53 protein-coding genes and 9 tRNA genes (2 of these 62 cut by a window edge) are annotated in these 57671 nt (G+C 37.1%); 21 read left to right on the top strand and 41 right to left on the bottom strand.

Translation table 11 applies throughout. The annotated features are described in order from the left end of the window. Positions 1–387, top strand: the 3' portion of a protein-coding gene (locus tag LS68_RS06900) for a hypothetical protein (protein WP_034370010.1). The gene continues 450 nt to the left of window position 1, outside the view; only the last 387 of its 837 coding nucleotides appear in the window; its start codon lies beyond the left edge, outside the window; the stop codon is at positions 385–387. Then, entirely contained in the window at positions 380–655 is a 276-nt protein-coding gene (locus tag LS68_RS06895) for a hypothetical protein (protein WP_034370012.1), read from the top strand. The genes LS68_RS06900 and LS68_RS06895 overlap by 8 nt, the downstream gene beginning before the upstream one ends. A 153-nt stretch (positions 656–808) precedes the next feature. Here the strand turns inward: LS68_RS06895 and LS68_RS06890 are convergent, their stop codons facing one another. The 4 genes from LS68_RS06890 to LS68_RS06875 all read right to left on the bottom strand — a co-directional run bounded on the left by LS68_RS06890 (position 809) and on the right by LS68_RS06875 (position 4427). Continuing rightward, the gene (locus LS68_RS06890; protein ID WP_138091263.1) at positions 809–1840 is read right to left on the bottom strand and encodes a cytochrome-c peroxidase; all 1032 of its coding nucleotides are present in this window, start codon (positions 1838–1840) and stop codon (positions 809–811) included. Between the two features lie 102 nt (positions 1841–1942). Continuing rightward, on the bottom strand, positions 1943–2650 hold the full coding sequence (locus LS68_RS06885; RefSeq protein ID WP_034370619.1) for a methyltransferase domain-containing protein: 708 nt from the start codon (positions 2648–2650) through the stop codon (positions 1943–1945). Beyond that, entirely contained in the window at positions 2638–3291 is a 654-nt protein-coding gene (locus LS68_RS06880) for a pimeloyl-ACP methyl esterase BioG family protein (protein ID WP_034370622.1), read from the bottom strand. The genes LS68_RS06885 and LS68_RS06880 overlap by 13 nt, the downstream gene beginning before the upstream one ends. Next, positions 3288–4427, bottom strand: a complete 1140-nt coding sequence (locus LS68_RS06875; protein ID WP_034370625.1) for an aminotransferase class I/II-fold pyridoxal phosphate-dependent enzyme — start codon at positions 4425–4427, stop codon at positions 3288–3290. The genes LS68_RS06880 and LS68_RS06875 overlap by 4 nt, the downstream gene beginning before the upstream one ends. 192 nt (positions 4428–4619) lie before the next feature. Between LS68_RS06875 and LS68_RS06870 the strand changes: the two genes are divergently transcribed. Both LS68_RS06870 and bioD read left to right on the top strand, forming a co-directional pair. Then, on the top strand, positions 4620–5786 hold the full coding sequence (locus tag LS68_RS06870) for an ATP-binding protein (RefSeq protein WP_034370628.1): 1167 nt from the start codon (positions 4620–4622) through the stop codon (positions 5784–5786). A gap of 103 nt (positions 5787–5889) precedes the next feature. Continuing rightward, complete coding sequence (bioD, locus tag LS68_RS06865) at positions 5890–6489, top strand: ATP-dependent dethiobiotin synthetase BioD (protein ID WP_034370631.1); 600 nt, start codon at positions 5890–5892, stop codon at positions 6487–6489. 53 nt (positions 6490–6542) lie between these two features. On the opposite strand, the gene LS68_RS06860 is transcribed toward bioD, so the two are convergent. From LS68_RS06860 to LS68_RS06825, 8 genes are all read right to left on the bottom strand, one after another. Further along, positions 6543–7082, bottom strand: a complete 540-nt coding sequence (locus LS68_RS06860; RefSeq protein ID WP_034370634.1) for a hypothetical protein — start codon at positions 7080–7082, stop codon at positions 6543–6545. Between the two features lie 66 nt (positions 7083–7148). Then, the gene (gene prpD, locus LS68_RS06855) at positions 7149–8603 is read right to left on the bottom strand and encodes a 2-methylcitrate dehydratase (RefSeq protein ID WP_138091261.1); all 1455 of its coding nucleotides are present in this window, start codon (positions 8601–8603) and stop codon (positions 7149–7151) included. 82 nt (positions 8604–8685) lie between these two features. Next, the gene (gene prpC / locus LS68_RS06850; protein ID WP_034370610.1) at positions 8686–9831 is read right to left on the bottom strand and encodes a 2-methylcitrate synthase; all 1146 of its coding nucleotides are present in this window, start codon (positions 9829–9831) and stop codon (positions 8686–8688) included. A 24-nt stretch (positions 9832–9855) separates the two neighbouring features. Continuing rightward, positions 9856–10731, bottom strand: coding sequence for a methylisocitrate lyase (gene prpB / locus LS68_RS06845; RefSeq protein WP_034370612.1), 876 nt, complete (start codon positions 10729–10731; stop codon positions 9856–9858). Between the two features lie 348 nt (positions 10732–11079). Then, on the bottom strand, positions 11080–11973 hold the full coding sequence (locus LS68_RS06840; RefSeq protein ID WP_034370614.1) for a DMT family transporter: 894 nt from the start codon (positions 11971–11973) through the stop codon (positions 11080–11082). Positions 11974–12290: 317 nt separating this feature from the next. Continuing rightward, the gene (locus LS68_RS06835; protein WP_277872315.1) at positions 12291–13610 is read right to left on the bottom strand and encodes an adenosylmethionine--8-amino-7-oxononanoate transaminase; all 1320 of its coding nucleotides are present in this window, start codon (positions 13608–13610) and stop codon (positions 12291–12293) included. Between the two features lie 356 nt (positions 13611–13966). Beyond that, the gene (locus tag LS68_RS09685; protein WP_241993712.1) at positions 13967–15325 is read right to left on the bottom strand and encodes a methyl-accepting chemotaxis protein; all 1359 of its coding nucleotides are present in this window, start codon (positions 15323–15325) and stop codon (positions 13967–13969) included. A gap of 5 nt (positions 15326–15330) precedes the next feature. After that, on the bottom strand, positions 15331–15816 hold the full coding sequence (locus LS68_RS06825; protein ID WP_034369140.1) for a PAS domain-containing protein: 486 nt from the start codon (positions 15814–15816) through the stop codon (positions 15331–15333). Positions 15817–16101: 285 nt separating this feature from the next. Here LS68_RS06825 and LS68_RS09940 point away from each other — a divergent pair, with 285 nt between their 5' ends. The 3 genes from LS68_RS09940 to LS68_RS06810 are packed head-to-tail and all read left to right on the top strand — an operon-like array spanning position 16102 to position 18156. After that, complete coding sequence (locus LS68_RS09940) at positions 16102–16803, top strand: UDP-N-acetylglucosamine 2-epimerase (protein WP_052100091.1); 702 nt, start codon at positions 16102–16104, stop codon at positions 16801–16803. Beyond that, positions 16700–17224, top strand: a complete 525-nt coding sequence (locus LS68_RS09935; RefSeq protein ID WP_347232424.1) for a UDP-N-acetylglucosamine 2-epimerase — start codon at positions 16700–16702, stop codon at positions 17222–17224. The genes LS68_RS09940 and LS68_RS09935 overlap by 104 nt, the downstream gene beginning before the upstream one ends. Further along, positions 17221–18156, top strand: a complete 936-nt coding sequence (locus tag LS68_RS06810) for a glycosyltransferase family 2 protein (RefSeq protein WP_034369143.1) — start codon at positions 17221–17223, stop codon at positions 18154–18156. The genes LS68_RS09935 and LS68_RS06810 overlap by 4 nt, the downstream gene beginning before the upstream one ends. A 5-nt stretch (positions 18157–18161) precedes the next feature. Here LS68_RS06810 and der read toward each other — a convergent pair whose 3' ends face one another. Further along, on the bottom strand, positions 18162–19571 hold the full coding sequence (gene der / locus LS68_RS06805) for a ribosome biogenesis GTPase Der (RefSeq protein WP_034369145.1): 1410 nt from the start codon (positions 19569–19571) through the stop codon (positions 18162–18164). Positions 19572–19651: 80 nt separating this feature from the next. Between der and LS68_RS06800 the strand changes: the two genes are divergently transcribed. The 5 genes from LS68_RS06800 to leuB all read left to right on the top strand — a co-directional run bounded on the left by LS68_RS06800 (position 19652) and on the right by leuB (position 24843). After that, positions 19652–20269, top strand: a complete 618-nt coding sequence (locus LS68_RS06800; RefSeq protein ID WP_138091257.1) for a hypothetical protein — start codon at positions 19652–19654, stop codon at positions 20267–20269. Positions 20270–20338: 69 nt separating this feature from the next. After that, on the top strand, positions 20339–22006 hold the full coding sequence (locus tag LS68_RS06795) for a 2-isopropylmalate synthase (RefSeq protein WP_034369147.1): 1668 nt from the start codon (positions 20339–20341) through the stop codon (positions 22004–22006). Position 22007: 1 nt separating this feature from the next. Beyond that, entirely contained in the window at positions 22008–23270 is a 1263-nt protein-coding gene (gene leuC, locus LS68_RS06790; RefSeq protein WP_081950865.1) for a 3-isopropylmalate dehydratase large subunit, read from the top strand. Positions 23271–23282: 12 nt separating this feature from the next. Beyond that, positions 23283–23780, top strand: coding sequence for a 3-isopropylmalate dehydratase small subunit (leuD, locus tag LS68_RS06785; protein ID WP_034369150.1), 498 nt, complete (start codon positions 23283–23285; stop codon positions 23778–23780). Further along, positions 23773–24843, top strand: a complete 1071-nt coding sequence (leuB, locus tag LS68_RS06780; protein ID WP_034369152.1) for a 3-isopropylmalate dehydrogenase — start codon at positions 23773–23775, stop codon at positions 24841–24843. The genes leuD and leuB overlap by 8 nt, the downstream gene beginning before the upstream one ends. Positions 24844–24885: 42 nt before the next feature. On the opposite strand, the gene LS68_RS06775 is transcribed toward leuB, so the two are convergent. Both LS68_RS06775 and LS68_RS06770 read right to left on the bottom strand, forming a co-directional pair. Next, positions 24886–29037 carry a TaqI-like C-terminal specificity domain-containing protein gene (locus LS68_RS06775; protein WP_138091255.1) on the bottom strand — a complete coding sequence of 1384 codons (4152 nt, stop codon included), beginning with the start codon at positions 29035–29037 and terminating at the stop codon, positions 24886–24888. A gap of 55 nt (positions 29038–29092) precedes the next feature. Continuing rightward, complete coding sequence (locus tag LS68_RS06770; RefSeq protein ID WP_138091253.1) at positions 29093–29743, bottom strand: hypothetical protein; 651 nt, start codon at positions 29741–29743, stop codon at positions 29093–29095. Positions 29744–29884: 141 nt separating this feature from the next. On the opposite strand from LS68_RS06770, the gene LS68_RS06765 reads away from it, so the two are divergent. From LS68_RS06765 to LS68_RS06745, 5 genes are all read left to right on the top strand, one after another. After that, positions 29885–30322, top strand: a complete 438-nt coding sequence (locus LS68_RS06765) for a DUF3015 family protein (RefSeq protein WP_034369323.1) — start codon at positions 29885–29887, stop codon at positions 30320–30322. Between the two features lie 187 nt (positions 30323–30509). Then, positions 30510–32504, top strand: coding sequence for a DUF4105 domain-containing protein (locus tag LS68_RS06760; protein WP_052100105.1), 1995 nt, complete (start codon positions 30510–30512; stop codon positions 32502–32504). 111 nt (positions 32505–32615) lie between these two features. Further along, entirely contained in the window at positions 32616–33275 is a 660-nt protein-coding gene (locus LS68_RS06755) for an amino acid ABC transporter permease (RefSeq protein WP_034369320.1), read from the top strand. 1 nt (position 33276) lies between these two features. Continuing rightward, positions 33277–33933, top strand: a complete 657-nt coding sequence (locus LS68_RS06750) for an amino acid ABC transporter permease (RefSeq protein WP_034369318.1) — start codon at positions 33277–33279, stop codon at positions 33931–33933. Beyond that, complete coding sequence (locus LS68_RS06745; RefSeq protein WP_034369315.1) at positions 33930–34688, top strand: amino acid ABC transporter ATP-binding protein; 759 nt, start codon at positions 33930–33932, stop codon at positions 34686–34688. The genes LS68_RS06750 and LS68_RS06745 overlap by 4 nt, the downstream gene beginning before the upstream one ends. Positions 34689–34709: 21 nt before the next feature. On the opposite strand, the gene rsfS is transcribed toward LS68_RS06745, so the two are convergent. Genes rsfS through nikR form a run of 3 tightly spaced genes read right to left on the bottom strand, consistent with a single transcriptional unit; the run spans position 34710 to position 36198 of the window. Next, positions 34710–35069 carry a ribosome silencing factor gene (gene rsfS / locus LS68_RS06740; protein WP_034369312.1) on the bottom strand — a complete coding sequence of 120 codons (360 nt, stop codon included), beginning with the start codon at positions 35067–35069 and terminating at the stop codon, positions 34710–34712. A 52-nt stretch (positions 35070–35121) separates the two neighbouring features. Further along, a complete protein-coding gene (nadD, locus tag LS68_RS06735) occupies positions 35122–35757 on the bottom strand; it encodes a nicotinate (nicotinamide) nucleotide adenylyltransferase (protein ID WP_034369309.1) in 636 nt (211 codons plus the stop codon). Between the two features lie 6 nt (positions 35758–35763). Further along, entirely contained in the window at positions 35764–36198 is a 435-nt protein-coding gene (nikR, locus tag LS68_RS06730; RefSeq protein ID WP_034369306.1) for a nickel-responsive transcriptional regulator NikR, read from the bottom strand. Positions 36199–36388: 190 nt separating this feature from the next. Between nikR and exbB the strand changes: the two genes are divergently transcribed. The 3 genes from exbB to LS68_RS06715 are packed head-to-tail and all read left to right on the top strand — an operon-like array spanning position 36389 to position 37846. Then, a complete protein-coding gene (gene exbB / locus LS68_RS06725; protein ID WP_034369304.1) occupies positions 36389–36829 on the top strand; it encodes a TonB-system energizer ExbB in 441 nt (146 codons plus the stop codon). Then, positions 36826–37206: a TonB system transport protein ExbD gene (exbD, locus tag LS68_RS06720; protein ID WP_034369302.1), complete on the top strand. Its 381-nt coding sequence runs from the start codon at positions 36826–36828 to the stop codon at positions 37204–37206. The genes exbB and exbD overlap by 4 nt, the downstream gene beginning before the upstream one ends. Further along, positions 37172–37846 (top strand): energy transducer TonB, encoded by a 675-nt coding sequence (locus LS68_RS06715; protein ID WP_034369299.1) that lies wholly within the window; start codon positions 37172–37174, stop codon positions 37844–37846. Before exbD ends, LS68_RS06715 begins: the two co-directional genes overlap by 35 nt. Before the next feature lie 213 nt (positions 37847–38059). On the opposite strand, the gene LS68_RS09830 is transcribed toward LS68_RS06715, so the two are convergent. From LS68_RS09830 to LS68_RS06600, 23 genes are all read right to left on the bottom strand, one after another. After that, complete coding sequence (locus LS68_RS09830) at positions 38060–38518, bottom strand: c-type cytochrome (RefSeq protein WP_034369297.1); 459 nt, start codon at positions 38516–38518, stop codon at positions 38060–38062. Between the two features lie 42 nt (positions 38519–38560). Then, entirely contained in the window at positions 38561–38839 is a 279-nt protein-coding gene (locus tag LS68_RS06705; protein ID WP_138091251.1) for a hypothetical protein, read from the bottom strand. Positions 38840–38842: 3 nt separating this feature from the next. After that, positions 38843–40921: an elongation factor G gene (gene fusA / locus LS68_RS06700; protein ID WP_034369291.1), complete on the bottom strand. Its 2079-nt coding sequence runs from the start codon at positions 40919–40921 to the stop codon at positions 38843–38845. A gap of 13 nt (positions 40922–40934) precedes the next feature. Beyond that, positions 40935–41402, bottom strand: coding sequence for a 30S ribosomal protein S7 (gene rpsG, locus LS68_RS06695; RefSeq protein ID WP_034369287.1), 468 nt, complete (start codon positions 41400–41402; stop codon positions 40935–40937). 14 nt (positions 41403–41416) lie between these two features. Beyond that, positions 41417–41806 carry a 30S ribosomal protein S12 gene (rpsL, locus tag LS68_RS06690; RefSeq protein ID WP_034369285.1) on the bottom strand — a complete coding sequence of 130 codons (390 nt, stop codon included), beginning with the start codon at positions 41804–41806 and terminating at the stop codon, positions 41417–41419. Positions 41807–41901: 95 nt separating this feature from the next. Beyond that, the gene (locus LS68_RS06685) at positions 41902–50580 is read right to left on the bottom strand and encodes a DNA-directed RNA polymerase subunit beta/beta' (RefSeq protein ID WP_138091249.1); all 8679 of its coding nucleotides are present in this window, start codon (positions 50578–50580) and stop codon (positions 41902–41904) included. Positions 50581–50731: 151 nt separating this feature from the next. After that, positions 50732–51112: a 50S ribosomal protein L7/L12 gene (gene rplL / locus LS68_RS06680; RefSeq protein ID WP_034369283.1), complete on the bottom strand. Its 381-nt coding sequence runs from the start codon at positions 51110–51112 to the stop codon at positions 50732–50734. Positions 51113–51127: 15 nt separating this feature from the next. Continuing rightward, complete coding sequence (gene rplJ, locus LS68_RS06675; RefSeq protein WP_034369277.1) at positions 51128–51610, bottom strand: 50S ribosomal protein L10; 483 nt, start codon at positions 51608–51610, stop codon at positions 51128–51130. A gap of 109 nt (positions 51611–51719) precedes the next feature. Further along, positions 51720–52424: a 50S ribosomal protein L1 gene (rplA, locus tag LS68_RS06670; protein WP_034369273.1), complete on the bottom strand. Its 705-nt coding sequence runs from the start codon at positions 52422–52424 to the stop codon at positions 51720–51722. A gap of 16 nt (positions 52425–52440) precedes the next feature. Further along, positions 52441–52866: a 50S ribosomal protein L11 gene (rplK, locus tag LS68_RS06665; protein WP_138091247.1), complete on the bottom strand. Its 426-nt coding sequence runs from the start codon at positions 52864–52866 to the stop codon at positions 52441–52443. Between the two features lie 29 nt (positions 52867–52895). After that, positions 52896–53411, bottom strand: a complete 516-nt coding sequence (gene nusG / locus LS68_RS06660; RefSeq protein ID WP_034369269.1) for a transcription termination/antitermination protein NusG — start codon at positions 53409–53411, stop codon at positions 52896–52898. Positions 53412–53432: 21 nt separating this feature from the next. Further along, entirely contained in the window at positions 53433–53615 is a 183-nt protein-coding gene (secE, locus tag LS68_RS06655) for a preprotein translocase subunit SecE (protein ID WP_034369266.1), read from the bottom strand. A gap of 42 nt (positions 53616–53657) precedes the next feature. Continuing rightward, positions 53658–53733, bottom strand: a tRNA-Trp gene (locus LS68_RS06650). A 17-nt stretch (positions 53734–53750) separates the two neighbouring features. Further along, positions 53751–53921 carry a 50S ribosomal protein L33 gene (gene rpmG, locus LS68_RS06645; protein ID WP_034369264.1) on the bottom strand — a complete coding sequence of 57 codons (171 nt, stop codon included), beginning with the start codon at positions 53919–53921 and terminating at the stop codon, positions 53751–53753. Positions 53922–53935: 14 nt separating this feature from the next. After that, positions 53936–55135 (bottom strand): elongation factor Tu, encoded by a 1200-nt coding sequence (tuf, locus tag LS68_RS06640; protein WP_034369262.1) that lies wholly within the window; start codon positions 55133–55135, stop codon positions 53936–53938. A gap of 79 nt (positions 55136–55214) precedes the next feature. Continuing rightward, positions 55215–55289, bottom strand: a tRNA-Thr gene (locus LS68_RS06635). Between the two features lie 84 nt (positions 55290–55373). Next, positions 55374–55450: transfer RNA gene (locus tag LS68_RS06630), tRNA-Gly, on the bottom strand. A 71-nt stretch (positions 55451–55521) separates the two neighbouring features. Next, positions 55522–55606, bottom strand: a tRNA-Tyr gene (locus LS68_RS06625). Between the two features lie 55 nt (positions 55607–55661). Continuing rightward, a tRNA-Thr gene (locus tag LS68_RS06620) sits at positions 55662–55737 on the bottom strand. Between the two features lie 265 nt (positions 55738–56002). Further along, positions 56003–56090: transfer RNA gene (locus tag LS68_RS06615), tRNA-Ser, on the bottom strand. A gap of 48 nt (positions 56091–56138) precedes the next feature. Continuing rightward, positions 56139–56213 (bottom strand) — tRNA-Cys (locus tag LS68_RS06610). A 15-nt stretch (positions 56214–56228) separates the two neighbouring features. After that, positions 56229–56316 (bottom strand) — tRNA-Leu (locus LS68_RS06605). A 106-nt stretch (positions 56317–56422) separates the two neighbouring features. Continuing rightward, a tRNA-Gly gene (locus tag LS68_RS06600) sits at positions 56423–56497 on the bottom strand. A gap of 272 nt (positions 56498–56769) precedes the next feature. Between LS68_RS06600 and LS68_RS06595 the strand changes: the two genes are divergently transcribed. Beyond that, positions 56770–57671: the 5' portion of a succinyldiaminopimelate transaminase gene (locus LS68_RS06595; RefSeq protein ID WP_034369260.1), read on the top strand. It continues 250 nt past the right edge of the window; the window shows 902 of its 1152 coding nt (coding positions 1–902); its start codon is at positions 56770–56772; its stop codon lies off the right edge, out of view.

Raw genomic sequence — 57671 nt, 5'->3', positions numbered from 1 at the left:
TATGTGCATATTGGATTTTTTTCACCGCTCGTTTTACTTTGTCTTACTCCACAGATAAAGTGTATATACATCGATGAAAAGGGCACACTACACGCCGGATTTGTCACATTTTTTAGAATCCCTATTGGGTTATATCCTATCAAAAATGATGAAAGTTTATATTATTGCGAATATTACCAGTCTCAATCAACTATTCCATGCAGGTGTCAGCAACTAACTCGCTGCATCATTGATGATGAATATATTATTAAGCTTTCTCCTCTTGGTTTTGCAACACATATAGATTCTGCACGACTTATTAAAATCCTTGCAAATAGAGCAATTTTACAGGAGAATACAAAACAGGCACAAAATAATAAAATCAATATAAGGGATTATCATGGGTGATGAAATAAAAACGATAACGCTTCCGCCATCTTGTATTACAAGCAATAATGAGCCTTGCCCTATTCAGATTGAAGTAGATGACTTAGAGAGTGCTGATAAAGAATTAATCAAATCCAACTTGTTTTTTATGCTAAGCTCAATGGATAGCATAATTACAGAAAGTGTCAAATATATTGAAAAAGGGTTGCCTTTTTATGTAAGGATAATGCTTGAGGGCAAAAATACTTCCAAAACTAAAATTACTTGTAATATCTTTTCTTTAATATAACAAATAAACATAGATTCTATACTTTAATCATCTACAAAAGCAATTCAAAGCGCAATTATCAGATTCGATTAGGATTCTTACTAATTATTATGAGTATTTTTTGTTTTAATTTGGTATTAGTGTTAAGGAGGCGCACAAAAAGTGCGCCTAGAATCAAAGTTCTGGTTTGGGCGTTTTTTCTGTCGCAATTGGAAGTTGTGGATAGGTGATTGTAGGTTTATCCCCTGTAAGTGCCTTAAGGAAAGTTTCTATACTCTTTGCCTCTTCATCATTAATACTAATTCCTAATTGGGTGCTTCCCATTTCTTTAATCGCATCAGTCAATGACCAAATCCCTCCATTGTGAAAATAAGGGGCAGTTTCGGCGATATTGCGTAAAGTAGGTGTTTTAACCATACCATTAGAATCGCCTTTAAAATTTCCAAGTTTTGCAAATTTATATTTACCTGCCACTTCAAAAGCCTGCATAGAACCGCCTAGATTCACACCATTATGACAAGCAGCACAGCCTTTATCAATAAACATCTTTAATCCCGCTTGTTCATTTTTACTCAATGCTTTTGAATCCCCTGCAAGGAATTTATCAAAACGCGAAGGCGTAAGAAGTGTGCGTTCAAAAGTCGCAATTGCATCAGCAATATTGTCAAATGTTACGCCACTTTTACCATAAATTTTCGTAAATGCCGCTTGATATTCGGGCAAAGAGCTGATTTTTTCAACTGCTAATTTTGCGGGAGTTGCCATTTCAGGTTTTGCTTCAATAGGTCCTTTAGCTTGATCAGCAAGTGTTTGAGCACGTCCGTCCCAAAATTGTGTCGAGTTCAAGACTGAATTATACACTGTGGGTGAATTAAGATGATGAGGATTGGCTTTCCAGCGATGTCCTACTGCAGCGGCGATTCCATCTGCTCCACCCATTCCTAAATTATGACAAGTATTACACGAAATCAATCCGCTTTTTGAAAGACGCGGTTCGAAATAAAGCTTTTTACCAAGCTCTGCTTTTTCTTTACTAAATTTGCTGAATGCAATGCCATTTTTCTTTAAGATTACTTCCACACCATTTTGATCTTTAGGTAATGGCTGTAATCCTGCCTGTTTCGCTTCTGTTAGTAAATCAGCGGCATTTAAAGATAATGCCGATGCAAACACAATTGATGAAAATAGTGCAAATCGTTTCATCATTTCCTCCTTAAATGTTTATTTGAGCACCAATAATTCTAGCATTAGGAATATTAAAATAATATAATTATTATTTAATAAAATTTATTTATAAATAATATTAATTTATTTTTTACGGCACAAAGCATAAATTGGGTGATAAGTGAGTGTATTAGAAAATTGCATTTCTATCTTTTTTAACATTGCCTTTGAAAGATACACATCACCAAGCGCATTTACCCCACTATATTTTAAATGCCTAAATGCTTCTAATGCGCTATCAAAGGATAATTTAATATTCTCTTCGTCCAAATAAATCACCTCAAAATATTGCTGCAATATAATGTCAATGTCCTCTAGATTCAGATAGGTTAGCCCTACTCCTGTTGTTACTTTTACTTCATAGAGATTCTTTTCTCCAAAAGTTGAGATAAGCAAAATCCCCCCACTCTCTAAAGCCTGCGCACAATCACAAACACATTTTGCAAAATCAAGCCATTGGATACACGCATTTGAAGTGATTAAAGAAAATCGCCCCAAATCCTGCTTATCAAATTCACACATATCAAAGATTCTGTATCCTATACGCGCATCTTCAAGACACAATCCATAATCATTAATATCATTATAAATATAGCTTTCAAAATGCAAAGATTGCGTAAGCATTTTTGTATATGCTCCAAGCCCTCCGCCAAATTCAAAAATCCTTTGATACTCTCTTCGAGGCTGCGACAAAAGAATCTCAACAAGCCTACAAGCCATTTGTTTTTGCACATTAGAGTGCTTTTCGTAGCTTGATTGCGCTCTTAAAAATGCGTCTGCTACATTGCGCATAAACTTTCCCAATTTGCAAAATCAAAAAACATAAAATGAGGCAAATCCCGATAAACTATCTCGCTTTTACCCTTAAAAAACGATTCGCAAGACACACAAGGAAATATCAAATCATGCGTTGAAAGCAATACCTTATGCCATATAAAATGCTCATTTTGTATGAGTAGATTCTGTGCAAAAAGATTTTCTAGCTCCTCTTTCAGCTCTTCTTCACGCAAAAAAACAAAATCCTTTGCCAAAGGAAGATATTGTGCAAAAAGTTGTTGCTTAAAATCTTGCAGGTTGATTTTTTTTATCGTGCGTTTGAAAAGGCTTGGATTGATGCCAAACTCCTTGTGAATTGGGAGATCAGTGCCATTAATAGCTATTTTTTGCACGATTTTAGAATCCAAAGATTCTAAATCTTTACACACAGAAGCTACAAAAACGCCCATTGAAAAGCCCACAAGAATAATGCGTGAGTAAGATTGTGTATCCAAATCCAAAATAATATTTGGCTCAAAAATCCGATAATCATACACCAAAGCCACATCAACGCAAGTAGCCTTTAAATGTTGAAAATGCGTAGGGTGCGAGCCAAAACCAGAAAAAAACAATACCAAAGTGTCATTACCAGCCTGATGCAAAAACGATATTTTCATAAAATTTCAATCAACCTTTCTAAGATCTCTTCATTCAGATTTGCATTAAGCGATAAACGAAGTCTTGCAGTATTTTTAGATACCGTGGGGGCTTTGATAGCGGGGCAAAAAAATCCCTCATCTTCAAGTAAATGCGCTTGATTGATTGCCCTTTCATTTTCCCCATAAATCACAGAGATGATATAAGCTTCGCCCAAAACCTTAAGCCCTTTTTTGAGGAGTTTCTCTTTAAGGAATGCGCTTAACTCCCTAAGCCTTTGCCGCCTGTAAGCAAAAGATTCTAAATGTTCAAATACAAAAAGGCTAAAGGCGATATTAAGCGGTGGGAGAGCGGTTGAATAAATCAACGAGCGCGCTTTATTGACAAAAAATTGTTTAAAATCCTCATTGCAAAGCATACAAGCTCCCACAGAAGCCATTGCCTTACCAAAAGTAAAGACTAGAAAATCAATCTCTTTTTCAAGCCCTAATTCCCTTGCAAGCCCTAGCCCCTCTTGACCAATGCTCCCTACACTATGAGCTTCATCAAGATAGAGCAAAACATTAGAGTATTTTTTCTTGAGTGAGACGAGATTCTCTAAAGGTGCAAAATCCCCATCCATACTGAAAAGTGCTTCACTTAAAATAATTATCGCATCGTATTTTGTATGATATTTTTGCAATAAGGATTCTAAATCGTCCCTATCATTATGAGCAAAACGTGCAAATTTTGCACCGCTTAATCGCAATCCATCAACCATACTCGCATGAATCTGTTTATCAGCGATAAAAAATACATTGCCAAGATTCTTTAAGCTTGCGATGCAGGCGGTATTCAGATGATAACCACTATTAAAAATCAGCGCACTTTTAGATGATAAATGATGATGTAAAAATAATTCAAGATTCTCATAAATATCAAAATTTCCACTCAAACTTCTTGAGCTTGAGCTTGAAAGATAGCAAAATTCTTGCGAGAGATTGGACAAAAAAGAATGTGTAAAATCTCTATCCATTGCCAAAGCCAAATAATCATTCCCTGCGAGATTGATGAGTTTTTTATCATTTTTAAATACAAAAATATCTTGATGTTTAAGCGGTGTCAATGTGCGCAAATTATGCTCATTTTTTAAAGAATCTAAAATATTTTTTACCATTTCTCCTCACTTTTTACCTAATCAAACTCATTTTAAATAATTCTAATCTGCGCATTATAACGCATTTTAAACGATTTATTTTGCTTAAGTCGCCCAAAAATAGCCTTAAATTCACAATAAAAATCATTGCATTTTCTAAGCAAGGTTTGAGTAAGATTCTTTAATTTCCTTATTTTAACAAAACAGGACAATATGCAAGAAATCAGTAAGAGTTATTTTGAACGCGTGGCAAGTATTATGCCTCGCCGTTATGGCATCAACGCAGGCAAAGTCTTCCTCTATGGTGCGCCAAAAACAGGCAAAACCTCTCTCGCACTCCTCTATGGTGCGCAATTCAAGAAAAGTTTTTATATTGATTGCGCGGACAAACGCATGAAAATCGATATAATCAATGCGTTTTTACTCAAAAACTATCTCGAAAAAAACCTCGAGATGCTTATCATTGATCATTACACACCTTCAATCAGTTTGCCCAATCTCCAGCATATTATCTTGATTGCTCCAAATGCTAAAGATATACCGCCAGACTTTCAACCCAAAGCCATTCAAGCCTTAAGTTTTGAAGAATATGTAAGTTTTGATCACAAAAATATCGCTATCAACACGCTTTTTAATCTTTTCTTAAAAGAAGGGAATCTACCCGAAATCTATCATCTTGAGCCAAGCTATAAAATCCCTCGCAAACACGAGATTCTGAAACTTGCACTAGAGAATGATTATGAAATTTTTTGCTCTCTTTTACCTATGCAAGCACAAAAACTCACGCCTCATCATATCTATGCTTTGCTCAAAAAATCACACAAAATCTCAAAAGACCGCCTTTATCCACTTTTAGAAAAACTGCAAAAAACACAAATCATTTTCTTTGTGCCTCATTTGCAACATCAAGCAAAAAAGCTGTATTTTTATGATTTTACCTTGCCCCTGTGCGTGAGTGAAGAGAAGAATTTTAATGCAATCCTTGAAAATATGCTATTTTTAGAGCTACAAAAACAAACCGAGCAGACTTACAGAATCACTGATTCTCTAGCACCATATTTCACGCATAAAATATCTTTACAAGCCCCTTTAGATTCTTTAGAATCTCGCGTATTGATAGATTCACAAATCTTTTATGGTGATTACAATGAATTCATCACGCCTTTGGGTGTGTTTATCTTTATCCCTTTTGCCGATAAAGAAATCATCACGCAAAAACTTTTAAAAATGCCCTATGAGCGTATTTTTATCATCACTCTTAGCTTTGAATCACATGGCATTGCGAAGCATAATAACCGACAAATTCAATGGATAGCAACGACTTTTATCAATTTCGCACTTGGTGATGTGGAATGGGAATACGACCAATCACCCTTATAAATGTCAGATTCTATAAATTGATAGAATCTCCAAAAGTTTGATAAAATAAACATAAAGATTAACATCAGCAGGGCAAAATTTAGAATCTTACAAAGGAGAAAAAATGCAAATATACACTTGCGGTATCGGCACAGATGTAGGAAAAACGCATTTTAGCGCATTATTTTGCCATTTATTTGGGTATCATTATTTCAAACTCATACAAGCTGGGACTCCCAAAGATAGCGACTTCGCAGAAAAGCTTATCCCTAAAGAGCGCATTTTGGGTGAGGGATTCTTACTCCAAACGCCTGCTTCTCCTCATATCGGCAAACGACTTGAAAACGCATCTTATCGGGCATTTGATTTAGCAATCCCTCAAACGACAAATCTTATCATAGAACTCGCAGGGGGATTATTCACGCCCCTTGATGAACAATACACAATGATAGATTTTATGACACATTGGAAAAAACCTGCAATCCTTGTAGCGAAAAATTACTTAGGGGCTATCAATCACACACTTTTAAGCATTCAAGCCCTGCAATCATGCGAGATTCCATTATTGACATTAGTGTGTATGGGCAAAGAAGAGAGAGATTTTAATGATTTTATTTGCGATTATACAGGGATTATGCCTTTGAATCTTGATTTTTATGACGCACAAAAAATACGAGACGATCAAATTTTTATTCAAAAAATGTCAAAAATTTTAGAATCTTAAGATTATAGATTCTGATTGGGAATCTATAATCTTGGTTTATAATTTTAGAGCTTTTACGCTTTATCTTTAGCGAAATAATATGCCCCAAACCAAAAGTTTCTGCAAGTTGTGTAGCTTTCATCTAAATGGGCGTATTTTTCTCGCACGATAGAATCATCAAAATAAAGCTCCCTTGCATTTGAAAGTTGAAGAGTAAAATTAATGTTAAATTCAGTGTCTTTGCGTGTCTTGATGATATGGCTACCTTCTTCATAGATAAAGCCAAAGTGGATATAGTTTTTGTCTTCTTGATTATAAAAAGGCTTTAGAAAATCCAAACATAAATAATGTGGTATCTCATCTCTATTATTGCCCAAAAGCACTTTAGGAGGATTACTAGAAGAAATTTCAGAATCTAGCGTAATGGGTATGTCTGTGTTAGTAGTAATACCTTGAGACGGGGGGGGGGTAGAAAAAATATTTTTATGTGTCTTTAAACTTGCTTGGCAATGTTTGGTATCATCAAAATCCCTTACACTGCGAATCCAAAACCACTGATATTCCTTAAAAATAGATTGATTGTCAAGCGCAATCCTTAAAGTAATATTTTTCATTTTGCTCCTTTTTGATTTGATGATGTAGCTATCGACTTTATATCGATAGCTAACATTATGTGATTTTTAAAGTGCAAACAAATCGCTAAAAAGATTGAAAGGTGTAGCTTCAAGTCGCTTTTGATCGTTACAAAGCTCCTTAATCGCTGCACATTTTTTGGGGCTAAGTTTGCGAGCAATATTGCGCTCAAATTTTGCCACAAGCACAGGGATTCCCTCACCTCTTCGGCGTTTATGTCCGATAGGATAGTCAATCTCTACCTTTTCGCTCTTACTGCCATCTTTGTAAAAAATCTGCACTGCATTAGCAATAGAGCGTTTATCTGCTTCGAGATATTCTCTTGTGTAACGATCATCTGTTTCTACGACCATTTTATCACGTAGCGCGTCAATGCGTGGATCATTAGCTATACTATCTTCATAATCATCAGCGGTGAGCCGCCCAAAGACGAGTGGAACAGCAACCATATATTGGATACAATGATCTCTATCAGCTGGATTCGCAAGCGGTCCGACTTTATTAATGATGCGGTGTCCTGATTCTTGTGTGGTAATCACGATTTTTTCAACAGAATCTAGTCTGTCTTTGACTTCATTATGAAGTTTAAGCGCACATTCTACAGCTGTTTGTGCGTGGAATTCTGCAGGGAAGCTGATTTTAAAAAGCACATTTTCCATCACATAACTGCCTAATGCTTGAGGTAAAGTAAGCTTTTGCCCTTTCATTTTTACATCTTCAAAGCCCCAAAACTTCGCACTCAATGCGCTTGGATAGCCCATCTCACCACTCAAAGCTTTAAGCGCAAGATTCACACCACGGGAGCTTGCATCACCTGCTGCCCAGCTTTTACGAGAACCTGTATTTGGTGCATGACGATAACAACGCAATGCACCACCATCGACAAACGCGTGGCTTACAGCATTGCGCACTTCTTCAAAAGTCCCGCCAAGCATTGCACACGCAACAGCAGTTGAAGCGATTCTCACAAGTAAGACATGATCCAATCCAACCTTATTAAAACTATTTTCTAATGCCAAGATTCCTTGAATCTCATGCGCCTTAATCATTGCAGTAAGCACATCTTTAACACTCAAGGGTGCTTTACCTGAAGCAATATTTTTACGACTTAAATAATCCGCTACTGCCCAAATCGCACCAAGATTATCACTTGGGTGTCCCCATTCAGCAGCAAGCCATGTGTCATTAAAATCAAGCCATCTTACCATTGCGCCGACATTAAACGCTGCGCGTTCGGGTTCGAGCTGATAGCTTGTTCCGGGGATTTTTGCGCCAAGCGGGCGAAATTCTGCACCCTCAACAACAGGTCCCAATAATTTGGTGCAAGCAGGAAACTCTAAAGCGAGCAATCCACAACCGATTGTATCCATTAAACAATATCTTGCAGTTTCGTAAGCAAGGCTAGAATCAATTTTAAAATTCACCGCATAATCAGCAATTTTTGTCAAAATATCATCAAAATCCGGTCTCTTTGTATCTAAAATACCCATATCAGCACTCATAAAAACTCCTTTTAGTCAATTCTTTAATCAATGGAGATTCTCAAAAATCATAGAGAATCTCTGCCTTTATTTCTTTAAAAAATTAGCGTTCATTCATTGGCACAAACGCACGATTATCTGGTCCAGTATATTCCGAACTTGGGCGGATAAGCTTATTATCTGCTCGTTGTTCAAAAATATGCGCAAGCCAACCGCTTGTCCTGCTCATGATGAAAATAGGTGTGAAATATGAAGTAGGAATCCCCATAAAATGGTAAGCTGAAGCACTATAAAAATCAAGATTTGGGAAAAGTTTTTTCTCATTCCACATTACTTCTTCGATAACCTCACTGATAGGATACAATCCTTTAGAATCCCCTACATCTTCGGAGAGTTTTTTACTCCATTCTTTAATCACGACATTACGAGGGTCAGCTTTGACATACACACGATGTCCAAAGCCCATAATTTTTGTTTTACTAGCCAATTTTTGTTTGATGCCTTCTAAAGCTTCTGCAGGATTCTTAAATTCGCTCAAAAGGTCCATTGCTGCTTCATTTGCACCGCCATGCAATGGTCCGCGCAATGCGCCAATTGCTCCTGTGATAGCTGAATACACATCTGACATTGTCGCTGTAATCACGCGCGAAGTGAAAGTTGAAGCATTAAATTCATGTTCAGCATACAAAATCAAACTCACATGCATCGCATCAATCCATAATTTTTTAGGCTCTTTGTTGTGCAATTTTTCTAAAAAATACCCTGCGATTGTGTCTTGTTTGCTATTGGTATCCATTTCTGTTTTGCTTTGATGCCAATGATGCCAAAATAGTAAGATAGAAGGAAAAATGCCTAATAATCGCACACCGATGCGATGTTGATCGGGAAATTCACCCTTAAGTGCATCGATTCTCTCTTGCTCCAAACACCCTAAAACCGAACAACCTGTGCGCATAATATCCATAGGGTGCGCATCTTTAGGTAAAAGTTTGAGAGCTTCTTTAAGGTCCTTAGGCAAAGATCTTGCCTTAATCAACTCTTGTTTAAAACTTTCAAGTTCTTGTTTTTTTGGCAACTCTCCTTTTAAAAGAAGATACGCTACTTCCTCAAACTCACATTCTCTTGCGAGATCATAAATATCATACCCTCGATAGTTTAACCCATGTCCTGTGCCAACGGTGCAGATTCCTGATTTTCCAGCAATCACTCCTGCCAAACCACCTACTTTATTTTTCGCTGCTTCACCCATAATTCATCTCCTTAAAATGTGAATTTATTTTTTAAATAACTCATCAAGCTTTTGTTCAAAAGCATGATAATTAAGCATCTCATAGAGTTCTGCTCGTGTCTGCATTTTGTCAATGCTATTTTTCTGTGAGCCATTTTGGATAATGTCTTCAAACACCTCTAAAGCCGCTTTATTCATCGCTCGGGCAGCAGAAAGAGGATAAAGCACCATTGAAATACCAACTTCTTTTAACTCTGAAGTAGTAAAATAAGGTGTTTTCCCAAATTCTGTGATATTTGCCAATACCGGCACTTTGATCACATCGGTGAATTGCTTATACTCCTCAAGCGTATGAATAGCCTCTGCAAAAATCATATCTGCGCCTACTTCTACATAACTCAACGCTCGATCAATCGCAGCTTGTTGCCCTTCACTCGCATGAGCATCAGTGCGTGCCATTACGACAAATTCACTATCTATTTTGGCATCAACTGCTGCCTTGATACGATCACACATTTCTTCTTTGCTTACAAGCTCTTTATTAGGACGATGTCCGCAACGTTTTTGAGCGACTTGATCTTCAATATGACAACCTGCCGCACCAGAACGCGTCAAATCCTTGATTGTTCTAGCAATATTAAACGCTCCTCCCCAACCCGTATCTGCATCGACCAAAAGAGGCAAATCACTTGCTGCTGTGATTCTTCTCACATCGATACAAACATCTTCAAGCGAAGTAATGCCCAAATCCGGCACACCTATACTCATCGCTGCAAGTGCACCACCACTAAGATAGAGAGCTTTCGCTCCACTTTTTTGAGCTTGGATTGCACTATAAGCGTTGATCACACCTATAATTTGCAAAGGAGTGCTACTTTTTAGTGCTTCCCTAAACTTTTTACCGGCACTTTGAATGCTCATCTTTTCTCCTTCGTTTTGTCTTTTAGTATGGCTTTCAGAATCTTTATTCTTTAACACACATTTTTATTATATAAGGAAAAAAACAAATCAAAAGATTAAATATTTTTATACCTTTTAAACATTGATACTTTTTGATTATTTTGTCATTGTAGTAGGAAGCAAAATCCTAGCAATAGCGGATTATCAAAAGTGTTACTTTTAGGAATCTTTAGATAAACCACGCTCCAGCTTCATTTCTCTGTATTTTCATTCAAAAATATTGTGCCTATTAGTTTATAAAATTGCCCTGTATAGGCATACAACAGATTCTATAAATCCTAAATCTAACCTTTAGTCCTATGGGTTTTACTATTTTTGGCTTAGAAACAAACCTTTCATCACCAAAAAACCTCCAATCACAATAAAAATATTAAGCGATTCACCCAAGCTCAAAACTGCCACAATCACGCCAATTACAGGCACAGAGTAAATATACGCACTTGCCTTGATTAAACCTAAATATTTCAAAGCTCCATTCCATGAGACATAGCAAAGTGCTGATGCCAAAAACCCCAAGAATGCAAACATAAGAAGATTGTTAGGATTCTGTAACCCTCCCCAGACCCTACTCAAATCACCATCTCCCATATAAAAATGCAACAACAAAAGAGGCAAAGTAAAAGTCAATCCATAGAAGAAAACTTTACGCGTAATACTTAGTGCGTTTTGAGATTCACAAGCGATAAAAATCTTGCCCATCAGAATCGTATAGACCGACCAGACAAGTCCTGCACAGATGCACAGCATATCGCCAAAGGCATTGAGATGAAATGAGAATTCACCACGAAATACAACAAACCCCACCCCCACAAATGCCAAAATCGCACCAATAAAAAAATACTTGCCGATTTTCTTTTTCAAAAAAAATGCACTCAAAAGAGCTGTGAATAAAGGGCTGATTGCTACGAGCAAAGAAGCGTTTGATGCGCTTGTGTAATTGAGCGCGATATTTTCAAGCAAAAAATACAAACAAGCCCCGCTTAACCCTGCTCCTGCAAATAACATCTCCAGCCCCCAACCTCCCCATTTTATACCTCTAAAATGCAAAGCAAATAAGAACCAATACGCGATAAAAAAACGAATAAATAGAATCTCAATTGCATCAAAATCTTCTAACAATACCTTTGTCGCGCTAAAAGTGCTACCCCATACTAACACTGAAAAAAGGGCTAATAAGTGTCCTAAAAATAAAGAATTACGCATTTTCTTCTTTCAAAAATTTTTATTTATTGCTTTGCCTTGCTAGATTCTCAAATCCATGCTTACGAATCTGCCTCTTCAAGCGTTGTTTGTTCCGCATTGTATCAAAAAAAAAAAAAAAACGATTTTGAAATAATATCCTTTGATAAATCTTATAGTATGTTATAATAGCCCTCCAAACAATAAAAAGTGATGCTACTAGAGAATCTCGCACTAAGCATACAAAAAGCACGAGGGGAAAGAGTTGATGAGTCTTATCTTACAAAACTAAGAGAAAAAATCAGCACTTTTAAAGTAAGCGAAACATAAAGATTCTATAATCAAAGCCTTTGGCAGATTTCTTCAAGAGTCTGCACAATATAAGCGACTTGTTTTTCCTTGATAATATAGGGAGGCATTAAATAGATTGTATTACCCAGCGGTCTTAATAATAAACCTTTTTGTAATGCCTCTTGATAGACAAACATTCCAGCACGCTTGTGTTTGCTTTGCACAATATCAAAGGCAAAAATCATACCTTGATGTCGAAAATTCCCTAACTTTTTATTTTTCTCCAGATTCTGCCATAAAGCAAAAATCTTCTCTGATTTGCTCTTATTTTTCTTGATAATATCTTCTTTTTCAAAAATATCCAAAACTGCGTTTGCTGCAGCCAAAGCCAAAGCATTACCAGTATAGCTGTGCGAATGTAAAAAGGCTTTGTGAGATTCATAAGGTGCATAAAAAGCCTTATAAATGTCATTATGAGTAACCACAACAGAAAGCGGTAAGAATCCTCCGGTAATACCCTTAGAGAGGCATAAAAAATCCGGCACAACTTCACATTGTTCAAGTGCAAACATACTGCCGCTACGTCCGAAACCTACCGCAATTTCATCAAAGATAATATGAATACCAAATTGTCTGCATAGCTCACAAGCTGCCTTGATAAAATCTTTACTATATATGTGCATATTTCCAGCACACTGCACTAAAGGCTCAAGAATAAACGCGCAAATATTTTTACCCTTTTTTTCCAAAAGAGACTTCAAAGAAGCTAATTCTTTAGAAAAATCAGAATCTTTTGGCACAGGCGTAGTGAGAGATTGAATCAATATGTCTTTATACTCTTTCTTGTAAAGCTCTACATCACCTACACTCAAAGCACCCAAAGTCTCTCCATGATAGGAATTACTCAAAGAAAGGAAATAAGGTCTTTTTTCACCCAAAAGCTGATGATAAGCAAAGCTCATCTTAAGTGCCACTTCTACCGCGCTTGAACCATTATCAGCATAAAAACATTTAGTGAGTTTTTTAGGTAAAAGCGCACAAAGTCGTGCAGAATACGAAATAATCGGCTTGTGAGAAAAACCTGCGAGTAAAGTATGTTCTAAAGAATCAAGTTGCTTTTTTATTGCCTTTGCGATATAGGGGTTACAATGTCCAAAGAGATTCACCCACCATGAGCTAATGCAATCTATATAAGATTTACCATTAAAATCATACAAATATACTCCCTTGGCTTTTTTAATCGGGACAAGTGGGATTTTTTCATGCTCTTTCATCTGTGTGCAAGGATGCCATATATGCTCTAAATCAAGTTTGACAAGACTTTGGGCATTATTTTTCTGCTCTTTCTTTGGAGACTTTAGTTTTTTAATATTTTTTTGAATTAATGGAGCTTTTTGTGAATCTTTAGTTTCTTTACTGATGCCATTTTGTAGCTTAGAAACAGAATCTTTTGGGATATTTTGCGTATTTTTTTGATGTTTTTTAACCTTTTTAGATTCTTGAAAATTTGGTAAAGAATCTTGAATAATTTGATGCTTTTTTTGAGAAATCTGCATCTTTGGCTTTGCTTTTTTAGATTCACCAATCTCTGATTGAGATTCTCGAGGTTTTTGAGAATCTCGCAAATTTACTCTAGGGGCAGAAGCCTTTTTTGCTCTTGTTTCTTCCTTGCTAGAATTTGAATTCCTGCTCACTTTGCGTGATTGATTGTTTTCTTGATTTGGCATTACTTAGCCTTTTTTGATATATCGCAACTATTTTGATCTTCCCAAATCCTAGCAAGCGCATCTACTTTTTCAAAGAATACATTACTTGCCTGCTCCATAGATCTGAATTTATCGACAACGACACTGCTTTCTTTTTGTTCATGTGCTTCCCTAATACCTTCCTTACCGAAAGTTAAAATATCATGATGAGCCTTGATAATTTCATCTAAAATAGGCATTCCATCATAGTTAGGTCTTCCTCGATGCTCTAGCCATTCATTAAACATCGTTTCTGTCATTTGTGCAATATTCTCATCAATCGTATCTTTTGAAATAGCCTCATAAGCATCACTTTTGAAAGCAATATGGTCAATCATCAGAGAATTGCCATTTAAAGACGAACCGATAATCTTGACATTTGTGCTGATAGCATTAGACGAATGCTGGAGATCTTCAAACATTCTTGAAAAATCTCTTACTACTTCATTAAAATCATTGATTTGTTGAGAAATATGTGAAGAATTATCAAAAATTTCTGTCGCACTTTGTTGAAAAACATTGATTTGTGTCTGAATCTCTTTAGTGGCTTGTTGTGTTTTTTCAGCAAGTTTCCGCACCTCATCAGCAACGACTGCAAATCCCCTACCATGCTCTCCAGCTCTTGCTGCCTCAATCGCAGCATTAAGCGCGAGAAGATTTGTCTGGTCTGCAATATCATCAATCACGCTGACAATCGAGCGCACTTCTTCTCCTTGTTTGCTTAGATTCTCGGTAGCGGTATTATTAGAATGGACAAGCTCGGAAATTTGCTCAATTTGCTCCATTGCCCCATTGGCTTTTTGATAATTTTGCACAGAGCTGACAGCTGCTTTCTGTAACTCGGTAGAAATATCCGAAAGTCTTTTGATATTTATGTGAAAAACATTTTGCATAAATTTTTGTTGTGAAAGATTGCCATTAATCTCGCTTAATCTTAATGTCAGCTCTTTGGCTTTATTAAGCGCCATTGATTGGCAAATTGCTTCCATACTTTCACCCACACGTTTTCCCACAACAGCAAGATTAGCCAACAAACCTTCCGTCAAGAAAGGACGATATAAGCCCACTTTATCCTGATTAGAATACGAAATCACCGTTTCACTCTCACGGATAAATGTCTCTAGCTGATTAAGAAGCTCATTGATTCCTCGTGCAATTTTATCCAAATCACTATTTTTAAGATGAGTGATTCGAAGCTCAAAATTCCCTTCAGAAACCTCATTTAAAAGATGAATGATCTTTTGTCTAAGCTCTGCCTCTTTATTTGCCTTAACACGCGTTACAATAAGCAAAGCAAGCAAACACACGCACACAATACCTAAAATGATAAAAATTAACATCAAAACTAACTCCTTACTTGCAAATCCAAAACAAAACTATTGTAATCTTTCGTAGCAAAAAATTTTTTAAAATATTCTAACCCTGAATCAAGCCCAGACTTTTCAACCTCACGAAGCTTGGCATACAAATCTTCTAAGATGGGTATTGCCTTTGGATTAGGAGCTCTACGCACAGAGTAATACCCAATAATGTTACTTTTAATATCCAAAGAAGGCGTAATATTAGCAAATACCCAATAATACTTGCCGTCTTTGGAGAGATTCTTAACATAGGCATTAACTTCTCTCTTTTGAGTAATTTCACTCCATAAAAACTTAAAAATTGTTCGTGGCATATCAGTATGGCGCACGATAGAATGAGGCTTTCCTAAAAGCTCACTTTCTCTGAAACCTGAAATATCGATAAAAGCCTCATTACAATAAGTGATTTTACCTTGAGGATTAGTTTTAGAGACCAGAAAACCTTTCACTTGTTTTTCATCGGGATTCATTGAAACTGACTCCTTAATATTCTTAGATTCTCAAAGATTTTAACTTAAGTAATCTTAAAGACAATAATAAAATAGTAATTTTTTTAATATTCACTAATTTTAATATTAAATGTAAAGAATTGCCACAATTAAGAGCCAAAAAATGGATAATTTTGCTTGTATTAGAATTTTTATTAATCATTAACTGCTAACTGCAATCAAGCTCAATATTGCTGAAAAATTATTTATAATTTATGGTATAGTTTCGCGAATAATCTGAACGAAAGGACTATTTGACAAATCAAAATGAAGAAAATTCTTTTTGTTTTAGGCACAAGACCCGAAGTAATTAAACTTGCTCCTTTGTTTTTGTATTTCAAATCTCAAAAAGATTTTGTAGTGTATTTATGCAATACCGAACAACAAAAACATTTAAGTCGTCAAACACTCCAATTTTTTGATATTAAAGCGGATTTTTCTCTCAATATTATGAGAGAAAATCAAAGTTTGCCAAGCCTTAATGCAAGATTACTCACCAAACTAGATAATCTTTTAGAAAAAATCAAAATTGACGCAGTAATCGTTCAAGGAGACACAATGAGTGCTTATTGTGGAGCTTTGAGTGCATTTTATAAAAAGATTCCTATTTTTCATATTGAGGCAGGCTTGAGGTCGGGTAATATCTATGAACCTTTTCCTGAAGAGGCGATGCGACTAATGATTAGTAAAATTGCCTCTGTGCATTTTTGTCCCACACAACAAGATGCACAAAATTTATTTGCAGAGCATATTGATCATTCAAAAGTCTTCGTAACACAAAACACAGTCATTGACGCTTTTTCTTATTTAGATTCAAAAGAATTAGCAAAATCAATGCTTCGTCTCAAAAAAATGGGCGTGAATCTTGCTGGGGGGGGGGAGCAACAAATTTTGTTTGGTAACCTTGCACCGCAGGGAAAATCACGAGAAGATTCACGAACTATCTGCTGCCATAAAAGAGTTGGCTAGTCGCAATCCACACACATTTTTCATACTCCCTCTACACCCCAATCCCAATATCAGAGGCGTCCTCCAAAATACCCTAAAACCATTATCAAATATTATCCTTACAGAATCTTTGAATTATATTGACCTCATTAATGTCCTAAAAGCAAGTCATTTAGTTTTGACTGATAGTGGAGGCATACAAGAAGAAGCCCCGAGTTTCAAAGTAAAAGTTTTGGTTTTAAGAAACTTCACGGAGCGCACAGCTGGGCTTGCGTTAGGATTTAGCGAGCTAGTAGGAAACGATAAAAAACACATTGTCCAAAGAGGGCATTACTTTCTCAATCACCCCTATATTTTAGAATCCCAAAATCCCTATGGTGATGGCTTAGCAAGCCAAAGAATCTATCAACATATCAAAAATTTCTTTAGGAGTAATCAATGAAAAATAAAAATAGCAGTGAATCTGTAAAATCAGACATTAGCATCATTCTCAACCTTTACAAGCGTCCATACGCTCTTAAACAACAGCTTCAGGCTATTCAAGCACAGAGTTTGCAGCCCAAAGAGATATTGCTCTATCAAGATGGTGTTTTTGAAGGGATTGACATACCTAGCGAAATCAAAGATTCATTTGACAAAATAGAGATTTCAGAAATGAATCAAGGCGTATGGGCAAGATTTGATTTTGCAAGAAGAAGTGCGCAATCTGACTTAGTCTGTGTGTTTGATGATGATACGATTCCGGGTGTTGATTTTTTAGCAAATTGTTTTGCAGAAATGCAAAAACAAGAGGGGCTTTATGGTGGCAATGGTGTTATTCTCACTTATCCCAAACATTTTCCAATAAATGGAAGTAGTTTCAATGTCGGTCATTACAGACCTAACGAACACACCATACAAGTTGATTATGTCGGGCATGCTTGGTTTTTTAAAAAAGAATGGCTTGATGATTTATTTATCGACACTCAAGCTTTGCAAGATTATAAGATCGCGGGAGAAGATGTCGCATTTTCATTAACGCTACAAAGAAAAGGTATCAAAACTTTCGTGCCGCCTCACCCTTTAGGACAAAAAACTCTATGGAGTTCTTTACTAGCAGACACATACGGCACAGAAGAAAATGTCGCCTTGCATCGTATCCCTCAAAATTTTCAAATAAAAAGAAATATGCTAAGAGATGCTTTGAAATTAGGATTTAAGCCGCTGATTTATCAAGACAAACGAGCTTTTTTGCTCAATTACAAATCTTATATCGGAAATAGCCGCTTAAGTGAATTGGCATTTATCAACCAAACATGGCTTAAACCTATGGAAAGAAAAATAAGAACACATATCAAAAAAGCCTTAGGGTTTAAAAAGTATGCAGATTCTTAAATCCTTTATTTTTCCGCCACTTCTGAAGAAGCCTCGTTTTTGCCTTTGACGCTAAGTATTATCGGCACACCCTCAAAGTCAAACCGCTCTCTTAAGGCATTGATAAGATAACGCTTATAACTAAAATGCAAAGACTTTGGACGATTTGCAATCACTGCAATCTGTGGTGGATTTACATCATATTGGGTCGCATAGTAAATTTTAACAATTTTGCCATGATCACTAGGAATATGATGTCTTGCTATCGCCTCTTGTATTGTTTCATTAAGCGTGCTTGTTGAGATTCTATAATTAAGCCTTTTATACACTTCCAATATCTCGGCTTTAAGCTTATGAATATTCCGACCAGAAGTTGCGCTTATTGTAATCACAGGGGCAAACTCTAAAAATCTGAATCGATGCCTTAACTCTTTTATCATCGTCTTGTATCCCTCATGAGCAATATCCCATTTATTTAATACGATAATCACGCCCAAAGCGTGCTTAGGTATCAATGAGCCTATTTTTTCATCAAGTTCTACAAAAGGCATAGAAGCATCAAGCACTAAAAGTGCAATATCACTTTTTTGCAATGCTTTATTTGTGCGATCAAGTGCAAATTTTTCAATACCCTCAATCTTACTTGCCCTTCGAATCCCTGCAGTATCGACAAAGCGCACCCTCTGTCCTTGAATCTCTATTTCTTCATCGACAGGATCAATAGTCGTTCCTGCTACTTCACTCACTATGCTGCGTTCGATACCCAATAAAGCATTCAGAATCGAGCTTTTACCGACATTCACACGACCGATAATACCGACACTAATGCAATTTTCAAGAGTTTGTATTTTTGGAGAATCCAGATTCTCCAAAAACTCTTCCAAGCTCTCATCATCAGATTCTATCTCTTGTTGTATTTTATCAACGCTTTCTAATGACTGCTCTTTACCAAGCTCAAGCATTGTGAAAATATTTTCCATAAGAATACTTAGTCCTCGATTGTGATGCACAGACACAAAACACATTGTTTGCGCACCAAAGGCGTTAAAATCCCACGCTTGTTGCTTGATTTTGTCATTATCTACTTTGTTGATGACAAGCACTAAAGGCTTATGCGTTTTTTGCAATGCCCGAAAAGTCGCTATATCATCATCTTGCGGTATGCTTAAACCATCAACGACATACAACACCATATCTGCATCAAATCCTGCTTGCATCGAATGTGCAGAGACTTTGGCATACAAACCTTGTGCTTTTTCGATTCCACCGGTATCTAGCAGCATTACACTCACGCCACTAATGTCAAAGACTGATTTTTTGACATCACGCGTTGTGCCGCTTACATTTGAAGTAATGGCGATATGTTGCTTCACTAGACGATTAAATAAAGAGCTTTTGCCGACATTGGGTTTGCCTAAAATTGCGATTGTTTTCATTATTGATTCACTTAAAATAAAGGTTTTTCTAACGATATGTTAGCTAAAGTTGGATTTTGGATTCATAAAGGAGCATAAAAATGAAACAAATTGTTTTTCTTTTTATTTTATTATGGGCAAGTTTTAACACACTTTGGGCAGACTTAGAGCATTCTAAAGCTATTTCAGAAGAGGTTTTAGTCTATGAAGGAGTCATTTTCAAGCTCAATAAAAACGATGCAGAGTTTAAAATGTATAATGAAGAATATGCCCTCTATCCTAAATCTAAAAAACTCAAACAATTCCTTAGCAATCAAGATTCTGACCTCAAGGTGCGTTCTCTCCGCTCCCAAAATAGCACGACACAATTTCAGAATCAAGACCAACAAATGGTTTTCTATTATTCAGGCACAAAAGGGTCAAATCTTTATAATCAAATTGCCCTTCAGCGATTTTCTCTCATCAAACAAGAAATACCGCCTCGTGATGAAAACAAAAATGAAAAAGCTCAAGAGATTTATATTGTCCAAAACTATAACGATTATATCCCCGATGCGACTTGCCAAATCATTCAAGGCAAAAAATTTATCCGTGATCGCGCCAGAAATGAACTATTGATTAATCTTGATAAAAAGATTAATGCGCGACTCTTAAGTCAAACAGAGACTGAATTATTTCTTGAATGCCAGCCTCCCGCCAATATGGATATTTTTGAATGATTTACCAAACTATAAATAAAACTACGCTAAAATAGAAAATTTATCCATTAAATTTTAGGAAGAGAAGAAATGAAACATCATAAATACAAAAGAGGCTATTTTGTGCCTCCTACCAAAAGCCTTGAGTGGAGCGAAAAAGAATACATTGAAAAAGCTCCTATATGGTGCAGTGTGGATTTACGCGATGGTAATCAAGCCCTTATCACACCCATGAGCCTTGCAGAAAAGATTGAATTTTTTAAGCTACTCGTTCAAATCGGATTCAAAGAAATTGAGGTTGGATTCCCTGCAGCAAGCCAAACAGAATATCAATTTTTACGCACTTTAGTAGAAGAGAATCTCATTCCCGATGATGTCAGTGTGCAAGTGCTCACACAAGCAAGAGAACATATCATTAAAAAAACTTTTGAGGCATTAGAAGGTTGCAAAAATGCTATTGTGCATGTTTATAACTCCACCTCTTTAGTGCAAAGAGAGCAAGTTTTTGGCAAATCTAAGCAAGAAATCAAAAATATTGCCATTCAAGGAGCAAAACTTTTAAAAGACTTTGCAGAACAAACAAGGGGTAATTTTCGTTTTGAATACTCGCCCGAAAGCTTTACAGGCACAGAAATAGATTATGCTTTAGAAGTGTGTAATGCAGTGATTGATGTCTTTGCACCTACCAAAGAACAAAAGGTTATTATCAATCTCCCCGCAACAGTTGAGATGAGTTTGCCTCATATTTATGCTTCTCAAGTGGAATATATGTCTAAAAACTTGAATCAACGCGAAAATGTGCTTATCTCTTTGCACCCGCATAACGATAGAGGTTGTGGCGTAGCAGATGCCGAATTAGGGCTTCTTGCTGGAGCAGACAGGATTGAAGGCACGCTTTTTGGCAATGGCGAAAGAACAGGCAATGTCGATATTATCACGCTTGCTTTGAATCTTTGTTTGCACGGCGTAGATTCTGGGCTTGATTTTAGCAATCTACCACATATTTGCGATATTTATGAGCGCATCACTAAAATGCGCGTTTATGAGAGACAACCCTACGCGGGCAAACTTGTCTTTGCGGCATTTTCAGGAAGTCATCAAGATGCGATTGCCAAAGGAATGACTTATCGTAAAGAACATGATCTTTCTCATTGGAATGTGCCTTACTTGCCGATTGATCCGCAAGATGTAGGCAGAATCTACGAAAGTGATGTGATTAGGATTAATTCCCAAAGCGGCAAAGGCGGTATTGCGTATATTTTGCATCATCATTATGGTTTTGATTTACCTCCCAAATTTCGTGAAAGCCTCTCTTACTATGTCAAAAACATCTCTGACAATATGCAAAAAGAGCTTTTACCTCAAGATATTTGCGATATTTTTTATAAGGATTTTGTCAATGTCAATACTCCTATTGCAATATCAAAATTTCATTTTGAGACAAAAGAAGATCTTTTTGTCGTTCATCTCACACTCGAAAATAATGGGCGCACTTCTGATCTTTCTGCACGAGGAAATGGTCGCTTAGATGCTGTCGCAAACGCACTTAGAGAACATTTAAAGCTAGATTTTGATATACTTGATTATCGAGAACATTCGCTCAAAGAGGGTTCTTCTTCTCAAGCAGTAGCATACATACATATCACTTATGCTAAAGAACAATATTTCGGTGTAGGATTGCACACTGATATTATCACTGCTTCGATTCAAGCCCTTGTGAGCGCAATTAATATCATTTTAAAACAGGAAGGAAAATAATATGAGTATGACAATGTCGCAAAAGATACTTGCCAAACATGCAGGATTAGATTCTGTAGAAGCAGGGCAACTCATCATGGCACAGCTTGATATGGTTTTGGGTAATGATATTACCACACCAGTAGCCATTAGTGCGTTTAAAGAGGCAAACTTTCAAAAAGTTTTTGACAAAAGTAAGATTTCACTTGTAATGGATCATTTCACACCCAACAAAGATATTAAAGCGGCGACACAAAGCTTACAATGCCGATGTTTCGCGCAAGAACACGATATTTTACATTATTACGATGTAGGAAATATGGGTGTAGAACACGCGCTTTTACCCGAAAAAGGCATTGTAACCATTGGGGATTTGGTCATTGGAGCAGATTCTCACACATGCACTTATGGGGCATTAGGAGCATTTTCCACAGGTGTAGGCTCTACCGATATGGCAGCAGGTATGGCAACGGGTAAGGCGTGGTTTAAAGTCCCTTCTGCTATTCGTTTCAATCTCAAAGGGAAACTCAAACCTTATGTAAGTGGTAAAGATGTTATTTTGCATATTATTGGGAAAATCGGCGTAGATGGCGCGCTTTATAAAAGTATGGAATTTGGTGGAGAAGGATTAGCAAACCTCACAATGGACGATCGTTTGTGCATTGCAAATATGGCAATTGAAGCAGGTGCAAAAAATGGCATCTTTGAAGTTGATGAGCAAACAATTGCATACGCAAAAGACAAAACACAAAGAGAATTTCAAATCTTTAAAGCCGATGAAGATGCGCCATACGAGCAATACTTCGATATTGATTTAAGCGAGATTGATCACACAGTCGCTTTCCCCCATCTCCCAGAAAATGCTAAAACTCCCTCGCAATGGGGGAAAATCAAGATTGATCAAGTCGTGATTGGCTCTTGCACCAATGGAAGATTAAGCGATATGGCAGTTGCAGCCGAGATTCTCAAAGGTAAAAAAATCGCTCAAAATGTGCGTTGTATCATCATTCCAGCAACACAAAAAATCTATCTTGAATGTATTTCAAAAGGATACTTAGAAACTTTTATTCAAGCAGGGTGTGTTGTCTCTACCTCTACTTGCGGTCCTTGCTTGGGAGGACATATGGGCATCTTAGCCGAAAAAGAACGATGCGTAGCGACAACAAACCGCAATTTTGTAGGGCGTATGGGGCATGTCAGCAGTGAGATTTATCTTGCTTCCCCTGAAGTTGCAGCTGCAAGTGCTGTTAGTGGATTCTTAAGCACACCAGAAGAGATATTATAGGAGGAAGATTTAATGAAAGTCAAAGGTAACACACACAAATATGGGGATAATGTCGATACTGATGTGATTATCCCTGCACGATACTTAAACACACACGATCACAAAGAGCTTGCATCTCATTGTATGGAAGATATTGACAAAAATTTTGTTCATAAAGTAAAAAGTGGAGACATTATCGTTGGAGGTTGGAATTTTGGCTGTGGTTCGAGCAGAGAACATGCCCCTATCGCAATTAAAGCAAGTGGGATTTCATGCGTCATAGCCAAAAGCTTTGCGAGAATCTTCTATCGTAATGCTATTAACATTGGGCTTGCTATCATTGAATCTGAAGAGATTGCGCAATCTATCGCTGAAAATGATGAAATAGAGATTGATTTGCAACAAGGCATAATCAATAACCTCACACAACATCAAACCTACAAAACACAGCCTTTCCCGCCTTTCATTCAAGAAATCATTAATGCAAATGGCTATCTTAATTGGATTAACAAGGAGAAAAACAATGCGTAAAGAAATTGCAGTTATCAGTGGTGATGGAATCGGACCAGAAATCACTGCACAAGCCATCAAAGTGCTTGATAAGATTGCTCACAAATTTCAACATAACTTTATTTATCATCAGGTTTTAGCAGGAGGCTGTGCGATTGATGCGACAGGCTCTTGTCTGCCCAAAGAAAGTCTTGAAATATGCCTAAAAAGCGATAGCGTTTTGCTTGGTGCGGTAGGTGGTCCAAAATGGGACAATCAGCCAAGCTCTAATCGCCCAGAGACAGCTCTTTTACAGATTCGCAAAGAGCTTGGATTATTTGCAAATATTCGTCCAGCACAGCTTTTACCTCAACTCAAAGATGCAAGCCCGCTAAAATCAAGCATTTTAGATAAAGGGATTGATTTTGTTGTAGTGCGTGAGCTTATCGGGGGCATTTACTTTGGCGAACACCGCACAAGGGAGCAAAATGGTGAATTACTCGCCACAGATATAATGGCTTATACACAAAGTCAAATTCATCGTATCGCCAAAGTCGCTTTTGAGATTGCTCGCAAAAGACGCAAGAATGTGATTTCTGTCGATAAAGCAAATGTGCTTGATTCTAGTCGTTTATGGCGCAAGGTCGTAGAAGAAGTCGCCGCACAATATCCCGATGTCAGCCTTTCACATATGTATGTGGATAATGCCGCAATGCAAATTTGCAAAGACCCTAGTCAATTTGATGTGATTCTTACTGAAAATATGTTTGGTGATATTTTAAGTGATGAGGCGAGTATGATTACAGGCACAATCGGCACAATTCCTTCTTCATCTCTTGGAGAGGGGACTTTGGGGCTTTATGAGCCTATTCATGGTAGTGCGCCTGATATTGCAAATCAAGACAAGGCAAATCCGATTGGTATGATTTTAAGTGCTGCATTAATGCTGGATTATTCATTTGGTATGAAAGCCGAAAGTCAAGCAATACAAAAGGCTGTCGAAAAGATTCTTGATGCAGGCTATCGCACAGGAGATATGATGGACGCTCACAGCAAACTTGTAGGCACTCAAGCAATGGGGACACTTATCTCTGAAGCATTATAGAATTTTCTCATACTTGACTTGCTGCATTTAATATAAAGTAAGTCAAGTATCTACAATCGCAATCTCCTCATTATTTAAATCATACAACGCATACACTAGATTATCAATGTCAGATTCTAGCTCGCTTGTGTCAGTAGTAGAATCTTTTGCTTTGAGATTTAGAATCTCCTCCACTAAGGCGATAATAGAATCTGTAATGCTTTGATTAGATTGTGTGATTTGTGGAATGGGGAGCTTTTCGATGAATTGCTTTATCCACCGAAATGCACCATCACCCAAACTACTAGCCATTTGCCGCATATAAAAATAAATCAATTTTGAGTTTAGCACAGCACAAAGATATTTATCATCCTTAGGGATAAAGTAGCAAGTTTGGTTAATATAATATCCTTTATCATCATAGACAAAGCAAGGACTATTTGTCATCTCTGCCCAAATGATTTTCCCCTCATATTTTTCCTTGCTTATATAAGGAAGTTTCAATCCCTCGCAGAATCTAAAAGCCTCTTTGAGTTCAGATTCAAAGTTTTCACACAGAATCTTTACTAACCCAATATGTAAAGAATCCACCGCACTAAGAAGCAATAAAGCTATGACAATGGGGGGGGGGGCAATAATGGCTATCTCTTCGTCATTCAAATCATAGAGCGCAAAAATTTTAGAATCTAAGCATTTTTCTAGTTCATTTGCATCTTCGTTTGCTTTTTTGGATTCTAATATCTTCTGCACAATCTCTACAAACTCTAATTCTTGATTTTTGCTAATTTTTGGAATCGGGAGTTTTTCTAAAAATGCCTTTTTATAGCGGTAACCACTCTCACCAAGCCCACCCCCTGCATAAAATTCTTTAAAGGCAAAGGTGGCAAGCTTAGAATGCAAAATACCTAGCAAATATTCCAAAGAATCTTTAAAATTTTCATTACCACTTAAAATAAAGCTTGTCGCTTCTGCATAGAAATGCCCAAATTTAAACTCACCATTATCCAAATAAAATTGCGGCTCACGCACGATTTCACTATAAACGATTTTTGGTTTGGAAAATTCATCATAGTATGCAATATTATCTTGTGTTTCAAACCATTTATTAGAAGTTTTCTTTCTAGCATTATTTCCCCTAATGCCATCAATATTCTTTTCGCCACTTTGTTCAAGTCGTTTGCCAAAAGTTGCAAGATAGTTTTTTACTGCTGGATAATCTTCAATATCAAGTTTTAGTGCTGGAAAAGTGCCTATTATCCACAACCCAGCCCATTCATAACTATACCGCTTAATGTCTCGTCCTCGCAAAATGGGCTTGATGAGTTGAGCGGTTCGCTCTCTTTCGGTCAATAAAATCGTGTTGTTTTCAAAGTCAATTCTAGAATCTAAATCTCTAATCTTGTCATTTTGAGGTGAAGCTGAAGAATCTCTGTCAAAATGTTTATTTTTTTCTTCTTTTTTATAAGGGGGTGGGGCTTGAATTAGGCGAAGTCGCCCCTCCCCCTTATATATCCCCCGCCTTAACACGCCTTCAAGGTTGGCACTATCGTGCGATTGTTTTTTATCGCAGTGAAGATATACTTCACTGCTAGGAGATTCTAAATCTCCTTGAGAATCTTCTCGCCCGCTTCGTGGTGTCTCAAAATCGGAAGTAAGCGAGGCAGTAGTGCCCTCGCTCCGATTTTGGGCTAGAAGCGGAAATAGCGAGGCTTCCCCCTTGTTTGCCGAAAAAGCGGCGTCTTTTTCGGGGTTAAGGGGGACGGGAGGGGGATAAACCCCTTTTTGCGATGAAAAAGAAAAATCTTCACTGCGTAAAAAAGAAAGATTCTTATCATATTCACTTAAGGGATAGGGCAAAAGGCTTTTTTGGCTGTCATCACATTTTGCTAAAATCTCCTCACGTTTATTCGTATCGATAATAAAGGCTTCGTTGTATCCTGTCAAGACTCCACGATAAATATTAATATCCCAATCTTTGAGTGGTGTGCCGATGCTCTCAATCTTTATTTTGAGAGCTAATTCTTTTTCATTGAGGAAAATAAAAGATTCTATATTTAAGGAATCTTGGGAAATTGTAAAATATTGAGGCTCTAAGGGTTTATCCTCTTTAGGGTTATAATCTTTGGGGTTGGCATATTCTATTGTATGGGCTTTGGGGGCTTTGCCTTTGATAAATTCTAAAATGCTTGTATCCACCGTAGCAGATTCAAAGACTTTTATGCCATTTAAATCCACATAGGTATTTATCGTGGTATTTTCTAATAAAAATTCTCTTAAAGGCTCGCCATAAGCTGCTCTGCACCATTTATTAGATGTGATAAAACTTAAGATTCCATTATTTTTTAGAATCTTCGTGCCTAATTCAAAAAAGTAAGTATAAATATCGCTTGTGCCTTTGTAGATTTTGAATGCCTTTTGTAAATGCGGCTTTAGGTGTTTTATTTCTTCTTGGCGAATGTAGGGTGGATTCCCAATCACTAAATCAAAGCCTAAAAAGTCGCCATTAAAATCTAACACTTCAGGGAATGCAAAACGCCATTCAAAGGGCTTGTTGGATTCTAGGTTAAAAATGCTTTCATATTCTTGTTTGAGTATATCAAAATCTTTTTGTGCTTCTTGTTCGTTAAAATCATCAGCAAACATTCTTTGAGCGACATAAATACTCAAATCCTTGTCATCTTCAGCAAGGTAATTTCCATATTTCTTAGAATACTCTTCACATTTTGATTCAAATCCTTTGATTTGCTTTTTAAATTTATCTTTGAAGCAAAAGTTTTTAAAGGCTTGTAATAAGTCTTTGATTTGCTTATCAATTTGGGCTTTATCATTATAGAATCCTTCTTTGTAGTTTTGCACCACCTGCTTATAGTTTTGCATTCTTTCATTGATGTTGGGATAATGTGTAAGGCTTGTGTGTATGTCAAAATAGCTTATAAGACTATTCCCACACTTGATATTAATATCAATATTTGGCAGGGTTTGGAGTTTGTGGATTTTGCCCTTGAATCCATCTTCTAAATAATATGCGCTTTTAAGCAGCTCTATCCATAGCCGAAGCCTTGCGATGTTGCACGAGTTGGGGTTAATATCCACACCAAAAAGATTATTTTCAATAATCGATTTTTTGAGATTAAAGAGGGTGATTTGGATTTGGTGATTCTCATCATCAAAGCGTTTATAAGCGAAATTTTCATTATTTTTGGTCGTAAGCAAGACTTCATCATCTATGACTTTTAAATCTTTATATCCAAAGCCTAGAAGCCCTAGTTTATGATAGATATAAATCATCTCACTTAGCGCAGAGATGAGAAAATGCCCGCTTCCGACAGATGGGTCGCAAATGCGAATAGAGCGCAAAATCTCTTTTGCCCTAGATTCTATATTATCAAAGTCCCTATCAATGTTTTTGCGCAAAGCGTCCAAATCTTGCGTATTCCACTCAAAAGAGGCATTAAATTTTTCACACACCACCTTGCTTAAAGATTCTCTACACATAAAGCTAGTGATAAAGTTTGGCGTATAAAAGCTCCCCTCTTTATAGCCATTGAGTTTTTCAAACATCGCTCCTAGCACACTTGAGCTTATCAGTTTATCGCTTGAGGTAGAATCCTCGCTTTTGCCAAAGTCCCAGCATTCTAAGAAATCAAAAAGATAAGCAAGAAATGCGACTTTTTGGTCTTTTTTATATTCTGTTTGTGTCGTGCTAAAGGGGAGAATCTGCAAATCATCATCAAATGTGCTTAAGTCTAAAATCTCTTTTTTATCGCGCATAAAAAGCGAGGAGTTGAGATAGGGCAAGAAATCAAAGCCTTTGTCAGATTCTCGATGTTCATAATCCTTTGCCAAGACTTCAAAGAAAAGGTGGCGTAAAGTCTTGAAACTTAGAATCTTATCCGCACTCAAAAATCGCAAATTTTTATCAAAATCATTGAAATGTAGCAAATTTGCTTCAATCAGCTTCAAAAACAAAATACGATTAAGATAAATGATAATATGGCTCATCGTGGATTCAAAGAGTTCAGATTCACTATTTTGTGGGGATTTCTCGCGGATTTTGTCGTGAAGATGTTTAGCGAAGCTTGTGTTTTGAGATGGGTCAAGCTGGATTAGAATCTTACCTTTTTCATTTGTCTCTTTTAATCCCAAAATATGCAAAAGCTCGAAATAAAACTTAGGATTGAGTGCATTAGAATCTCTTGCAAATTCATTATGCAAAAAGTCGCGATTTAGGATTTTAGCGGCAAATCCTAAATGCTTGTCATTGCGTAGGTCAAAGCTTGTGCCTTGAAGGGATAGATTTTCCCCCCCCCCCCGCAGAAGAGTCTAAAATTTGTGAGAGTTCTTTATAAAAATCATTTTGGTTTTCTATCAAACTCCCTTTTTCATAAAGTTTTTTATAAAGCTTTTGAATCTCTTTGTTGTCTTCAAAACATTTTTTAAACGCCAACGCATTAAAAATATAAAATTGATAAAAATCCGTGATGAGGATATAGCGCACACTTGCATTTCTAGTAAGATTTTGATTCTCTCCCTTGCGTTCGCGCAAATAATACAAAATACACTCGTGCAAAGCTTTGCAGTTTGGATTATTGGGGCTAAACATTTCTTTATTGTTTTCGGGCTTTTTGGCTTCGATGATAACTTCCACTTGAGAATCTTTGAGCAACGCACAATCAATCTCGCTATTAGCTTGGTGCTTATAAGCGACTTGTGCTTGGAATCCTAAGCCTTGCAAAAAGGGCATAAGCGCGTTGCTTACAATTCCTTTTTCGTTTTGGTTTTTATGTGCTTCAAGCGATTCTAAATACTGCTCGACTTTAGCTTTAAAGGATTCTAGGTTTTGAGGCTTAGAATCTGCATACTCTGCATTGTATGTTTTCATAAATTCTTGAGGTTTAAGGCATTCGTATTGAAAAGACATTAAAATCCTTTATTCTGACGCTTTTGTATTTTTGCATTGTAACATTTAAATCATCAAAATAGCATTTAACTTATTTAAGCCTAATTTTGCTAATATATTTTGTTTCAAATGAAACAACTATTTCACCCCAAAGGATACTTTATGAGAAAAGTTCTTATTAGCTTAGCCCTAAGTGGAAGTCTAGTAACAGGCGCACTTGCTGCAGCAAATACAAACACAGGTTGTGGTCTTGGGTCAATGATCATTGACAAAAAAGGTCTTGTTTGGAATCTCTTGCAAATCACTACCAACCAAATCTTCCTTATTCAAAGTTTTGCAATCACTTCAGGGACATCAGGTTGTAAAAGTGGTGCAATCGCTATGGATAGCCGCACACAAGAATTTGTCGCTTCTAATATGGACGCTCTTTCAAAAGAAATTGCGCAAGGCAAAGGCGAACACCTTGATACACTTGCAGAACTTCTCAATATCCAAGACAAAGAAGGATTCAAAGTCGCTCTTCAAGACAACTACAACAAACTCTACGCAAACAAAGATGCACAAAGTGCTGATGTTCTCGATGGAGTAGCTTCTCTTTAATTTTATTTTCCCAAACCTTCAAGGTTTGGGGTAGATTATCTCTAAAGGATTTCCTATTTCCCTTGCATTTCATTTTGTCATAAAAATCTCTATCATTAATTCTAATGCCTATCATAAATCTTTACACAACATATTAGAATCTCCCCCTACCCTCATACAATCTTTAACGCAACACCTCGTAATAATTATGTTCTTATGCTTTGGATTCTCTCACATTTGCCTAGCTACAGAATCTCTAGCACAAATCCAGCCTATCCAATCTGCACAAGATTCTCAAACAAAAATAGAATCTCTTATCAAACAATCAAAAGCCCTCAAACTCGCTCAATCAAAGGAGTGGAAAACCCTTTTACACATTCGCCACAAAAAAAGCGAAATCGTCTCTCCTTATTTCTTTCTCTCCGATACACGCACTGCTCAAGATGAACTTGAGGCGACAATAAAAGCAATCTATCAATCACCCCAAGATGTCCAAGTGCCACAAGTCATTATTGACAAACGCGAGGAACTTATCAAATTATATCAAGAAAATAATATTAAATTACCCACGCGCTCTATCAGTGCGCTAGACTATCATGCGTTGTGTCGATTCCCTGCGCGTGTAGCATTTCTCAAAAAACACTTGACCTTAGAGAATCTCCCCTCATTGCCTTGCGAGGAATATCATGAGATGCTTAACTACATTGCCCCTACAAAAGCGACTATCGTCTTTCCTGCCGCACATATTAATTCACCTGCTTCAATGTTTGGGCATACATTTTTGCTCCTTGATTCGACTTTTAACTCACGACTACTTGCTTTTGCGATTAATTATCAAGCCGATGCAGACCAAGAACATGAAAATGCGCTGATTTTTGCACTCAAAGGACTCTTTGGACTATACAGCGGGAGTTACTCGATATTGCCCTATTATGACAAAATCAAAGAATACAATGATGCAGAAAATCGTGATATGTGGGAATATGAGCTTAATCTCACACAAGAAGAGGTTTTAAAAATGTATCGGCATATTTGGGAGCTTAGTGATGCGTTTAGCTGGTATTACTTCTTTCATAGAAACTGCTCTTATAATGTGCTTTGGCTTTTGGAAGTCGCAAGAGATAATTTGCGCTTAAGAGATGAGTTTATCTATCAAGTCAATCCACCCGAGACACTTTTTGCCTTGCAAAAAGCAAAGTTGATTGCAAATGTTGTTTATCGTCCAAGCAAACGCTCTATCCTCCTTGCGTATGAAGATAAAATGTCGCTCAAAGATACTTCTTTGGCTAAAGCTCTCGCCAAAGGCAAACACTCGCCCGATGAGATTCTCTTAAATTCTAGTCTAAGCCTTTTGCAAAAACAATACATTTTAGAATCTGGTATTGAGTTAAGTGAGTATTACGCGATGAAAAATAAGATTGACAGAGAATCTTACACACAAATTGCCCATGACCTCGCCACAAAACGCGCTACTTTGGGGAAAAGTGAAGCACCGACAATCTATACTCCGACTAACCCGCTTGAAGGCAATCAAAGTCTGCGTGTAACACCCTTGATGCTTGCTAATTCACAAGGTTTTCACCCTGCGCTTGATTTTAGAATCACCTATCATGATATTACAGACAATGATCGGGGGTATCTCAAAGGTGCGCAAATTGAGTTTCTTAGGACACTCGCGTATTATGATACTTCAGCACATAAAAATCCCTCATGGGATTCTTTTAGAATCTATGAAATGCACATTTTATCAGTCGCCTCTTATGGTATGATGAGTAAATTTTTCAAACCTCTTTCTTATCGTATCGATACAGGATTTAATCGCAATTTTTTAGGTGATCACTTGAGCTACTATCTCGCATTGGGTGGCGGTGTGGCGTATGAGTTTAACCACTATCTTTATGGATTCTACCTTTTAGAGCCGACCTTTTTTCTTGATGGCACGAGAGCATACCAAGCTGATTTTGCACTTAGCAATGTCGTGGGGATTGTCTTGCAAAACAATAAACGACTGAAATTTACCATAGAATACAAACTCAAAGCCTATGACTTAAGGACATTTGGGCATTATGCAGATGCAAGTGTAAGCATCAATCTCTATCAGAATCTCGCACTTTTAGGGCGAGCTGAACTTAAAACTCTTGATGCTTACCACGCTCCGAGATTAGACAATACTTATATGCTGGGATTAAGAATCTATTTTTAATGAGTTTTCATCATATAAACCCAACTAAAAGCACACAAAAAGCATGGGCAAGATTCTACAAATTAAAAATTCCCTTGTATAATGCTCGCAAAAATATAATAATGGAAAAATATGCTTGATTTTGCGTTTATGCAACAGATACAACCTCTCTTTGCCAAAGCCTTAAGTCTGACTTTATACATTTCATTTTTTGGCATTTTATTTTCGATTCTCATAGGGATTGTATGTGCGCTTATTCTCTTTTTCAAGATTCGCTTTCTTGCTTTATTGACAAATTTTTATGTCGAATTAGCGCGTAATACACCGCTTTTGATACAGCTCTTTTTCCTTTATTATGGTTTGCGCTCAATGCTAGGTGTCAAGCTTGACGAACAGACTTGCGCAATTATAGGATTAGCATTTTTGGGTGGTGGATATATGTGTGAATCTTTCCGCACAGGATTAGAATCTATCAGCAAATCTCAAATTGAATCTGCACTTAGTCTAGGGCTTAAATCTCATCAAATGATGTTTTATGTTATTTTCCCACAAGCCCTAAGTGTCTCTATTCCTTCAATCGCAGCAAATGTGATTTTTTTACTCAAAGAAACATCAGTTGTAGGCATCATTGCGTTAGCTGATATAATGTTTGTCGCTAAAGATGTAATCACACATTATTACAAAACTAACGAAGCACTTTTAATGCTTGTTTTAACTTATCTTGTTGTTTTATTGCCGCTCTCTATTGGATTCTCTTTTCTTGAGCGGTATTATAAAAAAAGGGTGATGTGATATGGAAATCTTTTTTGTCGGCTCAAATTTTTCGCGTCTCCTTGAGGGAGTCTTTCTCACATTGCAAATCGCTTTAATTTCAATCTTTTTTTCGTGCCTTTTTGGAATGATTTTAGGCTTTGTGATGACAAGAGAGAATCTTGTGCTTCGGGCTTTGTGCCGACTTTATCTCGAATGTATGCGTATTATCCCCGTGCTTGCATGGCTTTTTATCGTCTTTTTTGGTGTATCACAATACTTTGATTTGGATTTAGGAGCGACTACAAGCGCAATCATTGTTTTTAGTCTATGGGGCTGTGCGGAAATGGGCGATTTAGTGCGAGGAGCGATCACTTCCTTGCCCAAACATCAGAGTGAAAGCGGCAGAGCTTTAGGACTTAACGAGATTCAATTGCAGCTTTTTATTATCATACCTCAAGCAATGCGCCGACTTTTACCCTCAATCATTTCACTTTCAACGCGTATGATTAAAACCACTTCGCTAGTCGCACTCATTGGTGGAGTAGATTTGCTCAAAGTCGGACAGCAAATCATGGAGCTTAATCGCTTCAATCCTCACGCAAGTTTTTGGGTGTATGGGGGGATTTTTATCACTTATTTTTTACTTTGCTATCCGCTTTCTTATATCAGTAGAATCTTGGAGAAAAAAACACAATGAATCATATCGTCCCAAACTCTGAATCACTCCTTGAAGTATCGCATTTGCGAAAAACTTACGATCACAAACATTATGTGCTTGATGATATTAATCTTTGCGTCCAAAAAGGCGAAGTAGTTGTCATATTAGGTGCAAGTGGTTGCGGTAAGAGCACCTTTTTACGCTGCATCAATGGGCTAGAAAGTATCCAAGAGGGTGAGATTCTCTTCAAAGGTGAAGTAATCAGTCATCATAAAACCGCATGGAGTAAGGTGCGCCAACGCATTGGAATGGTATTTCAAAACTATGATTTGTTCCCACATATGAGTGTGATAGACAATATCCTTCTTGCGCCTATAAAGGTGCAAAAACGCGACAAAAAAGAAGTGTTTGCGCAAGCTATCAAACTCCTTAAACGCGTAGGACTCGAACATAAACAAAACGCATCACCCAAAGAGTTAAGCGGAGGACAAAGACAAAGGGTAGCAATTGTGCGAGCTTTGTGTATGAATCCAGAAATAATGCTATTTGATGAAGTTACTGCTTCGCTTGATCCCGAAATGGTAAAAGAAGTCTTGGAAGTGATTTTAGAGCTTGCCAAAGAGGGAATGACGATGCTTATCGTAACGCATGAAATGAAATTTGCGCAAAAAGTCGCGGACAGAATCCTCTTTTTTGATGAGGGTAAAATTGTCGAACAATCTACCCCTCAAGATTTTTTCACCAATCCTCAAACCCAAAGAGCGCAAAAATTCTTGAATATTTTTGATTTGTAGCTGATTATGATATTGTAATGATTATATTTTATGCGATTCTTTGCTGCGCTTGAGCTGACTAAGGAATTCTTCAAGATTAAACTTTTTGCGGTGATTGGGTGTAAAAATATGAATCATAATATCACCCAAATCAGCAATCACCCAATCTTCACTTTCTTCTTCAGTCGCATAAAACACTTCGCCTTCTTTTTTAAGATTATTTTTTAAATGATCAAGCAAGGCGAAAGAATGTTTGCCTACCATTGCACTGACAATCACCACCTTATCAACAATATAATCATAACCTTGCAAATCAAAAACTTCAATTTCTTCACCCTTTTTCTCTTCTAATAATGAAACGATTCTTTCTATACGTTGCTGTTGTGGTATTGTTTGTTGCAATCTTTACTCCTCATCAAACTTTAATTTGTAAATAGGCATTATAACCAAACTTTTATGCTTTTTGATGAGCAAAATATTGCTCTAATAATGAATGCAAACAGGCAGGAATCTTAGCAAATGCCTCTTGCTTATGCCCATCTTCAAAAAGCTGTCGTAAATGCGTTGAAGACAATGATGCCAAATCTGAATCAATACAGCAATGCTGATAAATAGGGATTCTATGAGGAGATAGGCTTTTGTCCAAAAAAGAGCCTTGCCTTTTAATCACGACAAAATCAAGCATTTCACACAACTTTTGAGAATCTTTCCACAAAGGAAGTGTATTAAAACTATCTTCACCGAGCAGAAAAAATATTTTAGATTCTAGACGAAGGATAGATTGAAAATATTGGATACTTTGGATTGTGAAGATAGCATGATGAGATTTGATTTCATAATCACACACACGCACATCATATCCCTGCTTTTGCCATTCTTGCGCGACTATTTCACACATTCTCAAACGAATCTCCGCACTAAACATACTTTGAGATTTCATAGGATTACGGAAATTGGGTAATAGCCACAAAGTTTCAAGAGGTAAAGATTCTAAGGCAACTCTGATAATCTCATAATGTCCTTGATGAAAAGGATCAAAACTCCCTCCATAAATACCGATTCTTTGTCTCGTTTTCTTTGTCTGATTCACAGAATCTCACTCGAATTTATTTGTGCGGGTGAGTTTTGAGAACTTCACGCCTTTTAATCCACCTACTTCAATGCTGAAGTTTTCTATATTTTGTCTATTGCCCTGCAATATAATCGTCTCGAGGCAATTATGATGGTCCAAATGCACATGAGTATTGCACAAGATATTAATTTGACCATGATGTATGCTGTTATGTTGAATATCAATCATTTTTTGATTAAGCTCACGTTGATGATGATCATAAACAATCACCAAAACAGCCACACCCGTATCAGAATCGCTCTCGTGATTCCATGATTCCTCATTGAGTTTTTCGCGTATCATATCACGCACTAATTCAGAACGCGAAGAATACCCTTTGTAAGTCAAATTTTTATCAAGATTCTCCAGCAAATTTTGCGGAAGAGACACACTGAAACGAATGATATTGTGGTGTTTCATTTAAACCCCTTAAGTAAATTAGAATCTAGATTCTCCAAGAAAATAATTTTGAGATTGTATCCAAAAAAATCCAAAGTATAAATTTAATAAAAATTAAAGGCTATTATTAGCTTATTTTAATAATTATTTTTATAATATTCATATAAAAATTAGCTCTAAAAGAATAAAAAGATTTTAACAAGGAGTTTTTGTGGAATTTCTTAAAGAATATATCGATCATCTTATCTTTGCTATTTTGGGATTAATGAGCTTTTTAGTCGTATGGTTTAGTTGCGAACGTGTCATATTTTACGCACGTCTTAAACTTTCAGATTATCAAGATGAATTGAGCTTGGAAGAATCTTTGAGTAAAAATCTTACAGCACTTTATATTATTTATTCAAATGCACCTTATGTAGGGCTGCTAGGCACAGTTATAGGAATTATGATTACATTTTATGATATGAGCGTGAGCGGCGGTATGGACGCTCAAAGCATTATGTTGGGCTTATCTACTGCTCTTAAAGCAACTGCTTTGGGACTATTTGTGGCGATACCTACCCTTATCATTTATAATATTTTTCTACGCAAAATGGATATTATGCTTAACCGCTTCAAATCTCAAAAGAACAATAATGGACAAGTGCAATGAAGATCCCTCGAAAAGAAGGTTTAAATATTGTCCCATTTATTGATGTAATGCTCGTGCTTTTGGCAATTGTTTTGAGCGTTTCAACTTTTATCGCACAAGGACAAATAAAAGTCGAGCTACCCTATGCAAGCCATAATCAACAGAATAAAGATGATAAGCCTATCAATATCACTATTGATGATAAAAATACGATTTATTTTGATGATAAACCTGTCGATATTGAGCTACTCAAAATAGAAATCAATAAAATTGACAATAAAACACTTATCCAGCTTAAAAGCGATAAGGATTCGGCATTTGGGACTTTTGTCCAGATTGTGGATATTTTAAAGGAGAAAGGTCATGAAAACTTTGGCATTTCAACCAAAACAAAATAAATCAACAAAATCAATAAGCTCTTCTAAAATTGGTTTTACTATTTCTTTGGCTCTACATGGCGCACTTTTAATGCTATTTTATAACCATTTTCACCAAATTGACCTCCAACAAGATGGTGATGCTTTTACAACAATAAGTTTGGCAACTTTCCAAACACCTTCCAATGAAGAACAAATTGATCCTAAACCTAAGCCTATTGTGCATAAAAAGAAAAAACATCATAAGGAAATATTCAAAGAATATGGCAAACTTGCACAGCAAGAAGAGGAAATCCCCCCTAGCAAACAGCCCAAGGCGCAGCCTGATGAAAAAATCGAAGAGGGGGATATGATCCAAACACTTTCTTATCGGAATGGGGAAGAAGATGAAGTTTTTTCAAAAATCAAAAGAGCAATTGATCGCAAAAATCGATACCCCACAATGGCGAGAAAACGAGGACTTGAAGGGGAAGTCATTGTGGAATTTGTGATTTACAAAGATGGGAGAGTAGCAAATATCAAAGTTACTAAGCCTTGTTCGCACAATCTTTTCAATGAAGCTGCAGTAATTGCAATCAGAAAGGCACAAAGCGATTTCCCGACATTGAGCTTTACAACAAAAGTAGAAATTCCTATCGTTTATGAGCTTGAGAGAATCTAATCCATCACATTAGGTTTTATGTTTTCTTAATAAACTTAAAAACTCTATATTAAAGAGCTATTCTTCTCTCAAAAGTCAAATAATGAATCTGTATCTGCAATCTTTTACTTACACAGATTGCAATCAGAAAGACACAAAGCAATTTCCCGACATTGAGCTTTAGAAAAGTTTTAAGAACAGCAGAAGACTAAAAGATTAGAAAAAGAAAGTAGCTCACAGAGCATCAATATAAGTTGCAAGAGCCTCTATATCTTCGTCAGTAAGATTCTTTGTCTGCATATACATTATGACAGAATTACCACCTTTACTCAATGTTTGAGCACGAAAACCTTTAAGTGCTTCAATGACTTGAGCTTTATTAAGACTTGCGATTAGCACATTGCCCACACTTCCGGGTGCAACGGTTTTTCCATCTTTACCATGGCAAGCTACGCATTTTTTATAAAGCACTTGAGCATCAACTTGAGGAGGAGTATTATTGACTGGTGCTGGTGTCGATGAAGAAAGAATTGCATCACTCACTTGAATATCTTCTAAAACCTCTTGTTCTAAAGAAACTACTTCTTGTTCTTGTTCTGCGAGAGGAGAATATGTCGTCCGAGAGGATTCTCCACTATCGGAGCAAGCCACCAAACCCAAAACTATACTCCATATAATCAAATTCTTTTTCATTACAACAATTCCTTTAATCCCCGAAAATCGGGGAATTGAAAATTATTTATTTTCTTCAGTAGCTTCAGTCTGTGCTTCGTCAGATTTATTTTCTTCAGTAGCTTCAGTCTGTGCTTCGTCAGATTTATTTTCTTCAGTAGCTTCAGTCTGTGCTTCGTCAGATTTGTTTTCTTCTGCTTGTGGCTCAACAACAATCACAGGAGTTTCGATTACCTCAATAACACTCTCTGGTTGCTTTTCAGTTGTAGCCTCTTCTTTTGCTTTATCACCGCAAGCTACAAACACTAAACCTAAACCCAAAACAAAAAGTAACTTTTTCATTTTTTACCCCTTTCTTTTTTCCATAATATCTTTGGCAATATTCGCAGGAACTTCACCATAATGATCAAATTCCATTGTATAAGTGCCTCTACCCTGTGTAGCCGAACGAAGATCAGTAGAATATCCAAACATTTCCGCTAAAGGCACAAAAGCATTAACAATCTTGAGTCCCATACGATCGTCCATAGAATTGATTTGCCCTCTACGTCTATTCAGATCTCCAATCACATCGCCCATATACTCTTCAGGGACCTCCACTTCAACCTTCATCATAGGTTCCAAAAGCACCGCATTTGCCTTACGGCAAGCGTCTTTAAATGCCATAGAACCGGCGATTTTAAACGCCATTTCAGATGAATCCACATCATGATAGCTTCCATCATAAAGTGTTACTTTAAAATCCACAACAGGGTATCCGGCAAGAACACCATTCTGCATTGCCTCTTGGATACCCTTATCTACAGCGGGTATATATTCCTTGGGAATAACGCCACCGCTTATATTATTGACAAACTCATATCCTGCACCTGCTTCTTTGGGTTCAAGTTTAATATGAACATGCCCATACTGCCCGCGACCACCTGATTGTTTAGCATATTTGCATTCTTGCTCTACAGCACTGCGGATTGTTTCTCTGAATGCAACTTGTGGCTCGCCGACTTCAGCCTCTACCCTAAACTCTCTTTTAAGTCTATCAACGATAATTTCTAAATGAAGTTCGCCCATACCACCAATCAATGTTTGCCCTGTCTCTTCGTGTGTGCTCACTCTAAAACTAGGATCTTCTTCGGCAAGCTTTCCTAAAGCAATTGACATTTTTTCTTGATCTGCCTTAGTCTTAGGTTCAACAGCAATCTGTATTACAGGTTCTGGAAAATCCATTCTCTCTAAAATGACTGGTGATTTCTCATCACATAAAGTATCTCCCGTTACGGTTTCTTTCAAACCTACGAAAGCACATATCTCACCTGCATAAATTTCCTTAATATCTTCACGCTTATTTGAGTGCATTTTAAGAAGACGACCTACGCGCTCTTTTTTACCTTTAGTTGAGTTAAGGACATAACTCCCAGATTCAAGCTTACCTCGATAAGCACGCACAAATGTAAGCTGCCCCACAAAAGGATCTGTCATAATTTTAAAAGCTAGTCCAGCAAATGCTCCGTTATCGCTTGATTCTACGCTTAACTCAGAATCATTCTTTGGATCTATACCTTTGATTTCAGCAACTTCAGTAGGTGCAGGTAAATAATCCACTACAGCATCAAGCAAAGTTTGCACGCCTTTATTTTTAAATGATGAACCACAAAGCATAGGAATCAGACTCATATTAAGGCAACCTATCTTGATACCTTTTTTAATTTCCTCAACGCTTAACTCTTCTCCACCAAGATATTTTTCCATTAAGGCTTCATCTTGTTCTGCTGCAGCCTCTAAAAGCTTCTCGCGATATTGCGATGCCTTTTCAAGTAAATCTTGTGGAATATCTTCAATGTCATACTTGGCACCCATAGATTCATCATTCCATACAATAGCTTTCATTTGCACTAAATCAACTACACCTTTGAAATTTTCTTCTGCACCGATAGGAATATTTACAGGAACAGGATTAGCTTTCAAGCGTTGCTTAATTTGCTCCTCAACATTATAAAAGTTTGCACCAATGCGGTCCATTTTATTAACAAAAACCATTCGAGGCACACCATATTTATTAGCTTGTCTCCACACTGTTTCACTTTGAGGTTGCACACCACCCACAGAACAAAATACTGCTACTGCACCATCTAAAACACGCATTGATCGTTCAACTTCAATTGTAAAATCAACGTGTCCGGGTGTGTCAATCAAGTTAATTTGAAAATCTTTCCAAAAACAAGTAGTTGTTGCAGAAGTAATAGTGATACCTCTTTCTTTCTCCTGCTCCATCCAATCCATTGTTGCAGCCCCATCATGAACTTCACCAATTTTATGACTTACGCCTGTGTAGAATAAAATTCTTTCTGATGTTGTAGTCTTGCCTGCATCAATATGAGCAGCGATACCAATATTTCTGATACGATCCAAAGGTGTCTTTCTAGCCATTTTTACCCCTTAATCACCAACGATAGTGTGCAAAAGCTTTATTAGCTTCAGCCATTTTATGCACATCTTCTTTTTTCTTAAATGCTGCACCCCTATCATTAGCCGCATCAACAAGTTCATTTGCTAAACGCTCTACCATAGTGCGCTCATTTCTTTTGCGAGTTGCTTCAAGAAGCCAACGTATTGATAAAGATTGTTGTCTCGCAGGACGAACTTCTACAGGAACTTGATAAGTTGCTCCCCCTACTCTTCTACTCCTTACCTCAACCAATGGCTTAACACGTTCAAGTGCTTTTTGAAAAATTTCTATACCCTTTTCACCATTTTTTTCTTCAATCCTATCAAAAGCAGCATAAATAATTTTTTCACTCACACTTTTTTTACCATCAAGCATCATTTTATTGATAAATTTCGTTACAACCTTATTATTGTAAATTGGATCACCCAAAATTTCCCTCGAGGGAGCTTTTCTTCTTCTCATTGATTATTCCTTAATTATTTTTTATCGCCACTTGACTTAGCTTTTTTTGCACCATATTTACTACGAGAAACTGTTCGTTTAACAACGCCTGCAGTATCTAAAGCACCGCGTATAATATGATATTTCACCCCGGGCAAATCCTTGACACGTCCACCCCTTACAAGTACAATAGAGTGTTCTTGCAAATTATGTCCTTCACCGGGTATATAGCTAATAACTTCTACCTTTGAAGTAAGCTTTACCTTAGCAACTTTTCTTAACGCCGAATTAGGCTTTTTAGGTGTGGTAGTATAAACACGAGTGCAGACGCCTCTTCTTTGAGGACATTCCAACAATGCTGGAGACTTTGTCTTTCTGGTAACCTTCTTTCTCTCTTTACGAATCAACTGATTAATGGTTGGCACTTAGCTTCCTTTATTTATAAAATTAAACTTAGAATAAAAAATGTTAAGATTTTACCTAACAAAAACTTTTATTTCTCTTAGAGAGAGTGAAAAATTCACTCTTCTTGCTCACTATCATTTTCCTCCCCTTCAGTAACATAAGAAATTTTCTTATTCTTATACAAACCTGTCCCTACAGGAATCATTCGACCAAGAACTACATTTTCTTTCAAATCATCAAGCGTATCTTTCTTCGCGGCGATACTTGCTTCTGTAAGAACTTTTGTTGTTTCTTGGAAAGAAGCAGCAGAAATAATAGAATCACTTCCTATAGCTGCTCTTGTAATACCAAGCAATACGGGCTCTGCTACGGCTGGCTCTCCTCCAATCTTTATAATACGTTCATTTTCTTCTTTAAAATGACGCTTGCTCACCAAATCGCCTTCAATAAACTTTGTATTTCCGCTATCAACGATTTTCACTTGTCGGAGCATCTGAGAAACAATGATTTCAATATGCTTATCTGCAATACTTACGCCTTGTCTTCGATAGACTTGTTGCACTTCACTTACAATATATTTATGAAGTTCTTTTTCCCCGCTAATACGCAAAATATCATGACTTGAAACTACACCATCTGTCATTGCTTCCCCAGCGTGAATAAATTCTTGCTCGTGTACAAGAATCTTCTTATTCTTATCCACTGCATATTCCGCCATACGACCATCTGTTGCAGTTACAATAATACGCTCTTTACCGCGTATAGGCTTTCCAAAACTTACATTACCATCAAGTTCTGATAAAATTGCCGTATCTTTGGGTTTTCTTGCTTCAAACAATTCTGTAACTCGTGGAAGACCTCCTGTAATATCTTTCGATTTAGCCAAAGCCTTAGGCACTTTAGCAATAATATCTGCTACCTTAACCTCTACCCCATCTTTAACAGCAATAGATGTTCTTGATTCAAGTTTATAGGTAATTTCTTTACCATCTTTGGTTGTTACCACCAATAGAGGCTTTAATCCGTTAGGAATATATTCATTGACCACAAGACTTGTTTGATGTGTATTTTCATCTTCTTGCTCTGTAACAGTCAAGCCGGGTATAATATCTCTGTATGAAACAATCCCTGTTTGTTCAGCAATGATTGGCTCACTATATGCATCCCATTCAGCAACAATAATCTGCTCTGAAGAAGTAGGTTGAGAGATTATGGTATCCATATCCACTTCACTATTATCATCAACAAGAATCTTTGAGGTACGCGCAATGTAATGGCGAATCGCTTCTCTATCATTATGATCAGCAATCACAGCAAACATACCTTTTTCCGAAACGGTCATTCCTGCCTTCACATCATGATTTCTTTCAAGTGTATCTGCACGCAATGTATAAAACTTCACAACACCTTTTTCTTTCGCTTTAATTGTTTGAGAAATAGGCGCATTATCCTCAACTTTAAGCTCACTTCCATAAGGAATCCGTGTAGGAACATTCCAGCTATCCATAATGGTATCAACAATACTTCCACCTGCTTTTACCTTATATCCACTTTCATGTGGAATAAGCAATTTGCCCTCAATCTTACCAGAAACCCCTGCAAGCTCATTTTGTTTAGCAACATCGTCTTTTTGCAAACGATAAGTATCAGACTTCCTCTTGTCACCAATAATGGTAATATGCACTTCGTCATGGACATTTTCAATCTGAAGCTTACCGTCGAATTCTGCTTTAATACGAGGCTCTACAACAAGGATAGCTGCATTTCTACGATTTGCGACAATCTTTTGTCCCTTTTCATTTGTATAAGTGCGGATATTATAATAACGAATAAAGCCTTCTTTTTGAGCAACAATTTGTCGCTCTTCAGTACTTCTACTTGCTGTTCCACCCACGTGAAATGTTCTCAATGTAAGCTGTGTACCGGGTTCTCCAATACTTTGTGCAGCTAAAACTCCTACAGCCTCACCGGGTTTAACCATTTTAGATTCTCCAAGATTGAGTCCATAACACTTCGCACATACGCCCTTTGATGCCTTACAAGTTACAGGTGTCCGAATCATAACTGATTTGACATTAGCTTCTTTAATGCGTCTTGCCATTGCACTATCAATTAAAACTCCCTCACTTAATAAGATTTCATTTGCAATAGGATCAATAATGTCACGCGCCAACACACGTCCGAGCACACGTTCTTCCAATGGTTCAATCATATCACTTCCGACCGTAATGTCTGTAATTTCTACACCTTCATGAGTACCACAATCGTCCATCACAACTTTGACATTTTGGCTCACATCAATCAATTTTCTTGTCAAATACCCAGCATTAGCTGTTTTCAAAGCTGTATCTGCCAAACCTTTTCGAGCTCCATGAGTAGAGTTAAAATACTCTAACACATTTAAACCTTCTTTAAAGTTAGAAGTAATAGGTGTTTCAATGATCGTGCCATCAGGTTTTGCCATCAAACCTCTCATTGCCGAAAGTTGTCGAATCTGCGCTTCACTACCTCTAGCACCAGAATCTGCCATCATATAGATAGAGTTAAAACCTTCTTTGTCAGTTTTGACTTTATCCATCATGATTTTTCCCATCTTCTCACTAGTCTCTGTCCAAAGGTCGATACTTTTATTATAACGCTCTTGTGCTGTCAAAAGTCCTTGTTCAAATTGTCCTTGAATCTTCTTGATTTCTTTTTTAGCTTCATCAATCATATGAGACTTATCTTCAGGTATAATAATATCTGCTGCAGAGATAGAAATCCCTGCTTTTGTCGCATATTTGAATCCAAGATTCTTAAGATTATCTAAGAAAGTCGCTGTGATACCCAAACCACCCTCTTTATATACATAGTCAATCAATGCGCCAATATCTTTTTTCTTCATCGTTCGATTCCAATAATTAATAGGCACAAATTCGGGCAAAATGGATCTTAAAATCATACGACCTGCTGTTGTATCAATTACTCTACGCTCATATACCGTTTTCACACGCGCATTAATATCAAGCTCTTCCATTTCAATGGCTGTAACAATTTCATCAATCGAAGCAAAGATCTTATGTTCCCCTTTCACATTCTTTTTTTCAAGCGAAAGATAATACAAGCCTAGCACCATATCTTGACTTGGAACAGCTACAGCTTTCCCACTTGCTGGCAATAAAATATTCATGGAGCTAAGCATCAATGTCTTACATTCTGCAATAGCCTCTTGAGAAAGAGGGACATGCACAGCCATTTGGTCGCCGTCAAAATCTGCATTAAATGCCGAACACACTAATGGGTGAAGCTGTATCGCCTTGCCATCAATGAGCTTAGGGTGAAATGCCTGAATTGATTGTTTGTGCAAAGTTGGCGCACGATTAAGTAATACAGGATAACCGCTAACAATCTCTTGCAAACATTCCCAAACTTCATTTGTCTTTTGATTGACCATTTTAGCTGCTTGTTTGAGTGTAGTCGAATAACCTTTCTCTTCAAGCTTAGAAAGCAAATGTGGCTTAAACAATTCAAGAGCCATATTTTTAGGCAATCCACACTCGTCCATTTTGAGATTTGGTCCTACGACAATCACACTTCTTCCCGAGAAATCCACACGTTTTCCAAGCAGATTCTGTCTGAATCGCCCTTGCTTACCTTTGATGATTTCTGATAAGGACTTCAGTGGACGCTTATTTGCCCCTTTTACAGCATTTGCATTCCTTCCATTATCAAATAGCGCATCTACAGCTTCTTGAAGCATTCTTTTTTCATTTCTCACAATAATTTCTGGAGAATCAAGTTCAATAAGACGTTTAAGACGTTGGTTACGATTAATCACCCTACGATACAAGTCATTCACATCACTCACAGCAAACTTTCCTCCATCAAGAGCAACCAAAGGTCTTAAATCTGGAGGAAGCACGGGAAGAATAGTAAGCATCATCCATTCAGGGCGATTACCCGAATTGATAAAGTTTTCCACTACCTTTAGACGTTTGACAATTGTTTTTTTCTTAGCTTCAGAATTAGTCGATTTAACCTCTTCTCGTAAATTGTTGAGGAGCATCATCAAATCAAGTTCTTCTAACAATTCCTTGATAGCCTCACCACCCATTTGTGCTACAAATCCTGTGTGCTCAAATCGCTGATTAATACTTTGGAATTGCTCTTCATTCAAAACATCATATTTCATGATAGGCTTTGCACCTTCATTATCATAAAATGCCTCTCCGGGTGATTTTACAATATATGCCTCATAATAAAGCACACGCTCAAGATCCTTCATCTTTACACCAAGCAATGTGCCTATACGACTAGGCAAGGAGCTTACATACCAAATATGAGCCACAGGAGCCACAAGCTCAATATGTCCCATTCTTGAACGTCTGACTTTTGCCTTAGTAACTTCTACCCCACATTTTTCACACACGATACCCTTATAGCGCATTTTCTTATATTTACCGCACAAACATTCATAGTCTCGCACAGGACCAAAAATCTTTGTGCAAAAAAGCCCGTCTCTTTCTGGCTTAAGCGTTCGATAATTAATTGTTTCGGGTTTTTTAACTTCTCCATAACTCCAAGAAAGAATCTTCTCTGGGCTAGCCAAAACAAGTTGGAATGAATTAAAATCTTTAGGTCTGTCTTCCTCTTTAATCTCAATAGATACAGGCATTCCGTTTTCATCAACTTCATCGCCATAAATATTGACATCAAGTGCCAAAGACTGCAATTCTTTTGCTAATACATAAAATGTCTCTGGTATTTCAGATTCACCTACATGCTCTCCGCGTGTAATTGCCTTATATGCCTCTCTACGCCCTTCAGTATCATCAGATTTGATAGTGAGCATTTCTTTAAGTGTATGTGCTGCCCCATAAGCTTCCAATGCCCACACTTCCATTTCTCCAAATCTTTGCCCACCAAAAAGTGCCTTACCACCAACAGGTTGTTGCGTAACAAGACTGTAAGGACCGGTGCTTCTTGCATGCACCTTTTCATCGACCAAGTGGTGGAGTTTGAGCATATACATATAACCGACATTCACACGCTCTCGCATTTTCTCACCTGTTCTACCATCATAAAGCTCTGTCTTGCCGTCCATGTCAATTTTTGCCAATTCAAACAAACGATCAAATTTTTCTTGCTCAATACCTTCAAACACAGGAATAGCAAACTTCACTCCCGCAATCCAATCTCGCGCATAATCAATCAATGCCTTATCATCAAGATTCTTTAATAAATCTACCAATGAAGGATCATCGACATTCACTACTTGCGCTATTTCAATCATTTTATTTCTTAATTTTGTAATCCATTCTTGAGACTTATTGTCAAAAATTTCTTGAATCTGCTTTCCTAAATTCTTTCCTACAAGCCCCAAATGCACTTCAAGAATTTGACCAATATTCATACGACTTGGCACACCTAAAGGATTAAGAACGATATCGACAGGCTCACCATCTGCTGTATAAGGCATATCTACCATCGGCACAATATTTGACACTATACCTTTATTACCATGTCTTCCAGCCATTTTATCGCCCACTTTCAATTTTCGTTTAGTCGCGATATAAATCTTTACAAGCTTCACAACACCACTAGGTAAAATATCATCTTTTTCTAAGATTGAAAGCTTTTCTTCATGCTCTTCACCTAATGTCTTTTTTTGTTCCAAGAAATTTGTTTTAATATTTTCATACTTACTTTGAGTTTCTTTAGAATAATTTTTAATCAATGTGCTTAAAGCAAAAGGGTTAAGATTCGCAAGCTCCTCTTTAGGAATTTGAGCACCTTTCTTGAAAACCTTATCGCCAACTTTAGCTTCATTAGAAAGCTTCTCTTTAGAAAGCATTAAAGAGATTCTCAAAGTTTCTTCTTGTTGAATCATCGTTAATCGATCGTGATGTTCAATATCAAGAACCTTTTTTTCTTCTTCATATGCACTAATAGCTCGAGCATCTTTCTCATAACCTTTTTTAGTAAATATTTTGACATCTACCACCGTGCCTTCAAGTGAAGGTGGGCAATAAAGGGACTTATTAACAACATGTCCAGCCTTCTCCCCAAAGATTGCTCGCAATAATCTTTCTTCAGGTGTAGGCTTCACCTCACCTTTAGGTGATACCTTACCTACCAATATCATTCCTGCACTTACATAAGTTCCGATTCTAACAATCCCACTTTCGTCCAAATGAGCAATTTCCGCTTCTTTTGCTCCGGGAATATCTGCTGTAATCTCTTCAATCCCATGCTTAAGCTCTCGTGCTTCAATTTCTTTTTCGTAAATATGAATTGATGTAAAAGCATCTTCTTTGATGATTTTCTCACTTACAACAATTGCATCTTCAAAGTTATACCCATTCCATGGCATAAAAGCAACGCGTATGTTTTTACCCAAAGCCAATTCGCCATTATCCATGCTAGGACCATCAGCAATAATTTGACCTGCCTCTATTTTTTCTCCTCGACTGACAACAGGTTGTTGAGAAAAACATGTGTTTTGATTAGTGCGAAGATTCTTGCCCAAATGATAATGATCAATATAAGCACCGCTGTCGTTCTCACCTAAAATATAAATATTCTTTGAATCTACTCTTTCTACTATACCGCCACGCGTTGCTTTGATTGCTTCCCAAGAATCACGCGCAATAATTTGCTCAATTCCTGTTCCTACAACAGGAGCATCAGGTTTGAGTAGAGGAACTGCTTGTCGTTGCATATTTGAACCCATTAAAGCGCGGTTGGCATCATCATGTTCGAGGAATGGAATTAATGATGCCGCCACACCTACAAGCATACGCGGACTTAAATCAATCAATTGCACACGACTTTTTTCACTCAAAATAATCTCGCCATCTTTCCTCGTCTCAATCAAATCTTCTACGATATTTCCATTTTTATCTACCTTAGTGCTGGCTGGTGCGATAACGATACCCTCTTCTTGGGCTGCAGTCAAATAAACAATATCCTTACTCACAACACCATTTTCGACTTTTTTATAGGGTGCTTCGATGAAACCTAAATCATTGACACGCGTATAGGTTGAAAGGGTATTAATAAGCCCAATATTTTGCCCTTCTGGAGTTTCAATGGGGCATATTCTACCATAATGTGTAGGATGCACATCACGTGCTTCAAAACCAACACGATCTTTAACCAAACCTCCTTCGCCTAAAGCTGAAAGCCTGCGTTTATGTGTAACCTCTGAAAGAGGATTGGTTTGATCCATAAATTGTGAGAGCTGTCCACCGGTAAAGAATTCGAGAATCGTGCTTGTAATCATCTTACCATTCACCAAATCATGAGGCATAATCGTATCAAATGCACCGCTTAGTGAAGTCAGCTTATCGCGAATCGCTTTTTGCATTTTTACAAGCCCCGCATGAAGCTCGTTTGCTAAAAGCTCTCCAATAGCCCGGATTCTACGATTGCCTAAATGATCACGATCATCAATTTTACCCAAACCATTTTTAACCCTAAGCAAATATTGTATTGTCTTAATAATGTCTTCATGCGTAAGCACAGTTACATAATCAGGGACATCAATTTGAAGCTTATGATTCATCTTCATACGTCCTACACGTGTCAAATCATAGCGCTCTGGATCAAAGAATAACTGACGCACAAAACTTTTCGCAACTTCTTTTGTTACAGGCTCACCCGGACGCATTACCTTGTAGATTCTGATTGCGGCAAGCTCATTCTCATCATCTACTTTTTCACTCTGTCGCAGCATTTTAAGAGATTCTGCATCAGCAATAAAAGAATTAATAATTGAGCTATCTACCCCTACAGCACTATCATTAGCAATCACAAACTCATTAATCTTGAGATCAATAAGTTTTTTGAGTTTGGTTTCATCAAGTTGCGTAAGTGTGTCAAAAATAACTTCACCTTGAGAATCTACAATAGGTTGGGCAAGAAACTTGCTTGTAAGATTCTCTAATGGATATTCGATAAAATCAATATTTAATTCTTTGAGCTCTTTGATTTTCTTACTTGACAAACGTTTGCCCGATGCTATCAATACATTGCCCTTTGCATCTTTAATATCAAAATCCACCCTATTACCCAAACTCTCAATATCAAAAGGAATAAGATATTTACCTTTTTGATATTTGACTTTTTGCAAAGGATAAAAAATCTTTAAAATATCTTGTTTGCTATAACCCATTGCACGTAAAATGATAGTAATGGGAACTTTTCTTCGCTTATTGATACGAGCATACAAAACATCTTTTGAATCATATTCAAAATACAACCAAGATCCTCTATCGGGAATAATCTGACCTGTATAGATAAGCTTATTTGATGAAGTGTTTGATTCTTCTTCTTTAAAAATAACACCTGGGCTTCGATGTAATTGATTCACAACAACGCGTTCCACGCCATTAATAATGAAACTTGTTCGATCAGTCATTAATGGAATATCACGCACAAAAATATTTTGTTCTTTTACATCTTTGACGCCTAATTTTTCGCCTGTTTTCTCATCTTTATCCCACAAAACAAGTCTGATTTTAATTTGTAGAGAAATGGCATAAGTAACTCCTCGCACCATTGCTTCGGTAGTAGTATATTTAGGCTTGCCAAACTTACAACCTGCATATTCAAGAGTGATACGATTTTGATTGTCTTGGATAGGAAAAACAGACTTAAAAACCCTTTCAATACCACTTTCTTTATCGCCATCAACAGATAGAAATTCATCATAACTGTTTCTTTGTAATAATAAGAGATTAGGAACTTCTAAGCTTTGGGGATTTTTAGTGAAATCTACTCGTAGTCTATTTTTTAATCTGGTATTTACCATTTGCTTGATCCTTTGATGAATGGATTAAAAGAGTGAATACTCTAAAAGAAACCTAAAAAATAATTAAGGATTTTTTACAATATTCTACAAAATAAAAAGTCAAATCTTAACAAAGTAAGATTTGACAAAATAATATTCAAGAAAGCAAAGTTTATTTAATTTCGACTTTAGCTCCAGCATCTTCAAGTTTTTTCTTGAAGTTTTCAGCGTCTTCCTTATTTACACCTTCTTTAAGTGTGCTAGGTGTTTGCTCTGTCGCTTCTTTAGCTTCTTTTAACCCAAGTCCTGTAATTTCACGCACAGCTTTGATAACATTGATCTTATTAGCACCAGCATCAAGAAGAATAACATTAAATTCTGTTTTTTCTTCTGCACCGCCACCAGCTGCACCACCACCAGCTGCACCGCCTGCTACCACTGTAGGTGCAGCACTTACGCCAAACTTTTCTTCAAAAGCTTTTACTAATTCAGAAAGCTCTAATACAGAGAGATTCCCAATATATTCTAATACTTCTTCTTTAGAAATTGCCATTTTAAACTCCTTATTTTAATTTTCTTCTTTTTGTTTTCGCAAATTATCAAGTCCTGTAACAAAATAACGAGCAGGACCCATCCAAACAGACAGCAACATACCCAAAAGTTCATCTTTACTAGGTAGCTTGGAAATAGACACAATATGATTAATATCAACAACTTGTCTATCAAACAAACCAACCTTAATTGAAAAATATTCTTTGTTGGCATCTGCAAATTTACAAACAACTTTGGATAAATCAATTTGATCTTGAGCCCAAAGAAAAATGTTTGTGTCTTTAAGCTCTAAATCTGGATATTCAGCATTCTTCATAGCAACACTAGCCAAAGTATTTTTAACTACTTGGACTTTTATGCCCACTTTTCTTGAAGCATCTCTCAACGCTTCAAGCTGACTTACCCGCAAACCCTTATAATCACATACAATCAGCGCAGAGGCTTGTTTGAATTCAGAGCTTAAATATTCAACAACTTGAATCTTTTCTTGCTTGGTCATTTTCTTCTCCTTTCAGACCTACACCTCACACAGGGTCATTTTTAAGCCTAAGCCCCTATGGTCTTCAGTCTAAGATAAATGATGCGTAGATATTCTTCTAGCAAAAATTTTATTTTGTGTCCATCAATTCTTGAGAATCAATTTTGACAGAAGGACTCATTGTTAAAGATAAGCTACTACTTCTGATATACTTACCTTTTGCAGAAGTAGGTTTAAGCTTATTAATCGCACGAACAAGCTCTAGCATATTATCCTTAATTTTTTCTTCATTAAATGAAGCTTTACCTATAGGTGCGTGAATAATACCCTTTTTATCAACTCTAAAATTTACTTGTCCGCTCTTTGCATTTGAAACAGCCTTACTTATATCCATTGTAACCGTGCCGGTTTTGGGGTTTGGCATTAGCCCTTTTGGTCCCAAAATGCGCCCAACCTTTCCAACCAAAGCCATCATATCGGGTGTTGCAATCACAATATCAAAATTGATATTGCCTGCTTTGATGTCTTCAGCCAAATCATCAGCACCCACAACATCAGCCCCTGCATTTTTAGCTTCATCGGCTTTGACGCCTTTTGCAAACACCGCGACACGCACTGTTTTGCCTGTGCCATGGGGTAACACCACAGCACCGCGAATCATTTGGTCTGCATGGCGCGGGTCGACACCCAAACGCAAAGCTACCTCTACCGTTTCATCAAATTTTGCTGAAGCTAAGGACTTTACAACACTAACACCACTTTGAACATCATAAACTTTTTGAGAATCGACCTTTGTTTGCAAGGTCTGTAATCTTTTTGCTATTTTTTTACCCATAAAACAAACTCCATACTTAATCTACGATTTCAATACCCATACTTCGAGCACTACCAGCTACAATTTTTTTTGCAGCTTGTATATCTGAAGCATTAAGATCTTCTATTTTTGTTTGAGCAATTTCTTCTAATTGCTTGTCAGTCAGCTTTCCAACTTTATTTTTAAGAGGATTATCTGAACCTTTTGCAATATTAGCCGCTTTCTTGATAAGATCTGTTACGGGAGGTTTTTTTGTAATAAAAGTAAAACTCTTATCTTGATAGATAGTGATAATAACAGGAATATTAAAATTACCCATGTCTTTAGTCTTCTCGTTAAAAGCCTTACAAAACTCCATAATATTCACACCTCTTTGTCCAAGAGCTGGACCAACGGGAGGAGACGGATTCGCTTTTCCAGCTGGAATCTGCAATTTCAATTCACCCACAACTTTTTTGCCCATCGTTTTTCCTTTCTTTAAGAAACTTAAATTTAAATGATTTTTTCTACTTGTGAATATAGTATTTCAACAGGTGTGTTACGCCCAAAAATTGAGACGTTAAGCTTAAGTTTTTTGTGTTCCAAATTATATTCTTCAACCGTGCCTGTAAAGTTCGCAAAAGGACCATCAATAATTCTTACAACCTCTCCTTGTTCAAAGAAAATTTTTGGTTTTGGAGCACTTGGATTTCTAACCTTTTCAAGAATTTTAGCAATATCAGATTCGCTTAAAGGTGTAGGTTTCTTACTTTCACCAATAAAACGCCCTACTCTAGGCAAAGACTGAATCATGTGCCAAAGTTTTGTATCCAAATCAACTTGGATAAAAACATACCCCGGATAAAGACTTCGATCGACAATTTTTTTCTTTGTCTCAATAATTGATTCTGTAGGAACAACTACTTCGCCAAAACGATCTTGCATCTGATTTTGAACAATCAAATTACGAATTGCCTCACCTACTGATTTTTCGCTACCAGAATAAGTTTGTATCGCATACCACTCCAAGCTTCACCTCTTTTAATTACATTATCTCAAAATACCAGATACAGAAGCAGACAAAATCAAATCAACCAATGCCAAAAATAAAGTAATTACACTCACCACAATCAATACTGAAACAGAAGCATTTCTAATTTGTTCCTTGGTAGGAAAAATCACTTTTGATAGCTCTTCTCTCGCACTGCGATAATAGGTTATTATTTTTTTCATCACTCGTATCTCTTTACAATATATTTCAACTAACAGCTTTAGTGGCAGGCCAGGAGGGACTCGAACCCCCAACATTCGGTTTTGGAGACCGACGCTCTACCATTGGAGCTACTGACCTATCAGCTAGGCATAAGCCTAGCTTTTTAGCTTCACCTCTTTATGAATAGTATGTTTATTCAATCGAGGAGAAAACTTTTTGAGCTCCAGTTTTTCTGTGTTTGTTTTTGCATTTTTAGTAGTGCTATAATTAATATCACCACATTCTGAACATTTTAGTCCAATTTTGACAGTATTTCCTTTAGCCATTATGAACCTTTATACTATTCAATGATTTTGGTTACAACACCTGAACCTACAGTTCTACCACCTTCACGAATCGCAAATCTTGTTCCATCTTCGAGAGCCACAGGATTAATAAGTTCTACCGTAATGCTAACATTATCACCGGGCATAACCATTTCTACGCCACTTGGTAACTGAATAGAACCCGTAACATCCGTTGTTCGCACATAGAATTGAGGGCGATAGCCATTAAAGAATGGTGTATGTCGTCCACCTTCATCTTTGGAAAGAACATAAATTTCACCCTCAAACTTCTTATGAGGAGTAATTGAACCGGGTTTGCATAAAACCATACCTCTTTCGACTTCTTCTTTTTTTGTCCCTCGCAAGAGAATCCCTACATTATCGCCTGCTTCACCTTTGTCAAGCTCTTTTCTAAACATTTCTACACCTGTAACGGTAGTTTTTTGAGTATTTCGAATACCCACAATCTCAACTTCATCTCCTACCTTTACAACACCTCTTTCGATTCTACCCGTAACAACAGTTCCACGTCCTGCAATTGAGAAAACATCTTCTACAGGCATAAGGAATGTTTTTTCAGTGTCTCTTTCAGGTGTTGGAATATATTTATCCACTTCTTCCATTAATTTTAATACTTTTTCGCCCCATTCACCTACGCTACCTGCTTTTGCTTCTTCAAGAGCTTTAAGCGCAGAACCTGCCACGATCGGAGTATCATCGCCGGGAAATTCATACTGATTCAACAAATCTCTCACTTCCATTTCAACCAACTCAAGCAATTCAGCATCATCAACCATATCTTGCTTATTAAGGAATACAACAATATAATGAACACCCACTTGGCGAGATAATAGAATATGCTCACGTGTTTGGGGCATAGGACCATCAGCAGCAGACACAACAAGAATCGCTCCGTCCATTTGTGCCGCACCTGTAATCATATTTTTAACATAGTCGGCGTGCCCGGGGCAATCCACATGCGCATAATGGCGATTTTCTGTCTCATATTCAATATGAGAAGTCGCAATAGTAATCCCTCTTTCTTTTTCTTCGGGGGCATTGTCGATATTATCATAATCTTTTAATTCTGCTAAACCCTTAGTTGCTAAAACTGCAGAGATCGCAGCACTCAAAGTTGTCTTACCATGATCGACATGCCCGATTGTTCCCACATTCACATGGGGTTTGTTTTTAACAAACTTCTCTTTTGCCATTTTTTTCTCCTAACTAAAATTATTTTACAGAATCTCATAAACTTAAAACACACTCAAAAAGTCAAAGATTCACATAAACTGGAGCCCATAAGCGGGATTGAACCGCCGACCTCTTCCTTACCAAGGAAGTGCTCTGCCACTGAGCTATATGGGCAAATATTTAAATTAAAGTAAAACTAAAAAGTTGATGGAGCATATCTTAAAAGATAAAATATACCTGAAGATTCAGCTCCCAGTATGGAGCGGGAAACGGGGCTCGAACCCGCGACCCTCAGCTTGGAAGGCTGATGCTCTAGCCAACTGAGCTATTCCCGCAACTAAAAACAAAACTATTTTGACTACCACTAAAACCTCTATTTCTGGCTTAAATAAAACTATAATTTTAGTGGTGGTGAGTCGTGGATTCGAACCACGGAAGACATAGTCAGCAGATTTACAGTCTGCCCTCGTTGGCCACTTGAGTAACTCACCAAAAACAATTCAAAAACTGGTCAAACACTGAAAGCAAATATTGCTAAGGTTTGAATGGAGCTGGTTAAGGGACTTGAACCCCCGACCCTCTGCTTACAAGGCAGATGCTCTACCAACTGAGCTAAACCAGCATTTAAGCTTTATAATTAAGCATAAAAAGGGTGTAATTATATAGATTTTATTATGCTTTGTCAAGAGTCTTGAATTAAGTATATTGAATTTCTTTAACATTAAAGATATAACTCTCATAAACCCTAAAATTAACCAGAATCTTTACCAAATGATGCTAAAAACTCTTCTGTAAACTCAAACAATAATTTATCTACTTCAAGAAATAATAAATCTAATTCAGTGAGTGTTTGTAAATATCAAGTGAGCAAAATAAAATTACAAAGGTGGCCGGGAGAGAGGGATTCGAACCCCCGGAGGTGTTACCCTCAACGGTTTTCAAGACCGCCGCTTTCAACCACTCAGCCATCTCCCGTCTAATGATTCTAAAATTAAGACTTTAAAGACAATCAAGATTCTAGTATGGAGGCGACACCCAGATTCGAACTGGGGAATCGAGGCTTTGCAGGCCCATGCCTTACCACTTGGCTATGTCGCCATCAATATTTAAGGGTGGTGCCCGAGACCGGACTTGAACCGGTACAGACGCAATGTCCGAGGGATTTTAAGTCCCTTGTGTCTACCAATTTCACCACCCGGGCATCAGATGTTTGGCAAATTACAGCAAACCAAAAGATCTAAACTCTGTAAAATCTACCACAAGCATAAAAAATACATTTGAAATCTTAGAATAAGGCTAAATTTCTATGGAGCGGGAAACGGGGATCGAACCCGCGGCCCCAACCTTGGCAAGGTTGTGCTCTACCACTGAGCTATTCCCGCATCTTTGAAATACAAAAATATTGAATGATCTAAAAATCCATTGAAAAATAAATTCAAATCTTCAAGGGCATAATTGTATCAATGCTTGATTAAAAAATCAAGAGTAAAAACAAAATATTTGTGAAAAGATTATCGTTTTTGCTATATAATCCAAAATTACAAAACCCAAATCAAACTTCAATACAAAACTAAAAATTGAAGTGAGATTTCTTTAAAGAAGTCAAGAAATAGGGCTTTGCTTTATCAAAAATACCATCAATTCAGGAGTGATCTTGTTACAACATTTTGAAAGTTACCCCTTTGAAAAATTACGCACACTGCTTGCAAGTATCCCTACACCTCAAAAAACATACGCGCTTAGCATTGGAGAACCTCAATTCCCTACCCCCAAAAATATTATCAAATCATGGCAGGATAACGCGCCTCTTCTAAATAAATACCCTAAAGCCAGTGGAGAATCTTACTTAAAAGAAGCGCAAATCTCTTTTATCACGCAACGTTATGGGATACACCTTACACAAGAACAAATCATTCCTACTTTTGGCACACGAGAAGTGCTTTTTAACTTTCCACAATTCTATCTTTTTGATACACCCAACCCTACTATTGCTTTTCCTAATCCTTTTTATCAAATCTATGAAGGTGCGGCAATTGCGTCCAAAGCTAAAATTATTTTTATGGATCTCACGAAAGAAAATGACTTTACACCACATCTTGACGATGAGAGTCTTAAAAAAGTGAATCTTGTGATTCTCAATTCTCCCAACAATCCCACAGGAAAGGCGATGAGTAAAGAGGAGCTTGGGCAATGGGTGCAAAAAGCAATAGAATATGATTTTATTGTGCTTAATGATGAATGTTATAGCGAAATTTATGAAGATACCCCGCCGCCGAGCATTCTTGAAGCTTCAATAATGGTGGGTAATCCTCACTTCAAAAATGTCCTTGCGATTAATTCTATCTCCAAACGCTCATCAGCACCGGGTTTGCGTAGTGGTTTCATCGCCGGAGATTCTCGCATTCTTAAGGCTTATAATCTCTATCGCACCTATTTGGGCTGTGCTTTGCCTTTACCTTTACAACAAGCTGCTGCAACAGCATGGCAAGATATGCAAACAGCTGAATCTATCCGCAGTATTTATGCTCAAAATCTTGCTCTTGCCCGTGAGATTCT

Source organism: Helicobacter sp. MIT 05-5293, from assembly GCF_000765665.2.
Taxonomy (GTDB): domain Bacteria; phylum Campylobacterota; class Campylobacteria; order Campylobacterales; family Helicobacteraceae; genus Helicobacter_C.
Note: the sequence above shows the minus strand (reverse complement) of the source record. Positions and strands in the feature narration are given on the sequence as shown.

What these genes read in the sequence shown, in the direction of transcription:
- LS68_RS06895 (WP_034370012.1), top strand. Translation starts at nt 380, where the DNA reads ATGGGTGATGAAATAAAAACGATAACGCTTCCGCCATCTTGTATTACA.
- LS68_RS06890 (WP_138091263.1), bottom strand. Translation starts at nt 1,840, where the DNA reads ATGATGAAACGATTTGCACTATTTTCATCAATTGTGTTTGCATCGGCA.
- LS68_RS06885 (WP_034370619.1), bottom strand. Translation starts at nt 2,650, where the DNA reads ATGCGCAATGTAGCAGACGCATTTTTAAGAGCGCAATCAAGCTACGAA.
- LS68_RS06880 (WP_034370622.1), bottom strand. Translation starts at nt 3,291, where the DNA reads ATGAAAATATCGTTTTTGCATCAGGCTGGTAATGACACTTTGGTATTG.
- LS68_RS06875 (WP_034370625.1), bottom strand. Translation starts at nt 4,427, where the DNA reads ATGGTAAAAAATATTTTAGATTCTTTAAAAAATGAGCATAATTTGCGC.
- LS68_RS06870 (WP_034370628.1), top strand. Translation starts at nt 4,620, where the DNA reads ATGCAAGAAATCAGTAAGAGTTATTTTGAACGCGTGGCAAGTATTATG.
- bioD (WP_034370631.1), top strand. Translation starts at nt 5,890, where the DNA reads ATGCAAATATACACTTGCGGTATCGGCACAGATGTAGGAAAAACGCAT.
- LS68_RS06860 (WP_034370634.1), bottom strand. Translation starts at nt 7,082, where the DNA reads ATGAAAAATATTACTTTAAGGATTGCGCTTGACAATCAATCTATTTTT.
- prpD (WP_138091261.1), bottom strand. Translation starts at nt 8,603, where the DNA reads ATGAGTGCTGATATGGGTATTTTAGATACAAAGAGACCGGATTTTGAT.
- prpC (WP_034370610.1), bottom strand. Translation starts at nt 9,831, where the DNA reads ATGGGTGAAGCAGCGAAAAATAAAGTAGGTGGTTTGGCAGGAGTGATT.
- prpB (WP_034370612.1), bottom strand. Translation starts at nt 10,731, where the DNA reads ATGAGCATTCAAAGTGCCGGTAAAAAGTTTAGGGAAGCACTAAAAAGT.
- LS68_RS06840 (WP_034370614.1), bottom strand. Translation starts at nt 11,973, where the DNA reads ATGCGTAATTCTTTATTTTTAGGACACTTATTAGCCCTTTTTTCAGTG.
- LS68_RS09685 (WP_241993712.1), bottom strand. Translation starts at nt 15,325, where the DNA reads ATGTTAATTTTTATCATTTTAGGTATTGTGTGCGTGTGTTTGCTTGCT.
- LS68_RS06825 (WP_034369140.1), bottom strand. Translation starts at nt 15,816, where the DNA reads ATGAATCCCGATGAAAAACAAGTGAAAGGTTTTCTGGTCTCTAAAACT.
- LS68_RS09940 (WP_052100091.1), top strand. Translation starts at nt 16,102, where the DNA reads ATGAAGAAAATTCTTTTTGTTTTAGGCACAAGACCCGAAGTAATTAAA.
- LS68_RS06810 (WP_034369143.1), top strand. Translation starts at nt 17,221, where the DNA reads ATGAAAAATAAAAATAGCAGTGAATCTGTAAAATCAGACATTAGCATC.
- der (WP_034369145.1), bottom strand. Translation starts at nt 19,571, where the DNA reads ATGAAAACAATCGCAATTTTAGGCAAACCCAATGTCGGCAAAAGCTCT.
- LS68_RS06800 (WP_138091257.1), top strand. Translation starts at nt 19,652, where the DNA reads ATGAAACAAATTGTTTTTCTTTTTATTTTATTATGGGCAAGTTTTAAC.
- LS68_RS06795 (WP_034369147.1), top strand. Translation starts at nt 20,339, where the DNA reads ATGAAACATCATAAATACAAAAGAGGCTATTTTGTGCCTCCTACCAAA.
- leuC (WP_081950865.1), top strand. Translation starts at nt 22,008, where the DNA reads ATGAGTATGACAATGTCGCAAAAGATACTTGCCAAACATGCAGGATTA.
- leuD (WP_034369150.1), top strand. Translation starts at nt 23,283, where the DNA reads ATGAAAGTCAAAGGTAACACACACAAATATGGGGATAATGTCGATACT.
- leuB (WP_034369152.1), top strand. Translation starts at nt 23,773, where the DNA reads ATGCGTAAAGAAATTGCAGTTATCAGTGGTGATGGAATCGGACCAGAA.
- LS68_RS06770 (WP_138091253.1), bottom strand. Translation starts at nt 29,743, where the DNA reads ATGTCTTTTCAATACGAATGCCTTAAACCTCAAGAATTTATGAAAACA.
- LS68_RS06765 (WP_034369323.1), top strand. Translation starts at nt 29,885, where the DNA reads ATGAGAAAAGTTCTTATTAGCTTAGCCCTAAGTGGAAGTCTAGTAACA.
- LS68_RS06760 (WP_052100105.1), top strand. Translation starts at nt 30,510, where the DNA reads ATGTTCTTATGCTTTGGATTCTCTCACATTTGCCTAGCTACAGAATCT.
- LS68_RS06755 (WP_034369320.1), top strand. Translation starts at nt 32,616, where the DNA reads ATGCTTGATTTTGCGTTTATGCAACAGATACAACCTCTCTTTGCCAAA.
- LS68_RS06750 (WP_034369318.1), top strand. Translation starts at nt 33,277, where the DNA reads ATGGAAATCTTTTTTGTCGGCTCAAATTTTTCGCGTCTCCTTGAGGGA.
- LS68_RS06745 (WP_034369315.1), top strand. Translation starts at nt 33,930, where the DNA reads ATGAATCATATCGTCCCAAACTCTGAATCACTCCTTGAAGTATCGCAT.
- nikR (WP_034369306.1), bottom strand. Translation starts at nt 36,198, where the DNA reads ATGAAACACCACAATATCATTCGTTTCAGTGTGTCTCTTCCGCAAAAT.
- exbD (WP_034369302.1), top strand. Translation starts at nt 36,826, where the DNA reads ATGAAGATCCCTCGAAAAGAAGGTTTAAATATTGTCCCATTTATTGAT.
- LS68_RS06715 (WP_034369299.1), top strand. Translation starts at nt 37,172, where the DNA reads ATGAAAACTTTGGCATTTCAACCAAAACAAAATAAATCAACAAAATCA.
- LS68_RS09830 (WP_034369297.1), bottom strand. Translation starts at nt 38,518, where the DNA reads ATGAAAAAGAATTTGATTATATGGAGTATAGTTTTGGGTTTGGTGGCT.
- LS68_RS06705 (WP_138091251.1), bottom strand. Translation starts at nt 38,839, where the DNA reads ATGAAAAAGTTACTTTTTGTTTTGGGTTTAGGTTTAGTGTTTGTAGCT.
- fusA (WP_034369291.1), bottom strand. Translation starts at nt 40,921, where the DNA reads ATGGCTAGAAAGACACCTTTGGATCGTATCAGAAATATTGGTATCGCT.
- rpsG (WP_034369287.1), bottom strand. Translation starts at nt 41,402, where the DNA reads ATGAGAAGAAGAAAAGCTCCCTCGAGGGAAATTTTGGGTGATCCAATT.
- LS68_RS06685 (WP_138091249.1), bottom strand. Translation starts at nt 50,580, where the DNA reads ATGGTAAATACCAGATTAAAAAATAGACTACGAGTAGATTTCACTAAA.
- rplL (WP_034369283.1), bottom strand. Translation starts at nt 51,112, where the DNA reads ATGGCAATTTCTAAAGAAGAAGTATTAGAATATATTGGGAATCTCTCT.
- rplJ (WP_034369277.1), bottom strand. Translation starts at nt 51,610, where the DNA reads ATGACCAAGCAAGAAAAGATTCAAGTTGTTGAATATTTAAGCTCTGAA.
- rplA (WP_034369273.1), bottom strand. Translation starts at nt 52,424, where the DNA reads ATGGGTAAAAAAATAGCAAAAAGATTACAGACCTTGCAAACAAAGGTC.
- rplK (WP_138091247.1), bottom strand. Translation starts at nt 52,866, where the DNA reads ATGGGCAAAAAAGTTGTGGGTGAATTGAAATTGCAGATTCCAGCTGGA.
- secE (WP_034369266.1), bottom strand. Translation starts at nt 53,615, where the DNA reads ATGAAAAAAATAATAACCTATTATCGCAGTGCGAGAGAAGAGCTATCA.
- rpmG (WP_034369264.1), bottom strand. Translation starts at nt 53,921, where the DNA reads ATGGCTAAAGGAAATACTGTCAAAATTGGACTAAAATGTTCAGAATGT.
- tuf (WP_034369262.1), bottom strand. Translation starts at nt 55,135, where the DNA reads ATGGCAAAAGAGAAGTTTGTTAAAAACAAACCCCATGTGAATGTGGGA.